The organism is Synechococcus sp. HJ21-Hayes (assembly GCF_024345835.1).
Lineage (GTDB): Bacteria > Cyanobacteriota > Cyanobacteriia > PCC-6307 > Cyanobiaceae > Vulcanococcus.
In genome coordinates, this window is the sequence record NZ_JAGQBW010000018.1 from 1 (window position 1) to 53,342 (window position 53,342).

General features: G+C 67.3%; 59 protein-coding genes and 1 tRNA gene (1 of these 60 running past the window's edge). 28 read left to right on the top strand and 32 right to left on the bottom strand.

What is annotated here, in order from left to right; genetic code table 11:
• Positions 1-572, top strand: a 572-nt coding sequence (locus KBZ14_RS12830) for an MFS transporter (RefSeq protein WP_255118736.1), incomplete at its 5' end; no start/stop codon positions are given.
• A gap of 3 nt (positions 573-575) precedes the next feature.
• Here the strand turns inward: KBZ14_RS12830 and KBZ14_RS12835 are convergent.
• Both KBZ14_RS12835 and ychF read right to left on the bottom strand, forming a co-directional pair.
• On the bottom strand, positions 576-770 hold the full coding sequence (locus KBZ14_RS12835; RefSeq protein ID WP_255118737.1) for a hypothetical protein: 195 nt from the start codon (positions 768-770) through the stop codon (positions 576-578).
• A 67-nt stretch (positions 771-837) separates the two neighbouring features.
• Entirely contained in the window at positions 838-1,929 is a 1,092-nt protein-coding gene (ychF, locus tag KBZ14_RS12840; protein ID WP_255118738.1) for a redox-regulated ATPase YchF, read from the bottom strand.
• Positions 1,930-2,036: 107 nt separating this feature from the next.
• Here ychF and KBZ14_RS12845 point away from each other — a divergent pair, with 107 nt between their 5' ends.
• Positions 2,037-3,227: an efflux RND transporter periplasmic adaptor subunit gene (locus KBZ14_RS12845; RefSeq protein WP_255118739.1), complete on the top strand. Its 1,191-nt coding sequence runs from the start codon at positions 2,037-2,039 to the stop codon at positions 3,225-3,227.
• 19 nt (positions 3,228-3,246) lie between these two features.
• Here KBZ14_RS12845 and wecB read toward each other — a convergent pair whose 3' ends face one another.
• On the bottom strand, positions 3,247-4,374 hold the full coding sequence (wecB, locus tag KBZ14_RS12850) for a non-hydrolyzing UDP-N-acetylglucosamine 2-epimerase (protein ID WP_255118740.1): 1,128 nt from the start codon (positions 4,372-4,374) through the stop codon (positions 3,247-3,249).
• Between the two features lie 102 nt (positions 4,375-4,476).
• Here wecB and KBZ14_RS12855 point away from each other — a divergent pair, with 102 nt between their 5' ends.
• Entirely contained in the window at positions 4,477-5,646 is a 1,170-nt protein-coding gene (locus KBZ14_RS12855) for a type IV pilus twitching motility protein PilT (RefSeq protein ID WP_255118741.1), read from the top strand.
• A gap of 18 nt (positions 5,647-5,664) precedes the next feature.
• Here the strand turns inward: KBZ14_RS12855 and KBZ14_RS12860 are convergent, their stop codons facing one another.
• Positions 5,665-5,847, bottom strand: a complete 183-nt coding sequence (locus KBZ14_RS12860; protein WP_255118742.1) for a high light inducible protein — start codon at positions 5,845-5,847, stop codon at positions 5,665-5,667.
• 35 nt (positions 5,848-5,882) lie between these two features.
• Positions 5,883-6,965, bottom strand: a complete 1,083-nt coding sequence (gene tsaD, locus KBZ14_RS12865; protein WP_255118743.1) for a tRNA (adenosine(37)-N6)-threonylcarbamoyltransferase complex transferase subunit TsaD — start codon at positions 6,963-6,965, stop codon at positions 5,883-5,885.
• 88 nt (positions 6,966-7,053) lie between these two features.
• Here tsaD and KBZ14_RS12870 point away from each other — a divergent pair, with 88 nt between their 5' ends.
• A complete protein-coding gene (locus KBZ14_RS12870) occupies positions 7,054-7,533 on the top strand; it encodes a Photosystem I reaction center subunit III (RefSeq protein WP_255118744.1) in 480 nt (159 codons plus the stop codon).
• Between the two features lie 50 nt (positions 7,534-7,583).
• A complete protein-coding gene (psaJ, locus tag KBZ14_RS12875) occupies positions 7,584-7,700 on the top strand; it encodes a photosystem I reaction center subunit IX (protein WP_010317976.1) in 117 nt (38 codons plus the stop codon).
• Between the two features lie 75 nt (positions 7,701-7,775).
• Here the strand turns inward: psaJ and gmk are convergent, their stop codons facing one another.
• Positions 7,776-8,342 (bottom strand): guanylate kinase, encoded by a 567-nt coding sequence (gene gmk, locus KBZ14_RS12880; RefSeq protein WP_255118745.1) that lies wholly within the window; start codon positions 8,340-8,342, stop codon positions 7,776-7,778.
• Between the two features lie 61 nt (positions 8,343-8,403).
• Between gmk and KBZ14_RS12885 the strand changes: the two genes are divergently transcribed.
• A complete protein-coding gene (locus KBZ14_RS12885; RefSeq protein ID WP_255118746.1) occupies positions 8,404-10,104 on the top strand; it encodes an Rqc2 family fibronectin-binding protein in 1,701 nt (566 codons plus the stop codon).
• Positions 10,101-10,877, top strand: a complete 777-nt coding sequence (gene tatC, locus KBZ14_RS12890) for a twin-arginine translocase subunit TatC (RefSeq protein ID WP_255118747.1) — start codon at positions 10,101-10,103, stop codon at positions 10,875-10,877. Before KBZ14_RS12885 ends, tatC begins: the two co-directional genes overlap by 4 nt.
• Here the strand turns inward: tatC and KBZ14_RS12895 are convergent.
• Complete coding sequence (locus KBZ14_RS12895) at positions 10,874-11,215, bottom strand: DUF3067 family protein (protein WP_255118748.1); 342 nt, start codon at positions 11,213-11,215, stop codon at positions 10,874-10,876. The genes tatC and KBZ14_RS12895 overlap by 4 nt on opposite strands.
• 128 nt (positions 11,216-11,343) lie before the next feature.
• Between KBZ14_RS12895 and petC the strand changes: the two genes are divergently transcribed.
• The 6 genes from petC to KBZ14_RS12925 all read left to right on the top strand — a co-directional run bounded on the left by petC (position 11,344) and on the right by KBZ14_RS12925 (position 15,581).
• Entirely contained in the window at positions 11,344-11,892 is a 549-nt protein-coding gene (gene petC / locus KBZ14_RS12900) for a cytochrome b6-f complex iron-sulfur subunit (protein WP_255118749.1), read from the top strand.
• A gap of 50 nt (positions 11,893-11,942) precedes the next feature.
• Positions 11,943-12,875 carry a cytochrome f gene (petA, locus tag KBZ14_RS12905; RefSeq protein ID WP_255118800.1) on the top strand — a complete coding sequence of 311 codons (933 nt, stop codon included), beginning with the start codon at positions 11,943-11,945 and terminating at the stop codon, positions 12,873-12,875.
• Positions 12,875-13,750: a prolipoprotein diacylglyceryl transferase gene (gene lgt, locus KBZ14_RS12910; protein ID WP_255118750.1), complete on the top strand. Its 876-nt coding sequence runs from the start codon at positions 12,875-12,877 to the stop codon at positions 13,748-13,750. Before petA ends, lgt begins: the two co-directional genes overlap by 1 nt.
• A complete protein-coding gene (gene cobM, locus KBZ14_RS12915; RefSeq protein WP_255118751.1) occupies positions 13,747-14,553 on the top strand; it encodes a precorrin-4 C(11)-methyltransferase in 807 nt (268 codons plus the stop codon). Before lgt ends, cobM begins: the two co-directional genes overlap by 4 nt.
• A 13-nt stretch (positions 14,554-14,566) precedes the next feature.
• Positions 14,567-14,638, top strand: a tRNA-Val gene (locus tag KBZ14_RS12920).
• A gap of 145 nt (positions 14,639-14,783) precedes the next feature.
• Positions 14,784-15,581, top strand: coding sequence for a helix-turn-helix domain-containing protein (locus KBZ14_RS12925; protein WP_255118752.1), 798 nt, complete (start codon positions 14,784-14,786; stop codon positions 15,579-15,581).
• Here KBZ14_RS12925 and KBZ14_RS12930 read toward each other — a convergent pair.
• Positions 15,541-17,205 (bottom strand): Ppx/GppA phosphatase family protein, encoded by a 1,665-nt coding sequence (locus KBZ14_RS12930; RefSeq protein WP_399211048.1) that lies wholly within the window; start codon positions 17,203-17,205, stop codon positions 15,541-15,543. The genes KBZ14_RS12925 and KBZ14_RS12930 overlap by 41 nt on opposite strands.
• A gap of 48 nt (positions 17,206-17,253) precedes the next feature.
• Between KBZ14_RS12930 and KBZ14_RS12935 the strand changes: the two genes are divergently transcribed.
• Positions 17,254-18,159 carry a 4-hydroxybenzoate polyprenyltransferase gene (locus tag KBZ14_RS12935; protein WP_255118754.1) on the top strand — a complete coding sequence of 302 codons (906 nt, stop codon included), beginning with the start codon at positions 17,254-17,256 and terminating at the stop codon, positions 18,157-18,159.
• On the top strand, positions 18,156-19,040 hold the full coding sequence (locus KBZ14_RS12940) for a S66 peptidase family protein (protein ID WP_255118755.1): 885 nt from the start codon (positions 18,156-18,158) through the stop codon (positions 19,038-19,040). Before KBZ14_RS12935 ends, KBZ14_RS12940 begins: the two co-directional genes overlap by 4 nt.
• Here KBZ14_RS12940 and ispD read toward each other — a convergent pair.
• Positions 19,037-19,714, bottom strand: coding sequence for a 2-C-methyl-D-erythritol 4-phosphate cytidylyltransferase (ispD, locus tag KBZ14_RS12945; protein WP_255118756.1), 678 nt, complete (start codon positions 19,712-19,714; stop codon positions 19,037-19,039). The genes KBZ14_RS12940 and ispD overlap by 4 nt on opposite strands.
• Positions 19,715-19,791: 77 nt before the next feature.
• Here ispD and KBZ14_RS12950 point away from each other — a divergent pair, with 77 nt between their 5' ends.
• From KBZ14_RS12950 to fabG, 3 genes are read left to right on the top strand one after another with little or no spacing between them, the layout of a single operon-like run.
• Positions 19,792-20,628, top strand: coding sequence for a glycosyltransferase family 9 protein (locus KBZ14_RS12950; RefSeq protein WP_255118757.1), 837 nt, complete (start codon positions 19,792-19,794; stop codon positions 20,626-20,628).
• Positions 20,625-21,740, top strand: a complete 1,116-nt coding sequence (locus KBZ14_RS12955; protein ID WP_255118758.1) for a potassium channel family protein — start codon at positions 20,625-20,627, stop codon at positions 21,738-21,740. The genes KBZ14_RS12950 and KBZ14_RS12955 overlap by 4 nt, the downstream gene beginning before the upstream one ends.
• 51 nt (positions 21,741-21,791) lie before the next feature.
• Complete coding sequence (gene fabG / locus KBZ14_RS12960; protein WP_255118759.1) at positions 21,792-22,544, top strand: 3-oxoacyl-[acyl-carrier-protein] reductase; 753 nt, start codon at positions 21,792-21,794, stop codon at positions 22,542-22,544.
• Here fabG and KBZ14_RS12965 read toward each other — a convergent pair.
• Complete coding sequence (locus KBZ14_RS12965; protein ID WP_255118804.1) at positions 22,534-22,761, bottom strand: hypothetical protein; 228 nt, start codon at positions 22,759-22,761, stop codon at positions 22,534-22,536. The genes fabG and KBZ14_RS12965 overlap by 11 nt on opposite strands.
• 133 nt (positions 22,762-22,894) lie before the next feature.
• On the opposite strand from KBZ14_RS12965, the gene groL reads away from it, so the two are divergent.
• The gene (gene groL, locus KBZ14_RS12970) at positions 22,895-24,544 is read left to right on the top strand and encodes a chaperonin GroEL (protein ID WP_255118760.1); all 1,650 of its coding nucleotides are present in this window, start codon (positions 22,895-22,897) and stop codon (positions 24,542-24,544) included.
• Between the two features lie 21 nt (positions 24,545-24,565).
• Here the strand turns inward: groL and KBZ14_RS12975 are convergent, their stop codons facing one another.
• The 7 genes from KBZ14_RS12975 to KBZ14_RS13005 form a co-directional block, all read right to left on the bottom strand.
• Positions 24,566-24,703: a hypothetical protein gene (locus KBZ14_RS12975; RefSeq protein WP_255118761.1), complete on the bottom strand. Its 138-nt coding sequence runs from the start codon at positions 24,701-24,703 to the stop codon at positions 24,566-24,568.
• Positions 24,704-24,819: 116 nt separating this feature from the next.
• Positions 24,820-25,524, bottom strand: a complete 705-nt coding sequence (locus KBZ14_RS12980) for an N-acetylmannosamine-6-phosphate 2-epimerase (protein ID WP_255118762.1) — start codon at positions 25,522-25,524, stop codon at positions 24,820-24,822.
• Entirely contained in the window at positions 25,499-25,918 is a 420-nt protein-coding gene (locus tag KBZ14_RS12985; protein ID WP_255118763.1) for a hypothetical protein, read from the bottom strand. Before KBZ14_RS12985 ends, KBZ14_RS12980 begins: the two co-directional genes overlap by 26 nt.
• Positions 25,918-26,784 (bottom strand): ABC transporter permease, encoded by an 867-nt coding sequence (locus KBZ14_RS12990; RefSeq protein ID WP_255118764.1) that lies wholly within the window; start codon positions 26,782-26,784, stop codon positions 25,918-25,920. Before KBZ14_RS12990 ends, KBZ14_RS12985 begins: the two co-directional genes overlap by 1 nt.
• A gap of 40 nt (positions 26,785-26,824) precedes the next feature.
• Complete coding sequence (locus tag KBZ14_RS12995) at positions 26,825-27,844, bottom strand: ABC transporter ATP-binding protein (RefSeq protein WP_399211046.1); 1,020 nt, start codon at positions 27,842-27,844, stop codon at positions 26,825-26,827.
• A gap of 50 nt (positions 27,845-27,894) precedes the next feature.
• Positions 27,895-28,896, bottom strand: coding sequence for a heme o synthase (locus KBZ14_RS13000; RefSeq protein ID WP_255118766.1), 1,002 nt, complete (start codon positions 28,894-28,896; stop codon positions 27,895-27,897).
• A complete protein-coding gene (locus tag KBZ14_RS13005; protein ID WP_255118767.1) occupies positions 28,889-29,836 on the bottom strand; it encodes a COX15/CtaA family protein in 948 nt (315 codons plus the stop codon). Before KBZ14_RS13005 ends, KBZ14_RS13000 begins: the two co-directional genes overlap by 8 nt.
• A 217-nt stretch (positions 29,837-30,053) precedes the next feature.
• Here KBZ14_RS13005 and KBZ14_RS13010 point away from each other — a divergent pair, with 217 nt between their 5' ends.
• From KBZ14_RS13010 to KBZ14_RS13025, 4 genes are all read left to right on the top strand, one after another.
• Positions 30,054-30,893 (top strand): cytochrome c oxidase subunit II, encoded by an 840-nt coding sequence (locus KBZ14_RS13010; RefSeq protein WP_255118768.1) that lies wholly within the window; start codon positions 30,054-30,056, stop codon positions 30,891-30,893.
• The gene (gene ctaD / locus KBZ14_RS13015; RefSeq protein ID WP_255118769.1) at positions 30,890-32,575 is read left to right on the top strand and encodes a cytochrome c oxidase subunit I; all 1,686 of its coding nucleotides are present in this window, start codon (positions 30,890-30,892) and stop codon (positions 32,573-32,575) included. The genes KBZ14_RS13010 and ctaD overlap by 4 nt, the downstream gene beginning before the upstream one ends.
• Before the next feature lie 10 nt (positions 32,576-32,585).
• Positions 32,586-33,188, top strand: a complete 603-nt coding sequence (locus KBZ14_RS13020; RefSeq protein ID WP_255118770.1) for a cytochrome c oxidase subunit 3 — start codon at positions 32,586-32,588, stop codon at positions 33,186-33,188.
• A gap of 169 nt (positions 33,189-33,357) precedes the next feature.
• A complete protein-coding gene (locus tag KBZ14_RS13025) occupies positions 33,358-33,747 on the top strand; it encodes an AbrB family transcriptional regulator (RefSeq protein ID WP_255118801.1) in 390 nt (129 codons plus the stop codon).
• A gap of 21 nt (positions 33,748-33,768) precedes the next feature.
• Here the strand turns inward: KBZ14_RS13025 and KBZ14_RS13030 are convergent, their stop codons facing one another.
• Together KBZ14_RS13030 and KBZ14_RS13035 are read right to left on the bottom strand one after the other, a co-directional pair.
• Entirely contained in the window at positions 33,769-34,377 is a 609-nt protein-coding gene (locus KBZ14_RS13030; RefSeq protein ID WP_255118771.1) for an HdeD family acid-resistance protein, read from the bottom strand.
• A gap of 56 nt (positions 34,378-34,433) precedes the next feature.
• Positions 34,434-35,099 carry a riboflavin synthase gene (locus KBZ14_RS13035; protein ID WP_255118772.1) on the bottom strand — a complete coding sequence of 222 codons (666 nt, stop codon included), beginning with the start codon at positions 35,097-35,099 and terminating at the stop codon, positions 34,434-34,436.
• Between the two features lie 55 nt (positions 35,100-35,154).
• Between KBZ14_RS13035 and KBZ14_RS13040 the strand changes: the two genes are divergently transcribed.
• Both KBZ14_RS13040 and KBZ14_RS13045 read left to right on the top strand, forming a co-directional pair.
• Complete coding sequence (locus KBZ14_RS13040) at positions 35,155-35,721, top strand: bifunctional nuclease family protein (RefSeq protein ID WP_255118773.1); 567 nt, start codon at positions 35,155-35,157, stop codon at positions 35,719-35,721.
• 52 nt (positions 35,722-35,773) lie between these two features.
• On the top strand, positions 35,774-36,850 hold the full coding sequence (locus KBZ14_RS13045; protein ID WP_255118802.1) for an aldo/keto reductase: 1,077 nt from the start codon (positions 35,774-35,776) through the stop codon (positions 36,848-36,850).
• Here the strand turns inward: KBZ14_RS13045 and KBZ14_RS13050 are convergent.
• Genes KBZ14_RS13050 through topA form a run of 5 tightly spaced genes read right to left on the bottom strand, consistent with a single transcriptional unit; the run spans position 36,847 to position 42,832 of the window.
• Positions 36,847-37,887 carry a type 2 periplasmic-binding domain-containing protein gene (locus tag KBZ14_RS13050; RefSeq protein WP_255118774.1) on the bottom strand — a complete coding sequence of 347 codons (1,041 nt, stop codon included), beginning with the start codon at positions 37,885-37,887 and terminating at the stop codon, positions 36,847-36,849. The two genes, KBZ14_RS13045 and KBZ14_RS13050, sit on opposite strands and share 4 nt — an antisense overlap.
• A 10-nt stretch (positions 37,888-37,897) precedes the next feature.
• Complete coding sequence (gene cobT, locus KBZ14_RS13055) at positions 37,898-39,019, bottom strand: nicotinate mononucleotide-dependent phosphoribosyltransferase CobT (protein ID WP_255118775.1); 1,122 nt, start codon at positions 39,017-39,019, stop codon at positions 37,898-37,900.
• Between the two features lie 5 nt (positions 39,020-39,024).
• Positions 39,025-39,699 carry a DUF2232 domain-containing protein gene (locus KBZ14_RS13060; protein ID WP_255118776.1) on the bottom strand — a complete coding sequence of 225 codons (675 nt, stop codon included), beginning with the start codon at positions 39,697-39,699 and terminating at the stop codon, positions 39,025-39,027.
• The gene (locus KBZ14_RS13065) at positions 39,696-40,133 is read right to left on the bottom strand and encodes a hypothetical protein (protein WP_255118777.1); all 438 of its coding nucleotides are present in this window, start codon (positions 40,131-40,133) and stop codon (positions 39,696-39,698) included. The genes KBZ14_RS13060 and KBZ14_RS13065 overlap by 4 nt, the downstream gene beginning before the upstream one ends.
• Entirely contained in the window at positions 40,133-42,832 is a 2,700-nt protein-coding gene (topA, locus tag KBZ14_RS13070) for a type I DNA topoisomerase (protein WP_255118778.1), read from the bottom strand. The genes KBZ14_RS13065 and topA overlap by 1 nt, the downstream gene beginning before the upstream one ends.
• 135 nt (positions 42,833-42,967) lie before the next feature.
• On the opposite strand from topA, the gene KBZ14_RS13075 reads away from it, so the two are divergent.
• Together KBZ14_RS13075 and KBZ14_RS13080 are read left to right on the top strand one after the other, a co-directional pair.
• On the top strand, positions 42,968-44,545 hold the full coding sequence (locus KBZ14_RS13075) for an NAD(P)H-quinone oxidoreductase subunit N (RefSeq protein WP_255118779.1): 1,578 nt from the start codon (positions 42,968-42,970) through the stop codon (positions 44,543-44,545).
• Positions 44,545-45,267: an ABC transporter ATP-binding protein gene (locus tag KBZ14_RS13080; RefSeq protein ID WP_255118780.1), complete on the top strand. Its 723-nt coding sequence runs from the start codon at positions 44,545-44,547 to the stop codon at positions 45,265-45,267. The genes KBZ14_RS13075 and KBZ14_RS13080 overlap by 1 nt, the downstream gene beginning before the upstream one ends.
• Here the strand turns inward: KBZ14_RS13080 and KBZ14_RS13085 are convergent.
• From KBZ14_RS13085 to KBZ14_RS13105, 5 genes are read right to left on the bottom strand one after another with little or no spacing between them, the layout of a single operon-like run.
• Positions 45,264-46,361 carry a M23 family metallopeptidase gene (locus KBZ14_RS13085; protein WP_255118781.1) on the bottom strand — a complete coding sequence of 366 codons (1,098 nt, stop codon included), beginning with the start codon at positions 46,359-46,361 and terminating at the stop codon, positions 45,264-45,266. The two genes, KBZ14_RS13080 and KBZ14_RS13085, sit on opposite strands and share 4 nt — an antisense overlap.
• A gap of 19 nt (positions 46,362-46,380) precedes the next feature.
• A complete protein-coding gene (locus KBZ14_RS13090; protein WP_255118782.1) occupies positions 46,381-47,136 on the bottom strand; it encodes a biotin--[acetyl-CoA-carboxylase] ligase in 756 nt (251 codons plus the stop codon).
• Positions 47,118-48,335 (bottom strand): aminotransferase class I/II-fold pyridoxal phosphate-dependent enzyme, encoded by a 1,218-nt coding sequence (locus KBZ14_RS13095; protein WP_255118783.1) that lies wholly within the window; start codon positions 48,333-48,335, stop codon positions 47,118-47,120. Before KBZ14_RS13095 ends, KBZ14_RS13090 begins: the two co-directional genes overlap by 19 nt.
• Positions 48,322-48,642 carry a thioredoxin gene (gene trxA, locus KBZ14_RS13100; RefSeq protein ID WP_255118784.1) on the bottom strand — a complete coding sequence of 107 codons (321 nt, stop codon included), beginning with the start codon at positions 48,640-48,642 and terminating at the stop codon, positions 48,322-48,324. The genes KBZ14_RS13095 and trxA overlap by 14 nt, the downstream gene beginning before the upstream one ends.
• Before the next feature lie 50 nt (positions 48,643-48,692).
• Positions 48,693-49,469, bottom strand: coding sequence for a PspA/IM30 family protein (locus tag KBZ14_RS13105; protein WP_255118785.1), 777 nt, complete (start codon positions 49,467-49,469; stop codon positions 48,693-48,695).
• Between the two features lie 88 nt (positions 49,470-49,557).
• On the opposite strand from KBZ14_RS13105, the gene KBZ14_RS13110 reads away from it, so the two are divergent.
• The gene (locus tag KBZ14_RS13110) at positions 49,558-50,115 is read left to right on the top strand and encodes a DciA family protein (RefSeq protein ID WP_255118786.1); all 558 of its coding nucleotides are present in this window, start codon (positions 49,558-49,560) and stop codon (positions 50,113-50,115) included.
• On the opposite strand, the gene KBZ14_RS13115 is transcribed toward KBZ14_RS13110, so the two are convergent.
• The 3 genes in view from KBZ14_RS13115 to KBZ14_RS13125 are tightly spaced (at most 6 nt apart) and all read right to left on the bottom strand, a layout consistent with a single transcriptional unit that may run on beyond the window.
• Complete coding sequence (locus KBZ14_RS13115) at positions 50,112-51,923, bottom strand: ArnT family glycosyltransferase (protein ID WP_255118787.1); 1,812 nt, start codon at positions 51,921-51,923, stop codon at positions 50,112-50,114. The genes KBZ14_RS13110 and KBZ14_RS13115 overlap by 4 nt on opposite strands.
• 6 nt (positions 51,924-51,929) lie before the next feature.
• Positions 51,930-53,036 carry a glycosyltransferase gene (locus KBZ14_RS13120; RefSeq protein ID WP_255118788.1) on the bottom strand — a complete coding sequence of 369 codons (1,107 nt, stop codon included), beginning with the start codon at positions 53,034-53,036 and terminating at the stop codon, positions 51,930-51,932.
• Positions 53,036-53,342 carry the 3' portion of a DMT family transporter gene (locus KBZ14_RS13125; RefSeq protein WP_255118789.1) on the bottom strand. The gene runs 623 nt beyond the window's last position, so only the last 307 of its 930 coding nucleotides appear in the window; its start codon lies off the right edge, out of view; its stop codon occupies positions 53,036-53,038. The genes KBZ14_RS13120 and KBZ14_RS13125 overlap by 1 nt, the downstream gene beginning before the upstream one ends.

Here is a 53,342-nt window from a genome sequence, read left to right on the forward strand (position 1 = left end):
CCCTGCTGCCGCTGCTGGCCCTCTCGGTGGTCGCCACCGCCATTCCAGCCCTGATGCAAAGTGCCCTGCCCCTGGATCTGGTGCGGGGCGGGCTGGAGCGGGCGGCCCAACCGGAGAGCATCAGCGCGCTGCTGATCGGCCTGCAACTGGGCTTGCTGCTGCTACTGCAATGGCCTGTTGGCCGCACCCTGGCCGAGAAGCCCGTGGTGGTGGGGCTGAAGCTGAGCCTGGTGTGCATGGCCATCGGCACCGCACTGTTGGCCCTCTCGGCCCTGAGCAGGCACGGGATCGGCCTGGTGGTGCTGGCCCAACTGCCCCTCGCCCTGGGGGAAGCGGCCTTTCTACCGATCGCCACCGAAGCAGTGGTGGAACTCAGCCCCCCCGACCATCAGGGGCTCGCCATGGCTTTGTTCTCCCAGTGCTTTGCCATCAGCGCCTTCGGTGCACCGCTGGTGGCAGGCGTGCTGCTGGACAGCCACCGGCATGGAGCCGTGCTGTGGCTGCTGGTGGCCACAACATGTCTACTTGGCCTGGGGCTCCTGGGACCGATCAACAGGTACGCCAGGCGCTGAAGCTCAGGCGCTCTTGTCGGCGTTGCGAGGCGCCACCCAGGCCTCATGGGGCAGGGGCTCGGTGCCGTATTCCCAGTCGTCGTAGTCGGGATCGTTGCGGATCTGCTGGTGCAGCTCCTTCTGAACGTCGAAGTCGTGGGGATGAGAAGCATCGCCAGCGGGGGCACCCGCGGGGGTGGAAGGCTGCTGGGCGGTCATCGGGTCCACAAGCTCTGTGACCATTCTGGGGCCTGCGGCCACATCCGCAGTGTTGCCCCAGGGCAGCTCACACGTTGAACAGGAACTCCATTACGTCACCCTCGGCCACCACATACTCCTTGCCCTCGGCCCGCAGCCAGCCCTTGGTACGCGCCTCCGCCAGGGAACCGGCCTCTAGCAACTGCTTGTAGCCAATGGTCTGGGCGCGAATGAAGCCCCGCTCGAAATCGGTGTGGATCACACCGGCGGCCTGGGGGGCAGTCATGCCGGCCTGGATCGTCCAGGCACGGGTTTCCTTCTCGCCTGTGGTGAAGTAAGTACGCAGGCCCAGCAGGGTGTAAGTGGCACGGATCAGGCTCTGCAGGCCGCCCTCCTCCACCCCCAAACCGGCCAGAAATTCGGCGCGATCCTCCTCGGGCAACTCGATCAGCTCGGCCTCCACTTGGGCCGAGATCCGCACCGTGCCGGCGCCTTCCTTCTGGGCCAAAGCCGCCACTTCGTCACAGTAGGCGTTGCCTGTGGCCAGATCGTCTTCGCTCACGTTGGTGGCATAGATGATCGGTTTGGCGGTTAGCAGACCCAAGGGCTTCACCATCAGGGCCTCCTCAGCGCTGAGCTCCACGCTGCGGGCCGCACCGCCCTGTTCCAGCACCACCTGGATGCGCTCAAGGGCAGCGTCTTCGACCTGGGCCTCCTTGCTAGTTCTCACCTGCTTCTTGAGGCGCTCGCGCCGCTTCTCCACCTGGGAGAGATCGGCCAGACCCAGTTCCAGGTTGATCACCTCGGCGTCGCGGGCCGGGCCTACCGAGCCGCTCACGTGGATCACGTCGTCGTTCTCGAAGCAGCGCACCACGTGCACGATCGCGTCCACTTCGCGGATGTTGGCCAGGAACTTATTGCCCAGGCCCTCGCCCTGACTGGCTCCCTTCACCAGGCCGGCGATATCCACAAACTCCACCTTGGTGGGAATGATCTCCTTGCTGCCACTCACATCGGAGAGCAGCTGCAGACGTGGATCCGGCACCGACACGATGCCCGAGTTGGGCTCAATCGTGCAGAAGGGATAGTTGGCGGCTTCGGCCTGGGCATTGGCCACCAGGGCGTTGAACAGGGTCGACTTGCCAACGTTGGGCAGACCGACGATTCCGGCTTTGAGCATGGCTGGAATCTACGAGCCGCCGGTGATCCACCCCCGCTGGCCGCCACAGTGGACGCCGCGACCAGGAAGACTGGAGCGAGCGCCGGCGACCTGCCATTCCTTTCGTCATGCTCCAACCCGCTCCCCAGCGCGAGGGATCTGAGCCGGCCGCTGGCAGCAAGGCCTTGCTTGCCTTGCCAGGACCGAGCTGGCTAAGGCGCCGCCGGCTTTGGGCGGGCGCGCTGGCCGCAGCCGTGGTGGTGGTGGCGGGCACCAGCCTGCTGGGACAGCGCCGCTCCGCCCAGCAGCAAACCTCCCTGGCGGATTACACCGTGGTGGCCCGGGAAGGGGCCCTACCGGGGGTGATCACCGCCAGCGGCGAGCTGGGCGCCTACCGCAGCGTGAACGTGAGTCCCAAGCGCCAAGGGGTTCTGCAGGAGCTCTACGTGGAGGAAGGCGACTCCGTGGTGGCCGGCCAACCAATTGCCTTGATGGACAGCGGCGACCTACGCGATCGCCTGCAGGAACTCCAGGCCCTGGAGAACTCCACCAAGGCCCAGCTGGAGCGCAGCCGCAGCGAACTCGAACGCAACAAGGGCCTCTACAGGCAAAAGGCCATCAGCCAGACCGACTACAGCCGGATCCGCAGCACCTACCTGGTGGACCTTGCAGCCATGCAAGCTGCTCAGCAACGGCTCGAGCAGAGGCAGATCGAACGCAGCGAGCTCACCGTGCGCGCCCCCTTCTCAGGGGTGATCACCGCCCGCTTCGCCGATCCCGGCGCCTTCGTGACTCCCACCACCTCGGCCAGCGCCAGCGCCGGGGCCAGCAGCTCCTCGATCGTGGAACTGGCCCAGGGCCTCGAAGCCATCGCCAAGGTGCCCGAGAGCGACATTGGACGCCTCAAACTGGGGCAACCGGCCAGCGTGCGGGTGGACGCCTTCCCCGACCGCCGCTTCGCCGCCCGGGTACGCCAAATCGCGCCCCGAGCCGAAAAGCTCAACAACGTCACCTCGTTCGAGGTGAAGCTGCAACTGCTCAGTCCGCCCCCGGAACTGCGCATCGGCATGACCGCCGACATTGACTTCAACACGGGCCAACTGGCGGCTCGCACCCTGGTGCCCACGGTGGCGGTGGTCACCGAAGAGGGGCGGCCGGGGGTGTTGCTGGTGGGCCCCAAGAATCAACCCACCTTCCAGCCCGTCACCCTGGGAGCCAGCAGCGGCCGTGACACCCAGATCCTCGATGGCCTCAAACCTGGCGCTCGCGTGTTCATCGACCTGCCTCCCTGGGCCAAGAACAAGCGGGCCAAATCCTGAAGGAACGCCGCTCCCAGCCTTAAGGCTGGGGGCTGCGCTGCTGGAGAAACCGGCGACAGGATTCGAGAATGCGGGCGCTGGCCTGGCCATCGCCGAAGGGATTGTGGGCCCGGGCCATGGCCTCATAGGCCTCGCGGTTCTCCAGCAGCAGCGCTGTTTCCCGCAGGATGTCGGCCGCATCAGTGCCGATCAACTTGGCGGTACCGGCATCGACAGCCTCCGGACGCTCCGTGGTGCGGCGCAGCACCAGCACCGGCTTGCCGAGGGCTGGAGCCTCCTCCTGCAATCCGCCGGAATCGGTGAGCAGCAGGGTGGCTCCGCGCATGGCGGCCACGAGGCGGTCGTAGTCGAGCGGCTCCGTGAGGAAGGCACGCGGATGGTTGCCCAGCAGGGCCTGCAGCGGTTCGCGCACGGTGGGATTGCGGTGCAGCGGCAGTAGCAGGGCTGTATCGGGGAAGCGCTCGAGCACCTGCAAGAAGCCGCGGCCAATCTCCTGCAGGCGCTCACCCCAGTTCTCGCGCCGATGCACCGTGGCCAGAATCACGCGCTGCTTGTCGAAATCGAGGCCGGGCAGTTCAAACGGCGGCGCCTTCTCCGCCATCAGCAGCAGCGCATCGATCACGGTGTTGCCGGTGATGCACACCTCCCCCACCACGCCAGAGGCGCGGCAGTTCGCCGCGGATACCTCAGTGGGCGCAAAGTGCAGCTGCGCCAGCTGGGAGATCAGCCGCCGATTGGCCTCCTCCGGGTAGGGATCCATGATGTTGTCCGTGCGGAGACCCGCCTCCACGTGGCCCACGGGGATCTGGGCATAGAAGGCGGCCAAGGCCGAGGCGAAGGCGGTGGTTGTATCTCCTTGAACCAGCACCAGATCCGGCTTGTGCTGCTCGAACTCTGCCTGTAACCCCTGCAAGGCACCACTGGTGATGTGGGTGAGTGTCTGTTTGGGGGCCATGAGGGCCAGATCGTGATCGGCCTGAAGGCCGAACAGTTCCATCACCTGGGCCACCATCTCCCGGTGCTGACCGGTGAGCACCACGCGGGTGTTGAAGTCGTCGGCCTGCTGGAAAGCCTGAATCACCGGCGCCAACTTGATCGCCTCGGGCCGGGTGCCCAGCACGATGCAGACGTTATGGGGCGTGGTCAAGACAGTGCTGCATCCAGGCGGATCCTAAAGATGCCTCCCGCGTTGAAGGCACAGGTGGGCCTTCAACGCAATGCTGAGGCTCGTAGTCCACCGGCGGGGTCCATGGCCAGTCCTGATGCGCTATTTCCCCCTAGCCTGGTTCCCCCCACACCGCCAGCGGTGATTCCGGCAGCGGCAGCGGCACCGGCCCAGCCACCGGGCAATGGCGCCATGCCCCCCAGCCTGGAGGGGATTGTGCGCCTGGCCCAGCAGCAGAACTACTCCGACGTGCACCTGGGCGTGGGCGAAGAACCGCGCTACCGAGCTCGAGGCGACATGCTGCGCACCGGTTGGCCTGTCACCGACAGCTCCACCTTCAACGCGTGGTTGAAGGAGATGCTGTCCCCCAGCCAGATCGACCACTTCCTGAAGACCAAAGACTTCGATGCCTCCCACGCGTTTCCGTTCGTGCGGGTGCGCATCAACCTGATGGACTCACTGCGGGGGCCAGCGATGGTGCTGCGCCTGATTCCCCAGACGATCGCCAGCCTCGATGAGCTGCGGCTACCGGCCGTGCTGCGGGAGTTATGTCAACGCCCCAAGGGCCTGGTGCTGGTGACTGGTCCCACCGGCTCGGGCAAGAGCACCACCCTGGCCGCGATGATCGACTGGATCAACAGCACCATGCAGCGGCACATCCTCACGATTGAGGATCCCGTGGAGTTCGTGCACCAGAGCCGGGAGTCGTTGATCCGCCACCGGGAGGTGGGGCAACACACCCGCCAGTTCCACAGCGCCCTGCGGGCAGCCCTGCGGGAAGACCCCGACGTGATCCTGATCGGGGAGATCCGCGACCAGGACACCCTGGCCACAGCCCTGGAGGCCTCTCAGACGGGTCACCTGGTGTTCGGCACCCTGCACACCAACTCAGCCGTGCGCACGGTGGAGCGCATCCTCGGGATGTTCCCCCCCGCCGAGCAGCCGCCGGTGCGGCGGGCGGTGGCGGAGTCGTTGCTGGGGGTAATCGCCCAGGGGCTGCTGAAAACAACGGATGGCAAGCGGGCAGCCTTTCACGACATCCTGATCAATACAGACGCCTGCCGCGATTACATCCAGCGGGGCGAACTCGAAGAGATCGAACAGATCATGGAGCGCAGCGGCTTCGATGGCATGCAGACCGCCAACCAGGCTCTGCTGCAGCTGGTGGAGGGCGGCCGCGTCAGCGCTGGCGATGCCATCGCCCAGAGCCTCAAGCCCAACGAACTGGCCCAGGCCCTCCGGGGCAAAGCCTGAGGGCCGGATCGCCAGGGGTCAGTGGGCAGCGCTGAGGTCGCCCAGCAGGCGCACCACCAGCAGCACACCAAGGCCGACCGACAGACCCAGCATGGCCATCCGGCCATTCCAGATCTCAGCCTGGGGAGTGAAGCCCCGCTTCCACTGATTGATCTCGTCGGGCCCGGCCTCGACCGTGTCCCGGGATTGGGCGGTGGCCATCGCAACTGCCTTTGAGTCTCAAGAGCCTAGGAAGATCAGAAGGGGGCCTGAGGCCCATAGAGCAGAACTGCCTCCTCGAGGGCCAAGCGTGGTGCCACCGCCAGCCGACCATCACTGCGGCCCCCGGCCAGCAGCCGCTGCTCCGCCGCCACCCCGATCATGGCGGCGTTGTCGGTGCAGTAGGCCAGCGGGGCCACCCGCCACTCCAAGCCCAAGGCGGCGCAGCGCTGGGCCATGCACGCGCGCAGCCGCCGATTGGCCGCCACACCGCCCACCATCACCAGGGTGCCAAGGCCCTGATCACGGGCACAGCGGGTGGTGCGCTCCACCAAAACATCCGCCACCACCTGCTCAAAGCTGGCGGCCACATCCGCCAGGGGGAAGGGTGCCGTGCCGCCAGGGCCACCGGCGGCCTGCTCCTCGGCCTTGAGCTGCGTCACCAGGCGCAGCACGGCCGTTTTCAAACCACTGAAGCTGAAGTCGTAGGGGTGAAATCCTCCTTCGGGCCGCGACACCCGGCCCTTGGGCAGCGGGAACCGCCGCGGATCACCCCCCGCTGCCGCCACCTGAATGGCGGGTCCGCCGGGATAGCCCAGCTGCAACAGCCGGGCCACCTTGTCGAAGGCCTCGCCAGCGGCATCATCCCGGCTGCGGGCCAGTCGCCGGTAGTCCCCAGGACCATCCACCCGGATCATCTCGGTGTGGCCGCCGCTCACCAACAACACCAGGTATGGCCCCTCCGGCAGGGGCTCGCCCAGGTGCACCGAGCAGAGATGGCCTTCCAGATGGTGCACCCCCAAAAAGGGCTTGCCATGCAGCCGCGCCAGGCACCGCCCCGTGATGGAACCCACCAATAGGGCCCCCACCAGACCAGGAGCCGCAGTGGCCGCAATCGCATCGAGCTCGGCGTAGGCCACGCCGCTCTCGGCCATCACCTGCTCGATCAAAGAGGGCAGGGCTTCCACATGCCGCCGCGAGGCAATCTCAGGCACCACGCCGCCAAAGCGGGCGTGCTCCTCCACCTGGGAGGCCACAGCGCTCGCCAGCACCCGCTGATCGCGCACCACCGCAGCCGCGGACTCGTCACAACTTGTTTCGAGGGATAACAGTGTGGGCATCAGTTCTGGAGATCTCCCTTACTGTCCGCAAGTGACATCCTGCCGTGCTGCAGGTGTCTACCCAGCACGCCATCAAGCACTGGAGCCGATGCGCCGCCTCTTTGCCGTTCTGATTTCTGCCCTGCTGATCTTCGGCTTCGCCCCTGTGGCCAAAGCCGATGTGGCAGGTCTCACTCCCTGCGCTGAGAGCGCCCGCTTCCAACAGCGCGCCAGCGGAGCCACCACCGAGCAGGCCAAGGCCCGCTTCGAGATGTACAGCCAGGCCCTCTGCGGCGCCGATGGGCTTCCCCACCTGATCGTGGACGGCCGCTGGAGCCACGCCGGCGAGTTCATGATCCCCGGCATCGCCTTCCTCTACATCGCAGGCTGCATCGGCTGGGCTGGACGTAACTACTTAAAAGCCATCCGTGGCGAGAAGGACGCGGCGATGAAGGAGATCCAGATCGATCTGCCTCTGGCCATCAAGAGCACCATTGCTGCTGCCACTTGGCCCCTAGCCGCCTTTGGTGAGCTCACCAGCGGCAAGTTGCTTGAGTCTGACGACAAGGTGACCGTGTCCCCCCGCTGATCGCGGCCTCACGCTCCCCCATTCAGGCCTTTCCCCCAAGTCTTTTTCCGATGAAGAAGTTCCTCACCACCGCCCCGGTCTTCGCCGCCATCTGGTTCACCGTGACCGCCGGCATCTTGATCGAATTCAACCGGTTCTTTCCCGATCTGCTCTTCCATCCGATGTGAGCAGCAGCGCCCATCTTTGAGCGGCCCCGAGTGGGCCGCTTTTTTTTATGGTCAACCCGATCGAGCAGAAACAGCTCAGCCGAGCTGCATCAGCTGTTCCAGCTCGGCTAGGGCCGTTTCGAAATCGCCGTTCACCAGCACCGCGTCAAATTCCCCCTCGGCAGCCAGCTCCACCCGAGCCCGCTCCAGGCGCTTGGCAATGGCCTCGTCACTGTCGGTGCCGCGGCCGCGGATCCGGCGCTCCAACTCCTCAAAGCTGGGGGGCTTGATGAAAATCTGAAAGCCGGCCGGGAAGCTCTGGCGCACCTGGCGAGCCCCCTCCAATTCGATCTCCAGCAACACCGGGCGGCCAGAGGCCAACTGGGCCTCCACCGGCTGGCGCGGGGTGCCGTAGCAGTTGCCCGCGAACTCGGCCCACTCCAGCAAACCGCCCTGGGCCACGGTGGCCTCGAAACCATCGCGGGCCATGAAGAAATAGCTCTCACCCTCCACTTCACCCGTTCGTGGCGCGCGAGTGGTGGCAGAGATGGAGAGCCAGATCTGGGGATGGCGCTGCAGCAGCGCCGCGACCAGGGTGCCCTTTCCCACCCCGCTCGGGCCGGTGATCAGAAAGAGCCTGCCGGCGGGAGCGGGAGCACCCATTACTGCGTCAACCACGGGCCTGCAGAGTAGGAGCGCCTCTGGAGTCCCTCCCATCGCCGCCATGGCCCCCCTGCCCCTCCAGGCCATGGATCTCACCACCCTGCGGGCGGTGCTGGGGGAATTGGAGCCTCGGCTGGTGCCCAGCCGCTTCGAGAAGGCCCAGCAGGCCGATTCCCACACCCTGCAGCTCGGCTTTCGCAGCCTGGAGGGGCGCACCTGGCTGGAGCTCAGCTGGCAGGCCGAAGCCCCCAGGCTGTTCGCCATCCCCCCACCGCCCCGCGGTGGGGATGGCAGCACCCTGGCCCAGCAGTTGCAGCACGGCCTGGGTGGCCTTGCCCTGGTGGCGCTGGAGCAACCGAGTTGGGAGCGGGTGGTTCACCTCAAGTTCGCCCCACGGCCTGGCGAGGCCATCAGCCGCACCCTGGTGGTGGAACTGATGGGCCGCCACAGCAATCTCTTTCTGCTGGATGAGAACCAGCGCGTCGTGGCGGCGGCCCGCCAGGTGCGGGAGCAGCAATCCAGGTTGCGGCCCATCGCCACCGGCGATGTCTACAGCCCTCCGCCACCCCTGGCGGGCAAGCCCCCCTGCCGCGATGAATCCTTCGCGCACTGGCGGCAGGAACTGCAACTGCTGCCCCTGCCCTTGAAACAGGCCCTGCAGGGGGCTTATCAGGGCATCAGCCCAGCCCTGGCGCTGCAACTGGCGGGCGACCGGCAGTCCGAGGCCACCGCCCTGCTGAGCCAGCCGGTCGACGCCCTCACCCCGGAGCAGTGGCAACAACTGTGGCAGGGCTGGCAAACCTGGCTCGCAGCGCTGGACGAGGGCCGTTTTCAGTTCAGCGCGGGCGAGGCAACGGCCTACAGCTGCTGGAAAGCTGGTGACAGCCCTGGCGATCCCCTAGCCATCAACCAGGCTCTGGCGGACTACCACCGCCAGCAGCTGGGACAACGACGGCAGGGGCAACGGCGCCGGCAGCTGGAACAACGGCTGCAGCAGGCCCTCAGCCGTGAGCAGCAGCAACAGCAGCACCAACAGGCGCTGCTGGATCAGGTGGAGAACAGCGACGCCTTGCAGCGCCGGGCCGATGCCCTGCTGTGCCTGCCACAACCCAGCCGCGAGCAGGTGGGAGAGGCCCAGTCTCTCTATAAAAAAGCCCGCAAACTGCGGCGTTCCGTGGCCGCGATCACCCCGCGGCTGGAGCAACACCACCAGCGCATCGCCGAGCTGGACGCGAGCCTCACCTACCTGGAGCAGCTTCCGCCCACGGCCAGCCTCAACGAGCTCACTGCCCTGGAACAGGACAGTGACCTGGTGCTCAAACAGCGCTCCAAGGGCACGGGATCACGCCAGGACGTTCCCTGCCCCCTGGAAGCACGCAGCCCCAGTGGGGCGCGCCTACAAGTGGGTCGCAACCACCGCCAGAACGAGTGGATCAGCCTGCGCCAGGCCAGGCGCGGCGATCTCTGGTTCCATGCCCAGGAATGTCCGGGCAGCCACGTGGTGCTCAAGGGGTCCGAAGCACCCCTCAGCGAGGCCGACCTGCAGGCCGCCGCAGACCTGGCTGCCCACTTCAGTCGGGCCCGCGGCAACAGCCGGGTGGCCGTGGTGATGGTGCCCACCGAGGATCTGCAACGCATTGCAGGGGCAGCGGCAGGCACCGTGCGCCACCGAGGTGGCACCGTGCTCTGGGCCGAACCGGCACGGGCAACAGCCCTTCTGGAGCAGGCAGTCCCTAGCCTCAAGGGGGAGCCCGAGCCATGAGCGAAAACGACACCCTGCCCGCGCCAGCACCACCGCTGAGCGATCTCGGTAACGAGTTCCCGGGGGAGGTGGAGATGACCCTGGTGGATCACCTGGAGGAACTGCGCAGCCGCATCCTGCGCAGCCTGCTGGCGGTGGTGATCGGCGCGGCCGGTTGCCTGCTGCTGGTGCGCCCCCTGGTGCGACTGCTGGAGGTGCCAGCCCACGGCATCCGCTTTCTGCAGCTGGCCCCGGGTGAATTTCTGTTCGTGTCGCTCAAGGTGGCGGGCTACGCCGGCCTCACCCTGGCCCTCCCCTACGTTCTCTACGAGGGGCTTGCCTTTGTGCTGCCCGGCCTCACCCGCCGCGAACAACGCCTGGTGGCTCCAGCGGTAGCGGGCTCGGCGGTGTTGTTCGTGGCGGGCCTGGCCTTCGCCTGGTGGGCCCTGGTGCCAGCGGCCCTCAATTTCCTGGTGAGCTATGGCGCCGATGTAGTGGAGCCGATCTGGTCGATCGAGCGCTACCTGGATTTCGTGCTGCTGCTGATGGTGGCCACCGCCCTGGCGTTCCAGCTGCCGGTGCTGCAACTGCTACTGGCAGCCCTGGGGGTAGTGCGCGCCCAGACCATGCTCGGCGCCTGGCGCTGGGTGGTGGTGGCCTCGGCTCTGGCAGGAGCCGTACTCACCCCCTCCACGGATCCGATCACGATGCTGCTGCTCACCGGGGCGATCACAGCCCTTTATCTGATCGGCGTGGGCCTGGCCACTCTGGTGCAGCGGCCCCAGACGGCCTAGAGCAGAAACTCGCTGGCCCGGCCTTGCGGCAGCTCCAGCGGCAGGGTCATGGCCTTGCCAAGCCGGGGTTTATCGGTGGTGCTATTGAGCCAGTGGCGCACTTGGGCGGCCACCCCCAGGCCATTGAGCGTGCCCACCAGCTCCTCCAACTTGGCCGCGTACTGCTCGGCATCCAGCGGGAACGACTGCTGCTCCAGGTAGCCCCACATCACCTGCAGGTAAAGACGACCCCGCCTGGAAATGAGCTGCAGGTCGTAGGAGGCCTGCCAGCGACGCCGCAACAGCTCCAGCACTTCTAAGGCCACCAGGGGGGCGGCGGGGAGGTCGGCGGAATCCAAGGGTGTGGCAGCGGGCGCGCAACAGCATGTTGCAGGGTCTCGGCAGAGCCCTGTTGGGCCAAGCCGTTCAGGGCTGGGCAAGGTTCATAATGGGCGCCACGTTGCAGTGGGCTCCCCAGCCGCCCCGTATGACCCAGATCCCAGCGCCCTCGTCCAGCGGTGATGTTCCCGGAATGGGTCGTCGGCAGTTCATGAATCTGCTGACCTTCGGCACGGTCACAGGCGTGGCCCTGGGTGCCCTCTACCCGGTGGTGAACTACTTCATCCCCCCCAAGGCCGCCGGTGGTGGTGGTGGCGTGACCGCCAAGGATGAGCTGGGCAACAACGTCACCGCCAGCGGCTGGCTCGGCAGCCACAAGGAAGGCGACCGCAGCCTGGTGCAGGGCCTCAAGGGCGATCCCACCTATCTGATCGTCGAGGGCAGCGATGCCATCGGCAGCTACGGCATCAACGCCATCTGCACCCACCTGGGCTGCGTGGTGCCCTGGAACGATGGGGCCAACAAGTTCATGTGCCCCTGCCACGGCTCCCAGTACGACGCAACCGGCAAGGTGGTACGCGGTCCCGCTCCCCTCTCCCTGGCCCTAGCCCACGTCTCGGTGGAGAACGACAACGTGTTCCTGAGCCAGTGGACTGAAACAGATTTCCGCACCGGCGAGAAGCCCTGGTGGGCCTGATCTACCCCGCGCTCGTCTCCCCCTTGCCCGCCCGCCCGCCCCAACGCCCCATGCGTCGCTCCTTCTCCCTGCTGCTGAGTTCGCTCCTCGCCCTCGGCGCCCTGTTCGTGGCTCCCCAGGCAAGCTGGGCCTACCCCTTCTGGGCGCAGCAGAACTACGCCACCCCCCGGGAAGCCACCGGCAAGTTGGCCTGCGCCAACTGCCACCTGGCCAAGAAGCCCACCCAGGTGGAAGTGCCCCAGGCGGTCTTCCCCGACGAGGTGTTCAAAGTTGAGGTAAAGATCCCCTACGACACCTCTGTTCAGCAGGTTGCTGGTGACGGCAGTGCCACCGGGCTCAATGTGGGCGCCGTGGTGATGCTGCCCGATGGTTTCAAACTCGCACCGGCCGATCGCCTCAGCGAGGAGCTCAAGGAGGAAACCGCCGGTGTCTACGTGACCCAGTGGAGCGACAACGACCCCAACATCCTGCTGGTGGGCCCCCTCCCGGGTGACCAGCACCAGACGATCACCTTCCCGATCCTCGCTCCCGATCCCGCAACCGACAGCAACATCCACTTCGGCAAGTACCAGCTACACGTGGGCGGCAACCGTGGCCGCGGCCAGGTGTATCCCACTGGCGAGAAGAGCAACAACGGCGTATTCAATGCCTCCGTTGCCGGCAGCGTGGAAGCGATCAACGCCGGTGAGAACGGCGGATCCGTGGTGGTGATCAAAACCGCCGACGGCACCAGCGTGAATGAGGCCATCCCCGCCGGCCCCACCGTGACCGCCAGCGTGGGACAGGCCGTGGTGGTGGGCGAAGCCCTCACCAACGATCCCAACGTGGGTGGGTTCGGCCAGCTCGATGCTGAGGTGGTGCTCCAGAACCCTGTGCGTATCTACGGGATGCTCGCCTTCTTCGCCGCCGTTGCCCTAGCCCAGATCATGCTGGTACTGAAGAAGAGGCAGGTAGAAAAGGTGCAGGCTGCCGAAGGCGTCTGATGCATCTCGCTGTGTTCACCTCACCGGGGCCCTTGCTGTTTCAGCTGGGCCCTTTTTCTCTGCGCTGGTATGGCTTACTGATCGCCGTTGCGGTGTTGCTGGGCCTGATGCTCGCCACGCGCCTGGGCAGACAACGGGGCATCGAGCCGGCGATGATCGCCGACCTATTGCCGATCCTGGTGCTGGCGGCCGTGATTGGTGCTCGCGTGTACTACGTGGTGTTCGAGTGGCGGCAATACCAGTTGAACTGGCTCGATGCCCTGGCGATCTGGAGGGGAGGGATAGCCATCCACGGCGCCCTGCTCGGCGGCAGCCTCGCGGTGATTCTCTATTGCCGCTGGCGCAAGCTCGCCTTCTGGAACCTGCTCGATGTGCTGGTGCCATCGGTAGCCCTTGGCCAGGCCATCGGCCGCTGGGGCAACTTCTTCAACTCCGAGGCCTTCGGTCTTCCCACTGATCTGCCCTGGAAACTCACCATTCCATTCGCCAATCGGCCCATTCAGTTCCTGGACCAAACCACGTTCCACCCCACATTTCTCTACGAGTCGTTGTGGAATCTGGGGGTGGTGATCCTGCTGTTGGTGTTGTTCCAGCGGGGCCTGAAGGGCCAGCTGCCCCTGCCGGCGGGAGCCCTCAGTTGCTTCTACCTGCTCACTTACAGCACCGGGCGGCTGTGGATTGAGGGGTTACGCATCGATCCTCTCTGCCTGGCCGGCGCACCTCCCTTCTGTGACGGTGGGTTGCGCATGGCACAGCTGGTGAGCCTGGTGTTGATGGCCGCCGCAGGATTCGGCCTTTACTGGCTGTATGTCCGTCAGCGGGCTCTGCCCGATCCGAGCGGCATCAACCTGCCTTCCTCCGGCTCCCCCACTTGAACAACGACCTCACCACAGCAACCACCGCCAAGGTCTGGGTCGTGGGGGCTGGCCCTGGAGCCCCAGATCTACTCACCATCCGGGCCCTACGGGCGATCGAACAGGCCGAGGTGTTGATCTGGACCGATTCCCTGGTGAGCCCGCAGCTGGCCGCCCTGGCTCCGTCCGCCTGTGAGCGCATTCGCACCAGCACCCTCACTTTGGAGGAGGTGATGGAGCTGATGCTGGATCGCGCCAGGGCCGGTAAGCGGGTAGTGCGCCTCCACGATGGCGATACCTGCCTCTACAGCGCCCTCAATGAACAACTCTGCCGGCTGCTGGATGCCGACATCACTGTGGAGGTGGTGCCCGGGCTCAGCGCCTACCAGGCCACCGCGGCTGCCCTGAGCAGTGAACTCACCATTCCCGGCCTGGTGCAGACCATCGTGCTTAGCCGTGCTGGTGGACGCACAGGGTTGCCGGAGAACGAATCGCTCGAGCGGCTGGCGGCCCTGCAGGCCTCCCTGTGCCTCTACCTGAGTGCGCGCCACGTGGAGCAGGTGCAGGCCGAGCTACTGCGGCACTACCCAGCCGACACCCCCGTGGCGATCGGCTATCGCGTCAGCTGGCCCGACCAGTGGCTCACGGTGGTGCCCCTGAGCGAAATGGCTCAGGTGAGCCAGGAACGGGACCTCATCCGCACCACCCTGTACGTGGTGAGTCCGGCGTTGGCGGCCCCAGGAGAGGCACGATCCAAGCTGTATTCAGCCAGCCATCACCACCTGTTCCGCGGCGGGGCGGAGGTGGGGCCCACGATGTTTTAAGCTCTTGGGGTGCGGGCGATTAGCACAGCGGTAGCGCACTTCCTTCACACGGAAGGGGTCACTGGTTCGAATCCAGTATCGCCCATATTTTGAATTCAACCCCTGCACTGCAGGAGTTTCATCGTTACGAGCCATCCCGACTGGCCCCTTTTGCGGCGCCGTACTCGGGCTGTGGTGCATAGACGGCGAATCCAGGTCACAATGCCGCCACGAGATCATCGGCCCCGCGCGTGAGCGCCAGCATCCCCACCATGGACCTTGACGCTGGAACGCCGTCTGCCGATTCGGCCCTAGAGCGCCTGGGCCTCACCCTGAGGGAGGCTCGCCTGGCCCGCGGCATGGACTGCCGCACCCTCGCGGCTCAGTTGCGCATGGGTCCCGAACAACTGGAAGCCCTCGAAGCGGGGGATTCCAGCCGGTTACCGGAAATGGTGTTCGTGATCGCCCATGCCCGGCGTGTGGCCGACGCCCTCGGCGTGGACGTGAACCTCTTGATCACGCCGCTGAAACAGAGTGCCAGTGCCCTGAAGCCTGCCCCGGCTCCACTCACCGCAGACACCCACACCCCCAAGACCAGCCACAGCCGTAGGCGCCAACCGTCGCTGCTGCCGGTTGTGGGCTGGGTGGCCCTCCTGGCTGGCCTGGCCGCAGCGGGGGGCTGGGGCTGGCAACAGCGCAACCAGCCCGGCGGCAGGCCCATGACCATCGCCCCATTGGTTCCGGTCCAGCCGCCCCCGCAGCCCGCCCCCGCCAAGCCAGCGGCCATGCCAACCACCCTTCGCCTCACCACTGCGGAGGCCAGCTGGCTGGAGGTGCGCACCAACACCAGCAAGCAGCTGTTTGAGGGCAACCTCAAGGGCACGCGAGTTTTCCCCCTGGGCACGGGGCTCAGGGTGTTGGCTGGCCGACCCGATCTGGTTCGCGCCAGCCTTGGCAACACCCCCGGCAAGACCCTGGGGCGAATTGATCAGCTGAGCTGGGTGGAGTTCAAGCCCTCCGCTCCGGCAGCGGCGGCTCCAACACCCTGAGGCTCACGCCGGCGGCTTCCTGCACGGCCGGGGCACAGGCCTGCAGGCTCCAGCGCTCCAGGCTGAGGTCGAGCTCAGCAGCCATGGGCTCCAGCTGGATGCTGAGGCAACTGGTTTCCTCCAGACGCACCTGAATCCCCGCCACCGACGCCTGGGGGCGACGATCCAGGGCAACGGCCAGCCGCAGCAGCAGGGCCATGGCCGCCACCGTGCGGCGCTGCTCGCGACCATCGATCAACTGCCAGGCCTCATGCCGTTTCTTGGGCAGGCTGCGGCGGTGGTAGCGGGCCATGGCCGCCACCATGAGCTGCTCACTGTCGGAGTAGCCCAGTAGGTCGCCGTGGCGAATCAGATACCAGCTGTGCTTGTGATACGACCCCACATTGATGTGTTGGCCACAGCTGTGCAGCATCGCCGCGGCCCAGAGCAGTTGCCGGCCGCTGCCGTCATCGTTGTGCAACACCCCCTGGGTCTGGCTGTAGAGGCTGAGGGCATAGCCCGCCACCCGCTCCGCCCGAGCCTGATCCACGCCGTAGCGCTGCACCTGGTGCAGCACGGTGCGCTGGCGAATACTGCTCTGGAACGCAAAACGATCCACGATCAGATCGTTGCGCAGCATCCAATCCACGATCAGGCCTTCTCGCAGAGCCCGCTCACTGATCACCAGCTCCTGGGCACCGAGCATCTGCATGGCGGTCTGCAGGATCAGGGCACCGGGAACGATGATCTCGGCCCTGCGCTCGTTGAGGCAGGGCAGGGCTCGCCGCTGCTCGGGGGTCATGGTGAGCAGGCGGGCCACCAGCTGATTGAGCCGCTCCCGCGGCACCCGATAGCCCTGCATGCGCAAAGGAGGGCGAGGATCCTCCGCCGCCGCCATGGCCGCGATCGCCATGGCGGTGCCGCTGGTGCCCACCATCACCGGCAATTCGCCTGGGTTGAGCCGCTGCTTCACCTTCAGCACCGCCGGCTCGAGGCTCCCCTGGATGTACGCCCGCAGGAACTCCACCCGCTTGGGGGGTAGCGGATCGTCGTGAACAAAATCCCGCTGCAGCCGCACGGCCCCCACCCGGGTGCTGGTAAGGGCGCGGGCATCCCGGCCATCCGCCAGGATCAATTCGGTGGAGCCTCCACCGATATCGAGGATCAGGTGGGGCTGCTCCCCGAAGGCCATGCCGGAGAGCACACCCAGATAGATAAGGCGAGCCTCCTCCGGGCCACTCACCAGATCCACCTCCAGGCCCAGCTGTTCCTGGATGGCCTGCAGGAATTCCCGGCCATTCGGGGCCTCACGCACGGCACTGGTGGCGGCCGTCACCACATCGCCGGGCTGCACACCGTGGCTGGCGGCCAGCTCCCGGCAGTGGCGCAGGGTGATGAAGGCCCGCTCGATCGCCTCGGCGCTGAGGTCGCCGGTTTCAGGATCACGCTCCCCTAGCCGGGTGGTGGATTTCTCCGTGAGCACCACCGAGAAGCTGCGCAGGGCCGGATCCACAGCCGCGACCAGCAGGTGGATGGAATTGGTGCCGATGTCAATGCCGGCCACCGGCCGGCTCCCAGCTGTGCCGTTGCCGGCGGAGGTCTCGGTCACGCGGGACAGCAGGCGGTGCTGCTGGCACTTTCGCATCGCCGGGCCACCTAACGTGCTGCCCAACATTGGAGAGAGCCCCAGCCTGTGGCCGCAGCCCTTGAACTGGTTCAGGCCTGGCTGGCCCTGCTGCGCTGGGACAAGCCCAGTGGCCGGCTGATCCTGCTGATCCCCGCCGGCTGGAGCCTGTGGCTCCTGCCGGCCACCCCCCCACCAGCGGTGCTGGTGGGCTGGATTGTGCTGGGGGGCCTGGCGGTGAGCGGGGCGGGCTGCGTGGCCAACGACCTCTGGGATCGCCGCATCGACCCCCAGGTGGAGCGCACCCGCCAGCGCCCCCTGGCCAGTGGCCGGATCGGCGTGTCCGCAGCCCTGGTGCTGCTGGGGCTGTGCCTGCTGGCAGCCCTAGCGGTGGTGCTCTGGGGTCTGCCCGCCGGCAGCCGCGGCCTCTGTCTGGCCCTGGCCCTGGCCACCCTGCCGCCGGTGCTGCTCTACCCCTCCGCCAAGCGCTGGTTTGCCTTCCCCCAGGCGGTACTGGCCCTCTGCTGGGGCTTCGCCGTGCTGATCCCCTGGGGGGCCGCCACCGGCACCCTGGACGGCGGCTGGCCGCTGTTCACCACCTGGGCGGCCACGCTGCTGTGGACCTTCGGGTTCGACACGGTGTACGCCATGGCCGACCGCCCGGATGACGCAGCCCTCGGCATCCGCAGCAGCGCCCTCAGCCTCGGGGCCCAGGCCCCTACGGCCGTGGGCCTTTGCTACGGCGCCACCGCCGTGCTGCTGGCCATCGCCGCAAGGCTGCAGGGGGCCGGCCTGCTCTTCTGGCTGATCTGGGCGGTTGCCACGGCCGGACTGCTGCGGGAGGCCTGGCTGCTGCGCCGGCCCGAACTGCCCCGATCGGCCTACGGACTGCATTTTCGCCACCAGGTGCTGCTGGGATCCCTGCTGCTACTGGCCCTGTTGCTCGGACGAACAGGCGGGGCACTGCCGGGATGACAGGGCAGCTGCCGCACCCCCTGCGGGCGGGGGACCGGGTGCAGCTGGCTGCCGCCAGCTCAGCCCTGGACAACCTGGAGCGGCTCGAGGCCGGCAGCGCCGTGCTGCAGAGCTGGGGCCTGCAGGTGGAGAGCCACCCCGAACCCCTGCGCCGCTGGGGCTACCTGGCCGGGGCCGACCTCCAGCGCCACGGCGACCTGCTGCCCCCAGCCCCGCTCACGGCCTGCATCCGCGGTGGCTGGGGTGCCGCCCGGCTCCTTGAAGCCCATCAGTCCCTGTCTCTGCCAGACGGCTGGCTGCTGGGCTTCTCGGATGTCACCTCACTGCTGTGGGCCCAGCGGACCCAAGGGCGTTGCGGCGGCATCCACGGCCCCCTGGTCACCACCCTGGCCAGCGAGCCCGCCTGGAGCCAGGAACGACTGCGGCAGTTGCTGTTCGGTGAGCCGCTGGCGGACCTCACGGGGGAGGCCTGGAAAGCAGGCGTGGCGATAGGTCCGCTGCTGGTGGGCAACCTCACCGTGGCCACCCACCTGTTGGGAACCCCCCACCTCCCGGATCTGCGCGGGGCAGTGCTGGTGCTGGAGGACGTGGGCGAGGCCCCCTACCGCATCGACCGCATGCTCACCCACTGGCGCCTCAGCGGAGCCCTGCAGCAACTGGCCGGCATCGGCTTCGGCAGCTTCAGCCACTGCAATGACGACGACGCGCGCGATCCGGACACCTGCTTCAGCCTCGAGCAGGTGCTGCGGGAGCGCACCGCCGACCTGGGCATCCCTGTACTGGCCCAGCTGCCGGTGGGCCATGAGCCCGGCAATGCCGCTCTCCCCCTAGGCGTTCAGGTCCGGCTGGATGCCCACCGGGGTGTGCTGCAGGTGCTCTAGCGGCCGGCCAACACCGCCGCCGCAATGGTGAGGTCGAAGGGGGTGGTGATCTTGATGTTGGAGGGGGAGGCCTCAATCACCTGCACCGCCCAGCCGAGGCGCTCGAACAGGGAGGCGTCATCGGTGACGCTCCAGCCCTCGGCAACGGCACGGGCGTGGGCATCCCTGAGCTGTTGCACCGGAAAACCCTGGGGGGTCTGGGCACCCCAGAGCTGTGAGCGATCCGGCGTGTCCTGAATCACCCCATCGCCATCCACCCGCTTAATCGTGTCGGTCACGGGCGCAGCAGCGATCACCGCCGCACCGGCGGCCACGGCCTGGGAGCAGCGGCTGATCAGATCAGGATCAACCAGGCAGCGGGCCCCGTCGTGGATCAGCACAGAGCTTGCTTCCGGAGGCAGGGCTGCGAGGCCGTTGCTCACGGATTCCTGGCGGGTGTCGCCTCCCTGGATCCACACCACGGGACGGTCGGGGTTGACGGCGGCCACCAAACCCTCAATGGCGGCCTGATCGATGGGTTGGCCCACGATGCCAATCCAGCGGATGTCGCCGCAGGCCAGGGCGGCCTCCAGGGTCCAGGCGAGCACAGGGCGCCCCGCCACCTCCAGCAGCAGCTTGTTGCGCTCCGCTCCCATGCGGCGGCCGCTGCCGGCACAGGCGATCAGCAAATGCACAAGCGGGCGGCCTCCTGAGCCTGGTTGATCCGACCTCCATACAATCAGCCCGCGACCCGCCCTAGCTGCCCGCCGCCATGCGCGTTCTGTTTCTGCTTCCGGGCGGCATCACCAGCCAGCTGGAGGCCCTGCCGGCCGTGGCGACTGTGGCCAGCCAACTCCAGGCCCAGGTACAGGTGGCCTGTGCCCCTGCCGCCGCCACCGCCTGGACGCTGGTACCGGCGGTGGAGAAGGTGATTCCGTTCGACTTCGACACACGGGCCAGCCTGGCGGACTGGGCCAACTTGCTGGGCAACGTGCGGGAGCCCGATTTTCAGGCCTGCATCAGCCTGGCGCAGGGGCGCCAGCTCGACCTGATGCTCTCGATGAGCCACATTCCCAACCGCGTGGCGGCGGGTGGCTTCTCCGCCACGAGCAGCGTGAGCCCCACGGACGGCTGGCAGCCCCAGGCCCTGGGGGCCTTCCTGCGCCCGCTGGGCCTGAGCCTGGATGCGGGGGCCTTCCGCCTGGCGTTACCCAAGGCCGCCCTCGAACAAGCGGCGGCCCAGCTACCGGCCGGCCAGGGCCCTGCCCTGCTGCTGAGCCCCTCTGGCACCGTCAACGACTGGCCCAGCAGCCAGTGGCAATCCCTGCCCGAACAGGTGCGCAGCAAGTTGCCCGATCTGCGGGTGGTGCAGGCCCTGCGCGGCAGCAAGCTGCAGGAGCGGGCAGCCCAGATCGCGAGCTGTGATGTGGTGCTGAGCAGCGATCCCATCACCACCGAACTGGCCCTGTTCAGCGGGGTTCCCCTGGTGGCCTTGGGCCGCGACGCCGCTCAACTGCCAACCCGACAGGGCGTACAGGGGCTGGGGGCCCGCAGCCCGCTGACCCAACTGCCCATGGCGGAGGTGCTCCAGGCCATGGGCCTGGGATGAGACAACCTCGGCGCACACGCCTGCGCCAGGCCCGAAGCAGGGCCTCGCTCTCAGAACTGCTGAGCCGGCGCCCCTGGGCCGGCCCCGTGCTCGCGCTGGTGATGGTGGTGAATGCCGGGGCCGCGGGCTACCGGATCAGCGAAGGCTGGGACTGGGGTGACTGCTACTGGATGGTGCTGATCAGCCTCAGCACCCTGGGGTTCAGCGATGCGGAAACCCAGGTTCTCAGTGGAGGAGGCCGGGTGGTGACAGCCCTGCTCATCATCGGCGGCCTAGTGGTGGTGCAACAGACCATTCAGAAACTGCTGGAATTAACCAATTCCGGCTATTTCCGGCGCCTCCGGGAGCGCCGCTATCGCCAACAGCTGCAGCGCACGATGAACAACCACGTGATCCTCTGTGGCTATGGCCGCATCGGCCGCGAAATCGCCCAACAACTCAGCGCCGAAGCGGTGCCCTTGCTCGTGGTGGAGATGGATCCAGACCGCATCCAGGAGGCACAGCAGCGGGGCCTCACGGTGCTGCAGGCGGACGCCACCCTCGACGTGACGCTCGAGGAGGCTGGCGTGCATCACTGCCGGGCCCTGGTGGCGGCCCTGCCCAGCAATGCGGCCAACCTCTACGTGATCCTCAGTGCCCGGGGCCTGGCCCCCCGGTGCCGCTTGATCGCCCGGGCCGACAGCGAGGAAGCCGAGGGCAAACTGCGCCTGGCCGGGGCCGACCAGGTGGTGAGCCCCTATGTGGCGGGCGGCCGCACCATGGCCGCCACCGCCCTGCGGCCCCTGGCGGTGAACTTCATGGAACTGCTGGCTGGCTCCGAGTGTGAGGTGGAGGAGCTGCTGCTGAGCAGCGACCCCGAGCAACTGGGCCAACTCAATGGCCGCAGCCTGGCGGAGCTGCAGCTGGGTAGGCGCAGCGGCGCCCTGGTGCTGGCGATTCGCAACCCGACGGGCGCTGGTGCCCCCGGGGCCGATCTGCTGGCCAATCCCAGCGGGGAGGTGCGCCTGGCGCCAGGCCAGCTCCTGGTGGTGATGGGCAGCCAGGACCAGCTGGAGCGCCTCACCGACCTGCTGGGATCGGCCCTGGCCGGCGTGGATACGCTGCAGGCCTAGGCGCCACCCGCAAGGCCAGGCTTACGCTCGCGCGATTGCCGCCTCTGCTCCATGGCCAACGCCACCCCCCTTGCCGGACAGGTTGCCCTGGTGACCGGCGCCAGCCGGGGCATCGGCCGCTGCATCGCCCAGGTGCTGGCCCAGGCGGGCGCCACGGTGGTGGTGAACTACGCCAGCTCGCCTGGAGCGGCGGACGCAGTGGTGGCGGAGATCCAGGCCAGTGGCGGCAAGGCCTGGGCCCATCAGGCCAACGTGGCCGATGAGGACCAGGTGGAGGCCATGGTGAAGGACGTACTGGCGAAGGAAGGCCGGCTCGATGTGTTGGTGAACAACGCCGGCATCACCCGCGATGGCTTGCTGATGCGCATGAAGAGCGCCGATTGGCAGAGCGTGATCGACCTCAATCTCACGGGGGTGTTCCTCTGCACCCGGGCCGTGAGCCGCTCGATGCTCAAGGCCCGCAGTGGACGCATCATCAACATCACGTCGGTGGTGGGCCTGATGGGCAACCCCGGCCAGGCCAATTACAGCGCCGCCAAGGCGGGCGTGATCGGGCTCACCCGCAGCAGTGCGGCGGAATTCGCCAGCCGTGGCGTCACCGTGAACGCCGTGGCACCGGGCTTCATCACCACCGACATGACCAAAGACCTCAACGTGGAGCCGATCCTCTCGGCCATCCCCCTGGGTCGGATGGGCAGCCCCGATGAAGTGGCCAGCGCCGTGCGCTTCCTGGCCGCTGATCCCGCCGCCGCCTACATGACCGGCCAGGTGCTGCAGGTGGATGGCGGCATGGTCATGCGTTAGAGACCGGCTGGGCGAGCTCCTCCCGCAGCCGCCGGATTCGTTGCAGCAGCTTGAGCCGACGGCTGCGGGCCGTCATGGTGAGAAAGATGCGCAGCGGCACGTAGATCAGGGCCATGCCCAGGCCTAACCCCGCCACCAGCAGAAACACCATCAAGTTGCTGCCGGCGGCAGGGTCCGCCAAGGCATCGCTCAGAACCTCGGTGATGCTGTCCTCCATGGGCGGCACCCTATCGAGAGGCCGGGGTGGATGCAGCCTTCCCCACCCCTGGCATTCGGCTTTCCCCACCAGCCAGGCCGCCGGATGGCATGGGAGCCTGTGGCCACGGTTCTTCTCTGTGCTGCCGCGCCCCATGGCCAAGCTGCTCCTGTTCTCCGATGCCTCCCGCTCCGCCCTCGAGCGCGGTGTCAACGCCCTGGCCGATGCGGTCAAGGTCACCATCGGCCCCAAGGGCCGCAACGTGGTGCTGGAGAAGAAGTTCGGCGCCCCGGATGTGGTGAATGACGGCGTCACCATCGCCAAGGAAATCGAACTCGAAGATCCCTTCGAGAACATCGGCGCCAAGCTGCTGCTGCAGGTGGCCACCAAGACCAAGGACAAGGCCGGCGACGGCACCACCACCGCCACGGTGCTGGCCCAGGCCATGGCCCGTGAGGGCCTGCGCAACGTGGCGGCAGGCGCCAACCCCGTGGGCGTGCGCCGCGGCATGGACAAGGCCGTGGCTCAACTGGTGCAGGGCATCGAAGCCCGCTCCAGCGCCGTGGCCGGCGACGCCATCCGCCAGGTGGCCACGGTGAGCTCCGGTGGCGACGAGGAAGTGGGGCAGATGATTGCCGAGGCCATGGAGAAGGTCACTGCCGATGGCGTGATCACCGTGGAGGAGAGCAAGAGCCTGGCCACCGAGCTGGAAATCACCGAGGGCATGGCCTTCGATCGGGGCTACAGCTCCCCCTATTTCGTCACCGACGGTGATCGCCGCGTCTGCGAGTTCGAGAACGCCCTGCTGCTGGTCACCGACCGCAAGATCAGCTCCATCACCGACCTGGTGCCCGTACTGGAAGCGGTGTCCCGGGCCGGCAAGCCCCTGGTGATCCTGGCGGAAGAGGTGGATGGTGAAGCCCTCGCCACCCTGGTGGTGAACAAGAACCGTGGCGTCCTGCAGGTGGCGGCTGTGCGAGCCCCGGCCTTCGGCGAGCGTCGCAAGGCGGCCCTGCAGGACATCGCCATCCTCACCGGCGCCACCCTGGTGTCTGAAGACCGGGCCATGACGCTCGACAAGGTGAGTCTGGACGACCTGGGCAAGGTGCGCACCATCACCATCAGCAAGGACAGCACCACGATCGTGGCCACCGGTGAACACCAGGCTGCGGTGGCCGATCGGGTGGCCACCATCCGCCGTGAGCTCGACAACACCGACTCCGACTACGACCGCGAGAAGCTGGTGGAGCGCATCGCCAAACTGGCCGGCGGCGTGGCCGTGATCAAGGTGGGTGCCCCCACCGAAACCGAACTGCGCAACCGCAAGCTGCGCATCGAGGACGCCCTCAACGCCACGCGGGCCGCTGTGGAAGAGGGAATCCTGGCCGGGGGGGGCAGCACCCTCGCCCTGCTGGCCGGCAATCTCGACGGCCTCGCCGCCAGCCTGAGTGGCGATGAGCGCACTGGCGTACAGATTGTGCAGCGGGCCCTGACGGCACCACTGCAGCAAATCGCGGTCAATGCCGGCCATGACGGCAACGTGGTGGCGGAAGAAGTACTGCGCAGCGGCAAGGGCTTCAATGCCGCCACCGGCACCTACGAAGACCTGCTCACCGCCGGCATTCTCGACGCGGCCAAGGTGGTGCGTCTCGCCCTGCAGGACGCCGTGTCCATCGCCTCCCTGCTGATCACCACCGAGGCCGTGATCGCCGACAAGCCCGAGCCTCCTGCCACCGCTGCACCCGGTGGCGACATGGGCGGAATGGGTGGCATGGGCGGGATGGGCATGCCCGGCATGATGTGAGGCCCCACCGGCCTCACGCCGCTACAGCGCCCTGATCAGCCGGGCGTGGATGCGGCAGACGCTCAACGCTTCCCGGGGCGGGTCACTGCAGAGCCGCCCCAGTTCCCGGTTCAAGCCCTGAGGCTCCGCCATCGGCAGGCTTTCCACGGGAGTGCTCATCACTGCACCTCCTTTGAGACACCTGAGAGACGCGTAGTCTCACCACTAGGGTGCTGGGTGGACTTCAAACTTCAGGAAGCTTTCCTACCCAGGGAGTAACCAAGTTCCCGCCTCAGTCAGCGGCCAATCGCCCCGACATAGGCCGCCACCTGAAGGTCGACACCGGTAATGGCGGTGCCCACCACCACGGCATCGGCTCCCTGCTGCAACGCCGAACGGGCCTGATCGGCCGTGGCGATGCCCCCCTCACAGATCAGGCTGGTGCTGGCAGGCAACTGCTGGCGCAGTGGGGCCAGCAGCTCCCAGGCGGGCGGCCGTGAGCCCGCGGTGGTCTCCGTGTAGCCGAACAACGTGGTGCCCACCCACTGGCAGCCAAGGGCGGCCGCCCGCAAGCCGTTATCCACGGAATCGATATCAGCCATCAGTGGGGCACGGAGATCCCCTGAGGCCCGGCGCACCAAATCAGCCAGGTCCTGACCAGCGGGGCGATGCCGGTCGGTGGCATCCAGTGCAATCACATCGGCTCCAGCCGCCCACACCGCCTGGATCTCCTCCCAGCCTGGGGTGATGTAGACGGAACTATCTGGGAAGGTGCGTTTCCACAGGCCCACGATCAGGGCCTCCGGGCAGCGGCGCCGCACCGCGCCGATGTGATCGGGACTCTCCAAGCGCACACCGATGGCGCCATTGCGCAGGCTGGCTTCCGCCATGGCCGCAATCACCTGGGGATCCCGCATCGGCGACCCCTCCGGCGCCTGCACGGACACGATCAAGCCCCCCTGGAGGGCTGCACGCTCAAGCCGCACGGGGAAGCTCCGCATCAGCCTGGACATCCGGGAGCCAACTGCGCAGCCGGGCCAGCGCCGGATGGCTGGGAGCTGGTGCCGGACGCGACAGCCGCGGCAGCACTGGCAGCTGCTGCACCGGGGGGGAAACTGGAAGCTGCGCGGGCTCCAGGGGTGGCTGAGTACTGGCGATGGTGGGAGCCTCCAGCAGCTCCTGCCACCACACCAGGCTCTCCGCCTGGGCCAGCTCCTGCATCAGTGCAGGCAGGGAACTGACGCCCTGGCGATGTACCCACAAACTGGACAGCCGCTGCAGGGCTGCCGCATCGCGGCGTTGTAACGCAGCGCTGAGCTCCTGGCGCAGGGCCTGCCGCCGGGCCAGGGGAGAGGGTGCGGCAGCAGGACGGACAGGCAAGGGGCGCACAGACATCAGGAGAGCTTGCGATCCAGCAGGGGGCGGATCAACAGAAACAGCCCAGCCGCCAGGGCCGCCAACACCCCCAGGCAGCTGGCAGCGCTCAGCTCCCCATAGGGGGCCTGCAGCACCAGGGCCGAAAGGGAAAAGTTGCCGGCGTAGGCCGCACGGATGGGTTCAATGGCGAAGGTAAGGGGATTCAGGGCCGCAAGCCAGCCCAACCAGGGCGGCATGAACGAAATCGGTGCCAGGGCCGTGCTGGCGAACAGCAGCGGCAGGTTGGCTACAAAGATCACCGCAATCAGCTCGATGTGGCCCGGCAGGGCAAAGGCCAGCCCGAGGCTCAGACCCGTCACGGCAAACACGAGCAGCAGCAGGGTCACCAAGACCAGCAGCAGGCCCGCCCCACCGGGCCAGCCGTAGCCCAACAACCAGGCGGTGCCCATGATCGCCAGGCTCTGCACCAGGCTCAGGGAGGTGATGTAGAGCACCGAGGCCAGCACGATCGAGCTGCGGGAGCGCAGCGGGGCCACCAGCAGCCGGTTCAGAAAACCGAATTCCCGGTCGAACATCACCGGCAGGCCCGCGTTGAGGGCGGCACTGAAGGCCGTGAACACAATCACGCCGGCCCCCAGGAAGCGGCCATAACTCATGCCATCGGGGAGCAGGCCTTCCGGGGCATTGGCAAACAGAGCCCCAAACAGCACCAGCCAGATCAGCGGTTGCAACACACCAGCCACCAGGGTGGAGGGCCTCCGCGCCAGCTGCAGGAACAGCCGCTTGGTGAGGGCCAGGGTTTCCTGGCTGAGATCGGCAAGGGCCGAGTGGTTGCCCATATCGGGCGTCACGGGGCTGAGCAGAGAGGGGGTGGCGCTGGTCATTGCTGGTGGAACGGGGAACACGAACTCAACGGGGCAGAGATCAACGCATGGACTGCTTGCGCTCCTCCTTGGCATCGCGGCTGCCAGCCACCGCCAGCTCCGCATCCATCAGGGTGCGGCCCGTGGCCTGCAGATACACGTCGTCGAGGCTGGGGCGGCTCTGGGCCAGGGCGAACACGGGCAGCTGTGCTTCAGCCAGCTGGCGACGCAGCTGCTCCGCCACTCCGTCATGCTCCACCACCAGGTTGAGCGAAAAGCCCTGGGCCCGGTTCACAACCACCTGGCGCACACCCGCACAGCCCTGCAAAAGCTGCTGCACCCGCAGGGCCTCGGGCTCATCACTGAACTCCCGCACTCGCAGGGTCACCCGGTCTCCGCCCAGGGCCGCCTTCAGCTCGGAAGGCCTGCCCTCGGCGATCACCCGGCCGTTCTCAATGATCGCCAGATGATCCGCAAGGGCATCCACCTCCTCGAGGTAATGGCTGCTCAGCAACACCGTGGTGCCCTGATCACGCAGCTGCTGCAACACCTGCCAGATGGCAGCTCGGCTCTCGATATCCAGCCCCACAGTGGGCTCATCCAGCACCAGCACCTGGGGCCGGTGCAGCAGCCCGGAGGCCAGATCCAGGCGGCGGCGCATACCCCCGGAATAGGTGCCGCAGCGACGATCAATCCAGTCGCCCATGGCCAGCAGGTCCTCCAGTTCAGCGATGCGCCGATCGCGCTCCGCCTTGGGCAGGTGATAGAGGTCGCCCTGGAGTTGGAGCAGCTCGCGGCCACTGAGGATCTTGTCGAGCGCCACCTCCTGGGCCACGTAGCCGAGGCGTTCGCGCACGCCGCGGGGATCCACCAAGCCATCCACCCCAGCCACCCGCACACTGCCGGAACTGGGGGCGAGCAGGGTGGCGAGGATCCGCAGGGTGGTGGTTTTACCGGCGCCGTTGGGCCCTAACAGGCCATAGAGGCTGCCCTTGGGCACCGACAAGCTGAGACCCCGCAAGGCCTCCACCGCCTTGTCGCCTTTGCCGTAACGCTTGCAGACGTCGTGGAGCTGGATCACCGCTTCTGGCACCGCCGGGGAACTCCGCTCAGCCGTTTTGAAAACCCAATTTAGAAAGTCCTCTGCCACCCAGTGGTGGCAAGCCCTAGCAACTCGAGCCCCTGGTGGCTGAATTGGGCACCGGCGGGCATCCGGGCGATCAGCAGCAGCAGGCAGATGCCGAACAGATAGAGGATCGACCAGCGGAACAGCCCCTTGGCCCGCTGCAGGTCGTCGGGGGCCTGCTGGAGAGCCCAGGCCATCTGCAGGAGCCTGCCGTTGAAGGGAAGCAGCAACAGGCCATAGAGCAAACCACCCGAGGGCAAGGCCCAGATGCCGAGCACACTCAGCCCAACGGTGGCAAGGGCATAGAGGCCAATGGCCTGGGCGGTGGCGGGAGCCCCTTTCACCACCGGCAGCATCGGAATGCCCACGGAGCGGTAGTCGTCCTTGAGCAGCAGGGCGAGGGCCCAGAAATGGGCGGGGGTCCACACCATCACCAGGCCAAACAACCACCAGCTGCTCAAACCCAGATGTCCCGTGGCCGCAGCGGCCCCCACCAGGGGCGGGATGGCCCCCGCCACCCCGCCGATCACGATGTTCTGGCTGGTGCGGGGCTTGAGCAGCACCGTGTAGAGCAGCACATAGCTGCAGAGCCCGAGCAGCGAGAGGCCCGCCGCCAGGCAGTTCACCCCTCCCACCAACAGGGTTGAGGCGGTGAGGGCCAGGGCCACGGCAATGGCAAAGGCCGTGGTGACCGACAGACGACCGGAGGGCAGAGCACGGCCGCTGGTGCGCTGCATGCGGCCATCGAGTTCCTGCTCCCAGAGGCAATTGAGCACTCCGGCAGCAGCGGCGGCCAGGGCGCCACCACCGAGGGTGCAGGCCAAGCGGGCTGGGGGCAGGGGCCAGCCCTCGGAGAGGGCCATGCCGCCCAGGGTGGTGGCCAGCAGCAGCGGAATCAGCCGCGGCTTTGCGATCTCCAACCAGGGGGGCAGGCGCAGGCGTGCCCGCGAAGGCACCACCTGTTCCCGCGTGAGCCGGGGTGTTGCTGAAACCGGTGCACTAACCACGGGCCACCTCCAGGGATGTTTGGGCCCAGCAGCTGCGGCCAAGCCAGCTGCGGGCGGTAAGGGCGGAAAGCACGGCCACCAGCAGGGCCGCCGTGAGCTGGTGGGCCACGGTGACCGCCGGCACCGAGAGGCTCAGCCGCAGGCTGGCGACCCCCAGGGCGATCTGAAGCACCACCAGCAGGGCGGCCAGGGTGGCCAGGGGGCGTTCAGAGCGCAGCCGCCACCAGGCCAGGGCCGCCAGCAGCAGCACGGCCAGGGCCGCCGGCGTGGCCAGCAGGCGATGGCCGTAGAGCCAGCCACAGCCCTCGCCGGAGCTGAAGCAGCGGCCAGCCGCCCACTGGGTGGCCATCAGACCCCCCATCAGGCATTGGGCCAGCACAGCCGTGGCAACCACAGGGGTCAGCCACGCCCACCAGCTCGGCAACGGCAACCGGGAGGCGCTGTTTAAGCCCTGATGGCAACCGCTCACCAACGCCACGAGCACCAAGGCCGTGACCAGGTGAGCCGTAACCACCCCAAACGGCAACAACTGGGTGACCGTGAGGGCACCCAGAGCCCCCTGCCCTGCCACGAGCAGGAGGGTTGCCGTGGCCAGAGCCGGTAGCCAGCGGGGCAGGCGCGAGCGCCAGATCCAGCTGGCTGCGGTGAGCACCAGCACGCCGACACCTACCACGAAGGCATCGAGGCGGTGAAACCACTCCAGAAACACCTGGAGGTTCATCTGGGGCCCCGGCAGCAGGGAGCCGTAACAGAGCGGCCAGTCGGGACAGGCCAGGCCGGCCTCCATCACCCGGGTAGCGCCGCCGATAGCCACCAGGGCCACCAGGGCGATCAACAGATGGGCCGTGAGGCTGGCGAGCCGACGGCCAATGGGATCAGCGGACTCACCAAGGAGAGGCGAGGCCAGGCGCTGGGGTGATTGCAAACTCGGCGCTGCCATGCCTCGCTCAGGCCTGTTGGCGCTCACGCTAATGACAACAATTAAAAGCGCTTGGCTAGCGCGATGAGGCCGGGGAAGAGCGACATCAACAGTGATAGTTGGGTGAGCAATCCCACACGCCAACTGAGGCCTGATGGGCTGATTGACACAGCAGGCAACAGCAACCACGACAGGCGAGACGAATCTCCATAGGCTGGAGCGGTTATGCCCCGGGAAGATGCCCATTCCCGCCACAATCCTGACGCTGCTGGCAGGAATGGCCCTTGTCCTGGCTGGCCTTTGGGTCGGTCAGAACGTCAACCTGCTCCCCCTGGATGCCAGCGCCAATGCACCGGTTTATGACGAACTTTTTAAGGTTCTGTTCAGCATTGGCACGATTCTGTTCGTTGGCATCACGGGCCTCATCCTGTTCAGCCTGGTGCGCTTTCGCCGGCGCTCTGGTGATCGCACAGATGGCCTGGCCATCGAAGGCAATCTGCCGCTGGAAATTTTATGGACAGCGATCCCCGCGATTGTGGTGCTGTTTGTAGGGATTTACAGCTACGACATCTATGACCGCATGGGTGGTATGACCCCGCTCAACGACCACAGCGCCCATGTCATGGCGGCTGGCGACGACAGGGGCCGCACCTGGGCCGGCATCAGCCCTGCTGCCATCGATGCCGAGGCCGGCACCGCGGCCCTGCCCATCGACGTGACGGCGATGCAGTTCGCCTTCATCTTCCACTACCCCGACGCGGACATCACCAGTGGGGAGCTGCACGTGCCCGTCGGGCAACCGGTGGCGCTCCACATGAAGGCCAACGACGTGATCCACGCCTTCTGGGTGCCCCAGTTCCGCCTCAAGCAGGACGTGATTCCCGGCCAGCCGACGCTGCTCAGCTTCACCGCCACCAGACCAGGGCGCTACCCGATCGTGTGCGCAGAGCTCTGCGGGCCGTACCACGGCGGCATGCGCTCCACGGTGGTCGTCGATGAGCCCGACACCTTCGCCGACTGGGTGGCCAAGAACAGTCCAGCGCCAACACCTGCCACTCCCACACCGGTGCAGTCATGACCCTCAGCCTCTCGCCGCCCACCACCCCCAGTGCACCGCAGCCGCTGCAACCCCAGGGCTGGCTGCGCTATCTGAGCTTCAGCACCGACCACAAAGTGATCGGCCTGCAATATCTGGTGTGCGGCTTTCTGTTCTACCTGGTGGGTGGCGCCCTAGCGGGAGCCATCCGCACCGAGCTCTTAACGCCGATCAGTGATTTCCTGCCACGGGAAACCTACAACGAAATTCTCACCCTGCACGGCACGGTGATGATCTTTCTTTGGATCGTGCCGGTGGTGAATGGAGCCTTTGGAAACTATCTGATTCCCTTCTACGTGGGCGCGCGGGACATGGCCTTCCCCCGCCTCAATGCCGTGGCCTTCTGGCTGATTCCACCGGCGGGGCTGCTGTTGATCAGCAGCTATTTCATCGGCAGCGCCGCTCAATCGGGCTGGACCGCCTATCCACCCCTGAGCCTCACCACCCCAGCCACTGGCCAGGTACTGTGGATCCTGAGTGTGTTGCTCTTGGGCGGCAGCTCAATCTTTGGCGGCATCAACTTCATCGCCACGATCCTCAAGCTGCGCAGGCCAGGCTTGAAGTTGATGCAACTCCCGATGTATTGCTGGGCCATGCTGGGCACCAGCATTCTGGTGGTGCTCTCCACGCCGGTATTGGCGGGCACGCTGGTACTGCTCAGCTTCGATATCATTGCCCACACCGGCTTCTTCAATCCAGCCCTTGGCGGCAATGCGGTGGTGTATCAGCACCTGTTCTGGTTCTACTCCCACCCGGCTGTATACATCATGGTACTACCAGCCTTCGGGCTGGTGAGTGAAATCCTGCCGATCCATGCCCGCAAACCGCTGTTCGGCTACACCACCATGGTGTATTCGATCATGGGCATTGTGTTTCTGGGCCTGATCGTATGGGCTCACCACATGTTCACCAGTGGCACCCCGCCCTGGATGCGGCTGTTCTTCACGATCGCCACCGCGTTCATCGCCGTTCCCACAGGCATCAAGTTCTTCAACTGGCTCGCCACCCTCTGGGGAGGCAAATTGGCGCTCAATTCAGCCATGCTGTTTTCCTGCGCCTTCATTGTGAACTTCGTGTTCGGCGGCATTACCGGCGTTGCCCTCGCCCAGGTGCCGTTCGACATCCACGTGCATGACACCTACTTCGTGGTGGCTCATTTCCACTACATCGTCTACGGGGGCACTGTGTTTGTGATCTTCGCCTCCGTTTACCACTGGTATCCGAAGTTCACCGGACGGATGCTGAACGAGCCCCTCGGCCGGATCCACTTCCTGCTCACCTTCGTGGGCTTCAACCTCTGCTTCGCTCCCCAGCACTGGCTCGGCCTCAATGGCATGCCGCGGCGCGTGGCTGAGTACGACCCCCAGTTCCAGCTGATCAACCAGCTCAGCAGCGTGGGAGCCCTGCTGATGGCCATCAGCACTCTGCCCTTCCTGATCAACGTGCTCCATAGCGCGTTCAAGGGCACCATCGCGGGCGATAACCCCTGGAATGCCCTCACCCCCGAGTGGCTCACGAGCTCACCGCCACCGGTGGAGAACTGGATCGGCGAAGCCCCCCTAGTAACAGAGCCCTACGGCTACGGCCTTAAGCCAGGCGAACTCGATCTCGCCGCCACCTCCGGCCGCCAGCTGTGGAGCAGCGGCAAACCCGATAACCGCTGAGGTCACGGCCATGACAACCCTGAGCACCAACACCCAAACCAGCACCGAACACCAGATGGAAGGCCATGGCGGCCATCCCGATTTCCGCCTGTTCGGCCTGGCCACCTTCCTGGTGGCCGATGGCATGACCTTTGCCGGCTTCTTCGCCGCCTATCTCACGTTTCGGGCCGTGAACCCCCTGCCGGCTGGCTCCAGCTATGAGCTCGAGCTGCTGCTGCCCACCATCAACACACTGCTGTTACTGGTGAGCAGTCTCACCTTCCACAGGGCCGGATCAGCACTCAAGGCCGGTAACAATCCCCTGTGCCGGCGCTGGCTGGTACTCACGGCTGCTCTGGGCTTCACATTCCTGGCCGGCCAGATGAAGGAGTACTTCTCCCTGCCCTTCGGCCTCACCGACAACCTGTTCGCCAGCACCTTCTATGCGATCACCGGCTTCCACGGCCTGCATGTGACCCTGGGGGGGCTCATGATCCTGATCGTCTGGTGGCAGAGCCGGCCCGGTGGCCGGGTGAGCCAGCACAATCTGTTTCCCCTGGAAGCTACCGAGCTCTACTGGCACTTCGTGGATGGGATCTGGGTAGTGCTTTACGGGATTCTCTATCTGCTGTGAGCCTGGCCTGAACTGGGGACGACGCAGCTGGCTGACCCGAATCATCACGGGATGACCATTATTCTCAGGTTGTGCCCTTGCCTCTGAACGCAATCGATCGGCACAATTGTTGCGTACTAGGGCCGTGTCGCCGGTGTTTGTCGAAGAGAAAGTCACCGCCCAAGTGCCGATGCTGCAGGGCAAGGCGCTGCTGGACAAGGCCCGATCCCTGAGCAATCGTCCGGAGGACCAGATCGCGCGGGCCTGCGGCTATGTCGGTCCTAGCGGCCGGGTGCTGAAAAAGAGCTTCTACCGCGCTCTTGTGGAGGCCAAGGGCTACAGCTTGCCCTCCGCAAGCTCCAGCGGCAGCGGCAGCAAGGGTCGCCAGGCCGAGTTCCGCACCCGTGTGCATGGCAATGGCAACCTGCTGATTGGCCACGCCTACACCCGGCGCATGGGCCTGGAGCCCGGCCAGGAATTCAAGATTGAAATTCACCACGAGACAGGAGCCATCTGGCTACTGCCTATGGAAGGCGATGGCGCGGTGTCCGCCGGCACGGACAGCGCCGATAACCACTGAACCATTGCTGCAGACGACCCTTCAAGCCAGCGGGGATCCCCCAGCGGCATCCGAGCGATCCCGCTCATGAAAGGCGGCGCTGAACACCAGCAGATCAATGCCGCTGAACAGGAAGCTGATCCCCACAAGGATGCCGAGCACGCTCAGCAAGCCGCCGGCCCGCATGGTCACGATGATCAGGCCGAGCAGGAGCGTCACGACACCATTGGCTAAACCCCAGCCCCAGCCAGGCATGTCGGTGTGGGAGAGCGACACGATGATGGCCACCACACCCTCCACCAGGAACACAATGCCGATGGCAAAGGCCAGAGCCGTGACCTGGGCTGCAGCAGGCACAATGCCGGCACTGAACTGCTGAATGATCCAGGCGCCGGTGACCAGAAACAGGGTGGACACCACCAGGCGCCAAAAGCAATGCCACCGACTCAGCCGCCGAGCGCGGTTGAGGTTGTTGACCCAGCCGATGATGCCGCCCACCAGAAAGGCCAGGGCCACCACCACCGTGACCCAGGCGGATGCAACCACGGGAAAGATCAGTGCCAGCAGGCCGAGCACGAGCAGCAGGATGCCCTCGGCAATGGTGAAGCTGCGAAGGGAGCTCCGATCGAGCTCCGGTTTGTCAGAAACCATGGGAGGTGTTCAGTCGAACACGTACCCCCGGAACGTAGGCATGACGCCAGGCCTCGTCAGCCCCAGCCATGCTCCGCCAACCAGGCGCCCGTGATCTCCGGCGATGGGGCGTTAGGCCGGCCCTTGGTTCCCGTGAGGAGCCGTTCGGTGTATTTGGCCAGCAGATCGGCCTCGAGATTCACCACATCCCCCACCCGCAACCGCTGCAGGGTGGTGCTGGCCCAGGTATGAGGAATCACGGCGATCCAAAACTCCGCACCATCGGGGCTGCAGCCCGCCACGGTGAGGCTGATGCCATCCACCGCCACCGAGGCTTTCTCGCAGATATAGCGGCCGTAGAGAGCCTCATCCCAGCGGAGAGCCAGGCGCCAGGAGGCGGGCTGTTGCTCGATGGCCACCACCGTGCCCAAGCCATCCACATGGCCACTCACCAGATGGCCGCCAAGACGATCCGCCAACCGCAGGGCAGGCTCGAGGTTGACCCAATCCCGCCGCTCGGCCTTCGCCGCCAGGGTGCTGCGCCCCAGGGTCTCCTCACTCACATCGACATCGAAGCCAGTGGCGGAGCGGTGGGTCACGGTGAGACAGACACCATCTACCGCAACGCTGTCGCCCAGTGCCAGACAGGCGGGATCGAGGCCTGCTCCCGCGGGGATCAACACCTGCAGCCCTCCGGCGCGGCGCTGCACTTGCCCCACGGCCTGCACCAGACCGGTAAACATGCGGCGCCCCTGTCAACGATGGCCATAATCGGGCACAGGGCCCCGAGGGCAAACTGTGGTTGAAATGCGCGTTGCCGGCATCGCGCTGGATGCGGCCAGTCGCAGCCCGATTGTGCTCCTACGCGACCCCTCCGGCCGCCGCCAGGTGCCGATCTGGATCGACCAGGCCCAGGCCCAGAACATCATGGCGGGGCTCAAACAGGAGCAGTCGCCACGCCCCCTCAGCCACGATCTGATGGCCAGCCTGATGGCGTCTGGCGGCCTCACTCTGGAGCGGGTAATCATCCACGCCATTGAATCGGCCACCTTCCGGGCGGTGCTGAAGCTCAGGGACGCAGACGACAAGGCCAGCGAACTGGATGCACGCCCCAGCGACGCCATCGCCCTCGCCCTGCGCACCGGCAGCAGCATCTGGATGTTGGAGGAAGTGGTGGCCGACGCCTCCATCCCCGTGGATGCCGAGGCCGATGCAGAGGATGCCGCCGATTTCCGCCGCTTCCTCGACGGCATCAGTCCCGCGGAACTGGTGCGCAACGTGAACAAGGCCCGCAGCGAAGCCAAACAGGCCAATCGCGACAGTGACGACGGCCAAGAGCAAGACGGGGAGGACACCCCTGGCTGAGCGGCGTGCTTTCGGCCGAGGGCGCCCGGTGTCGGCGTTCACCCTCGGCACCATGCGGGCCGTGGAAGGGCCCCGGCAGATGGCGGCGGTGCTGGAGGCAGCCCTCAGCGCCGGCATCAACCACCTGGAAACCGCTCCCGCCTACGGACCGGCGGAGGCCTACCTAGGCCAGGCCCTGGCCGCGCTCGACGCCCGTGATCCCGGCGCCCGCGCCGAGCTGGTGCTCACCAGCAAGCTGCTGCCGGGCACGGATCTAGCCGCGGCCCAACAGCAACTGCGCGACTGTCTCGCGCGCCTGGGCAGCCCGCAACTCGACAACCTGGCGGTGCATGGCCTCAACCGCCCGGAACATCTGGAGTGGGCCTTAGGGGGACCCGGCTCGGAGCTGCTGGCCTGGGCCCTGGGGGAGGGTCTGGCGGCCCAGGTGGGCTTCTCCAGCCACGGCAGCAACGAGCTGATCGAGAGGGCCCTGGCCTCGGAACGCTTCAGCTTCTGCAGCCTGCATGTGCATCTGTTCGACCAGACGCGCCTGCCCCTGGCCCGCACCGCCCTGGCCGAGGGCATCGGCGTGCTGGCCATTTCCCCCGCCGATAAGGGGGGGCGCCTCTACGACCCACCACCCGAGCTGAGCACCGCCTGCGCCCCATTTCATCCCCTCGAGCTGGCCTACCGCTTCCTGCTGGAGGAGGGGATCTCCACCTTGAGCCTGGGAGCAGCCCAGCCCTCGGATCTGATCTGGGCCAGGTGCTGGCAGGCGGGGGAGCTGCAGGGCGCAGCCCCCGCGCTGGCTGCAGCCCTGCAACGGCTGCAGCAGCAGGCCGCTGAGCAGCTCGGCACCGATCTCTGCGGCCAGTGCCGCGCCTGCCTGCCTTGCCCCAACGCCGTGCCCATTCCCGAACTGCTGCGGCTGCGCAACCTGGCCGTGGGCCACGGCATGGAGGCCTTCGCCCAGGAGCGTTACAACCTGGTCGGCCGCGCCGGCCACTGGTGGGAAGAGCACAACGCCACGACCTGCAACCGCTGCGGCGACTGCCTGCCCCGCTGCCCCCACCAACTGCCGATTCCCGTTCTGCTGGCGGACACCCACCAGCGCCTGGCGGCAGCGCCCCGGCGGCGACTCTGGGGCTAGAGGCTCTCGGGCGCCGCCCGGTCCCACAGATCCTGGCGACGCTGCCGCTCCATGGCCGTGAGGGGCTCCAGGTTGGTGCAGCGGGCCAGCACCGCTGGTGGGGGCAGCAGCAACCCCCGCAACTGCCGGGGCCACCGCTTCAGGGCAGGTGCCAGCTGCTCCCGGGGCAGTGGTGGCACCCAGCCCCCCGCCAGCAGACGGTCGAGCAGGGGCAGGGTGAGGCCATCACGCAGCCATTCGAGCGGCAGGGACTTGGAGGCCGCCGCGGGGCGCAGCAGTAGGTTCCACCAGAGGGGGGATCCGGAGGCCGGCAGCAGGGCCTGGAGCCGTGGATCACTGATCAGCAGGGGGACGGCCCGATGGCTGGGCACCACCACCCCATCGGCGTCGCCGGCCAGCAGGAGGTTGAGGCCATCGCGCTCATCAAAGGCCAGGGCCTGCTGCCGCAGCTGCCGCAGGGGATCCGTCCGGAGGGTGAGGCGTGTGGCCAGCTCCATCACCACCCTGGGGCTGGAGGGCAGCACGAGCTTGCGGCACAGGCTGGGATCCAGCAGCAGATCCCAGCCCTCTGCCCCACGCCGCACGAGATCTGGACGGTTGCGCAACACCAGCACCCAGGTGCCAAAGGCCCAGGGAAAGGCCAGGGCCGGGGAGCCCTCGGGCTGGAACAGGCGACTCACCGGCGCAGCCATCGGCGCGAGTTGGGCCAGCAGTTGGGAGGCCACCAAGGGCTGGAGAACCGCGGGGTCGAGCTGAGCGGCCCAGCCATCGCTGAGCTGCAGCAGGGTCGCTGCGGGCGCACCCCGCCCCTGCATCGCCGCCTCCAGCACCGCCGCGGGCGAATCGAGGGGCTGCAGGCGCCAGGGCTTGGGGAGGGCCTTCACCCAGGCCGGCGGCAGCTCGCCACGGGCAGAGAGCAGCAGTGGGTCGTCGCTGCTGCCGCGGCAACCCGCCAGCAAGCCACTGCCAGCCACCGCGCCCCCCAGGGCAGCGAACCGGAGCAGCTGGCGACGGGGAAGCAAGGGGGATTGCACCATGGCGCCGACCCTAGGGCTGGTGCAGCTGACGGCAGGCTCGATCGCAGGCCGCGGCCAGGGCCTCAGGGGTACGGCCGCTGAGTTCCCACAACAGGGCCAAACCGCCGGCTCCCACCCCCTCCTTCACATAGCCCTGCTCGTAGGCCAGCAACTCCGGGGAACGGCACTCGTGGAAGCGCAGGTCCGAAGCAAAGGCCAGGGGCCATTCCCCCCATCGCTGCCGGAGGCGCTGCAACAGCACCCCCAGATCACTGCTGGCCTCATCCGCCACCCAGGCGGTGGTGCCGATGGTCACATGGGCCCCCAGGGCCTGCCGCTGCTGGGGCTTGGCCAGCGCCAGGGCCAGGGCCAGCACCGCCACCATCTGGCTGCCACCAGCCAGGAGCACCGGCAGCTGGGCCTGGGAGGCCTCGAGTACCAGGGCCGCCGCCAGGGCCTGCATCGGATCCCCCACTGCCGCCAGTACCCGTGGCACCACTGGCGGCGGTGGGGCAAGCCCCGTGAGCCCAGCCGCGGCCAAGCCCCTGGCCACCAAGGCAGCCTTGAGGTGGTGGGCTGGGGTGAGCAGGCTCCCGCTCACCAACCCGCCCGCCTCCACCCCCAGGGCCGTGAGCACCGCCTGGGCCGTGGTGGTGCCCCCTGGCACGCATTCAGCCAGCACCAAGGGCTGGCGGGTCCTGGCCAGCCCCCGCCCCCAGCGCTGGCCCAGGGCCAGTAGCTGCTGCACCCGCTTCTCCGGCATCGCCCGCCCGCTGCTAATGCAGCGGGCGGGACCCTGGCCCAGCTGAACATGGACGACAGCTGGGGCCACTGGAGCCCCCAGATCCACCACCAGGGGCTCGAGTCCCAGTTGGGCCGCCACCACCTGGGCGATCAGGGCCGGGCTCACCCCTGCCGGCAACGGCGGCAGGGCATGGGGACGCACGGCGCCAGGGCCCAACAGCAGCAGCTCCGCATCGGCGGCGGCAGTGCAGCGGCGGGCTTCCGGGGTGGCCCCCGCCACTGAGATGCCAGGCACCGCCGCGGGGTCGGTGCCGGCCAGCAGCACCAGCACGCGGCTGTTGGCCGCGGCTGGCGCGATCCGTGCGCACCAGGCCGCGGCCAGCTGGGGATCACCGCTCAGCTGCCGCATCGGCCTCAGAGGGGATCCATCGCCACCAGGGGCCGCAACAGCGGCGGCGGCTCACTGATGGGCGTCTGCAGCCGCGGGAAGATCCAATAGGCCACCGCGTGCAGGGCCAACACGTAGATCAGGTTCTGGACCAGCACCAAACCCAGGGCCATCAGTTGCACTTGGAGCAGATCGGGCCCACCGCCCAGCTGCAGCAGGCCACTGAGTTTCTCCAGCAACTGCGCGGCAGCGGCGGTGATCAACACCCAGAGGTTCTCTCCCAACAACACCGACAGCACCGCCACCCGCACCAGGAAGCCAGCGGCGCCAATCAATAGCCCCACCCCCCAACTGATCCACCAGCTCAGCCGCCGCGTCCAGCACCACCCCAACCAGAGGGCAAGCAAGCCATAGGGGAACAGCACCAACGGCCCGCGAATGGGCCCCATCAGCGCCACCAGCAACAGGGCCGCCACCGCCACCCCCTCCACGCCGCAGCGCCAGTTCTGACGCAGCTGCAACAGGGCGAGAGGTAGGGGCAGGGCCAGACGGAAGAGGGCGCCGCCCACCGGCAGGTAATACAGCCCCACCCAGAGCAGGGCCGTGGCGGCAGCCAGGTAAGCCGTTTCCGTGAGCTGGCGGGCCTGGCGGCGGCTCAGACTGGCCTGGAGGGGAGCATCGAGCTGGCGGGGCTTCCTCATCGCGGAGCCGGAGCCGGGGTACGCAGCGGAGTGGCGCTGGGCTCAGGGCCAGGGGGAATGCGTTCGATGGTTTCCACTTCGAAGGCCACGCCAGCGGCCCGGAGGGCTTCGGTCACCACTTCCGCAGGGGCGGAGGGATCGGCGGCCGGCAACTTGATGGTGACGCGGTAGGGCGACGGAATGCTGGGCTGGGTTTTTGGCTTCGCAGCCAGGGGCGTGGACGCTGGCACGGTGGGCTTGGCCTGGCCGGCCGGCTTCGCCGTAGGCACCGGCTTGGCAGGCACTGCGGGCGGTGCGGCGGCTGGCGCCTTCGGGGCCGGCTGGGGTGCCGAGAAACTGCGGGAGAGCTGATCGCCAAAGGGCGTGCCGCTGCATCCGGCCAGCGCTAGGGGGCCGACCAGCAGAGCCAGGGCGGTGCGCAGGCCCCTACCCATCAGCTATCAGCCGCCTTGATCACCCGCACGGCACTGGCCCGCAGCCGACCGGTCTTGGTGGTGGCGGGTGCCTTCTTGGCTGCCGGTTTCTTGGCGGCAGCTGTCTTGGCCCCACCGGCCGCTGCAGTCTTGCGGCCCTTGCCCTTGCCCGTGGCGGCCTTGGCAGCCAGCAGCTCCACCGCCTGCTCGAGGGTGAGGGTGTCGGCGGTGGTGCCCTCCGGCAGGGAGGCATTCACCTTGCCCTGCTTCACGTAGAGGCCGTAGGGGCCATCAAACAGCTGAATCGCCTCATCGGCGCCTTCGGGGGTGCCGAGATCCTTAAGGGCCGTGCGGCCACCGCGCCCCTTCTTGGGCATGGCCAGCAGTTCCATGGCCCGGGGGAGCTCCACCAGCAGCACGTCGTCCTCGGCCTTAAGGGAGCGGTAGTCCTTCTCGCCCTTGCCCTTGTGATGCACCACGTAGGGCCCAAAGCGGCCCAGCCCGGCCTCGATTCGGCCGCCATCGGGGTGATCACCCAACTGCCGCGGCAAGCGCAGCAGCCCCAGGGCATCCTCCAGGCTGAGCTCTTCGGGCTTGGCACCCTTGGGCAGGGAGGCCCGCTTGGGCTTCGGGTTTTCATCGCTCACCTGGCCACGCTGCACGTAGGGGCCGTACTGGCCGAACAGCAGGTAGACCTGATCGCCGGTTTCGGGATCCTCCCCCAGCGACTCAGGCCCATCCGCCTTTTGCCGAAGGATCAGCTCGGCTTTATCGGCATCGAGATCCGCCGGGGTGATCTCGTTGGGCAGGGTGGCCTTGAGCAACTCCTCAGTGCCGTCATCGGCCACCCGCTTGGTTTCCAGGTAGGCACCGAAGCGCCCGATGCGCACCACACAGGGCAAGCCCTCCAATTCAATGGTGCGAGAGGCCGTGGGGTCGATGTCGCCCTCCCGTTGCTGCACCTGGGTTTCGAGTCCCTCGTCGCCCTTGTAGAAGCTCTCCAGGTAGGGCAGCCACTGCACCTGGCCGTGGGAGATCTCATCAAGGGTGTTCTCCATCCGAGCGGTGAAGCTCGTGTCCACCAGGTCGGGGAAGTGCTCCTCCAGCAGGGCCGTCACGGCAAAGGCCGTGAAGCTGGGGGTGAGGGCGTTGTTCTGGAGGGTGGCGTAGCCGCGGTCCACGATCGTGCCGATGATCGAGGCGTAGGTGGATGGGCGACCGATGCCCTCCTTCTCGAGCATCTTCACCAGGGCCGCTTCGCTGTAGCGGGCGGGCGGCTGGGTCTGGTGGCCGAGGGCCTCCACCGCCTTGCAGGCAGGGCTATCGCCCACCTTGAGGGCCGGTAGCAGCACCTCCTGGCCCTCGAGAGCGGCATCGGGATCATCGGAGCCCTCCACGTAGGCGCGGAAGAAGCCGGCAAAGTCGATGCGCTTGCCGGAGGCGCGGAAGCTGGCGTCGGCGCTCTTCAGCTCTACCGAGAGCATGGTGAGCCGGGCATCCGCCATCTGGCTGGCCACGGTGCGCTTCCAAATCAGCTCATAGAGGGCCAGATCCTTCTCCTTGAGGCCCGTCTCGTTGGGGGTGCGGAAGCTCTCACCAGCGGGACGGATGGCCTCGTGAGCTTCCTGGGCATTGCGGGCCTTGGTGGAAAACTGACGCGGCGAGGGGCTCAGGTAGTCCTTGCCGTACTTCTCCGCCACGCAGCTGCGGGCGGCATTGATGGCCTGATCGCTGAGGTGCACCGAGTCGGTGCGCATGTAAGTGATGAAGCCGCGCTCGTAGAGCCCCTGGGCCGTGCGCATGGTTTCGCGGGCCGAGAGCCGCAGCTTGCGGTTCGCCTCCTGCTGCAGAGTGCTGGTGGTGAAGGGCGGCACCGGCTTGCGCACGGTGGGCTTCTCCTCCACCTCCGCCACGGTCCAGGGGGCGGATTGAACCTGGGCCTGCAGGGCTTGGGCCTCCGCCTCACTGAGCAGCTTCACCTTGCTGCCGGCCTTGAGGCCACCGGTGCTCTCATCGAAATCGGAGCCGCCGGCGATCCGCTCGCCCTTGAGGTGGGTGAGCTTGGCGTCAAAGGCGCTGCCCTCCTGTTGCAGCTGGGCCTTGAGATCCCAGTAACTGCCACTTCTAAAGGCCCGCCGGGCCCGCTCCCGCTGCACCAGCAGGCGCACCGCCACCGACTGCACACGGCCGGCAGAGAGGCCCCAGGCCACCTTTTTCCACAGCAGCGGCGAGAGGGTGTAGCCAACCAGACGATCGAGAATGCGCCGGGTTTCTTGGGCGTGCACCAGCTCCATGTCGAGCTCGCGGGTCTGCTCTAGGGCGCGGCCGATGGCCTCCTTGGTGATCTCGTGGAACACCATGCGCTTCACCGGCACCTTCGGGTTCAGCAGCTGCAGCAGGTGCCAGCTGATGCTCTCCCCTTCCCGGTCTTCGTCCGTGGCCAGCAGCAGCTGGTCGGCGCCCTTGAGCGCGTCCTTGAGTTCCTTCACCACCTTTTTCTTGTCCTTCGGCACCACGTAGAGGGGCTCGAAGTTGTTGGCGGTGTTGACGCCGAGGTTGGCCCACTTCTCACCCTTGTGGGCCGCGGGGATCTCGCTGGCGTTGTTGGGCAGGTCGCGCACGTGCCCCATGGAGGCTTCCACCTTGAAGTCCTTGGGAAGGAACCCGCGGATGGTGCGGGCCTTCGTGGGGCTCTCGACGATGACCAGCGTGTGCGCCACAGGCAGGCGTAAAACCGCTTCCCTCTTTATCGCACCGGCGAACCAGCCTGGCGACCCACCTGGGGCAGAAGGCGACCAAACCCAAAGGCCAGCGCGGCTAAAGTCCCCCTCAACGGGTGCCCCTTCCCAGCTGTGATGTCTCTCCTGGCGGCCGCTGCTTCCGCCACCGACCCCGCTAGCCCCCTGGGCCCCATTACCTCTCTGCAGCTCAACGCTGGAGCGATCGCCCCTGAGGGTGCGGTGCTCGTGGCAATGGTGGCCTGCCTACTGGTTGATCTGGCCGGCGAAAAAGTGGCCAGCAAGTGGGTTCCGGTGTTGTCGTACCTGGGGCTGGGCACGGCCCTGGTGCTGCTTGCCCTGCAATGGGATGCAGCCCCCCTGATGCCCTCCTTTCTCGGCTCATTCCTGGCGGACAATCTCTCCATTGCCTTCCGGGCCGTGGTGGCGGCGTCCACGCTGCTGTCGCTGCTGATCAGCTGGCGCTACGTGGAGCGGGCCGGGACGCCGGTGGGGGAATACACCGCGATCCTGCTGGCGGCCACCCTCGGCGCCATGCTGCTCTGCGGCTCTACCGACCTGGTGAGCATTTTCGTTTCACTAGAAACTCTCTCGGTGGCCAGCTATCTGCTCTCGGGCTACATGAAGCGGGATGCCCGCAGTTCCGAGGCAGCTCTCAAATATCTCCTGGTGGGTTCTGCCGCAGCGGCGGTGTTCCTCTACGGAGCCTCACTTCTCTATGGGCTCACCGGCGGTGAGACAAGCCTGGAGGCCGTAGGCCTGGCCCTTCAGACCAGCACCACGCCTGTGGCTGCCCTGGCGCTGGTCTTCGTGCTAGCCACGGTGGCCTTCAAGATCGCCGCCGTTCCGTTCCACCAGTGGACCCCAGACGTCTACGAGGGATCCCCCACACCTGTGGTGGCCTTCCTCTCGGTGGGATCCAAGGCGGCGGGTTTCGCCCTGGCCCTGCGCATCCTCGTGGGCTGCTTTGAACCATTTGAAGCCCAGTGGAAACTGCTGTTCACCGTGCTGGCCATCCTGAGCATGGTGCTGGGCAACGTCGTAGCACTGGCCCAGACCTCCATGAAGCGGATGCTGGCCTACAGCTCCATTGGCCAGGCCGGCTTTGTGATGATTGGCCTGGTGTGCGGCACTGAAGACGGCTATTCCGCGATGGTGCTCTACATGGCGGCCTACCTGTTCATGAACCTGGGGGCCTTCGCCTGCATCATCCTGTTCTCGCTGCGCACCGGCAGCGATCGCATCTCTGACTACGCCGGTCTCTATCAGAAGGATCCACTCATCACCCTGGGGCTCAGCCTCTGCCTTCTCTCCCTCGGCGGCATCCCACCGATGCTGGGCTTCTTCGGCAAGATCTACCTGTTCTTCGCCGGCTGGGCCGATCACCAATACCTGCTCGTTGTAGTGGGCCTGCTCACCTCAGTGATCTCGATTTACTACTACATCTCCGTGATCAAGATGATGGTAGTGAAGGAGCCACAAGAGGCCTCCGATGTTGTGAAGAACTATCCTGCGTTGACTTGGAACATTGCTGGCTTGCAACCCCTTCGGGTCGCCCTGATCTCCTGCGTGGTGATCACGGCCGTGGGCGGCATCCTCTCCAACCCTCTGTTCAACTGGGCCAGTGGGGCCGTCGCCGGCACCCCCATGCTGCAGAAGGCTCTCGCAGCGGCCGGCAGCCTGCCGGTGGGCTGATGCCCAACCAGGCATCTGACGGAACCGTCGGCCCCGTGGTTGCGGAACTCCAGCACGTGCGCAAGGTCTATGGCCAGGGAGACACGGCCGTGGCCGCCCTGGACGATCTCTGCATGACGGTGCAGCGCGGGGAATATCTAGCAGTTATGGGCACTTCTGGCTCCGGCAAGAGCACGGCCATGAACATCCTCGGCTGCCTGGACCGGCCCAGCAGCGGCAGCTACTGGCTGAATGGCACCGCCGTGGAAGGCCTCAGCGACGATGCCCTAGCAGATCTGCGCAACCGCGAACTGGGTTTTGTGTTTCAGCAGTTCCACCTGCTGCAGGAGCTCACGGCCCTGGAGAACGTGATGCTGCCAATGGTCTACGCCGGCGTGCCGGCAGAGGAACGGCGCAGGCGGGGTGTTGCCGCCCTGGAACGGGTGGGGCTGGGGGAGCGACTGCACAACAAGCCGAACCAGCTCTCCGGCGGCCAGCAGCAACGGGTAGCCGTGGCCCGGGCCATCATCAACCAGCCCAATCTGTTGCTTGCCGATGAACCCACCGGCGCCCTGGATTCCCGCACCACCAAAGAAGTACTGGATCTGTTCGATGAGCTGCACCAGGCCGGTATGACCGTGTTGCTAGTGACCCACGAGCACGACGTGGCTGCCAGAGCCCAGCGGGTGGTGCACTTCCATGACGGCCGGCTGGTGGACAGCGGCGCCGGATCGCAGGCCTAGCCGGCAGAGGGCTTGGGCCGCTCCAGGCTCTGCAGCAATTGCCCCATCAGCAGGGCGATGGCATCGCTGCCCTTGATGCCACCGCCGGGGTCGAGTTCGCCGGGGTCCATGGCAACCCAGCCTCCTTGGGCAGGCTGGCGCAACTCAAAATGAAGATGTGGGCCCGTGCTCAGGCCCGTGCTGCCGACACGGCCCACCACTTCGCCCTGGCGCACGATTTCGCCGGTTTTCACATAGAGCTCCGAGAGGTGCCCATAAAGGGTGCGGCGCAGGGGGCGCTGGTGCTCGATCTCCACAGCCAGGCCATAGCCACCGGCCAGGCCGCTGCTCACCACCCGCCCAGATAACGCCGCAACCACAGGCGTGCCTTCAGGGGCCCCGAAATCCTGGCCGGCGTGCATGCGTAGATAGCCCAGCACCGGGTGCAGGCGCCATCCGAAGGTGCTGGTGAGGGGGGCATCGCCGATCAGGGGGAACAGCAGCCGGCGATTGCCGTTACCGAGCAGGGGCGAGGGCCGCGGACTCACGCGGAACACACTGGCCAGATTGAAACTTCCGCCTTCACCAGCCAGCAACGCGGACACCGGCACCGTGAGGGGCGGCAGCGGCAGGCCGTCAGCACCGATGCGACCATAGCCAGCAACACCCACCAGGGGATCCCCCGTCGTTGTGCCGCGCCGTCCCCAGCGGATGGCCACGCCACTGCGGCACTCCTGGCTGGAGAGGGCTCCGGTGCGGCAAGCCCGCTGGTGGGCGCCGACATCCAGGGGCTGCATCGCGCCGCCCTCACCCTGGATACGGGCCCGCTCCATCGGACTCACCACCCCCTCGCGCACCAGCTCATCGAGGGATTGATCAAAGCGGCGCGGGGCCACACCGCCCAGCTGGTCCAGGTTGGGCCGCAGCGGCGCCTGGGGCGAAGCCGCTGGAAGCACCGGTGCGACAGGAGCTGTGGAGCCACTGGGCAGGCTTCGCTCCGGCGAGGCTGGCGACGGCGTTGCGGCCTCGAGCTGCGCCCAGGCCAAGCCACCCCCCAAGAGCGCCGGCAGAGCGGCCAAGAGACTCAGGGGTTGGAGGCGAGGCAAAGCAGCCATAAACAAATCGCCTGCCACTTTAGAAACGCCGTTGCAGCAAAGCCACGGCAGTGCCGCGGCGGAGGCGCAGGCTGCCATCGGCCGCCAGGCCCGCCACACTCCAGCGCTGCCCCTCGTGCTCCAGCCACTCCGGGCGCCAGAGGCGCTGCTCCGCCTGGCGCCGCACCAGCTCGGGCTGGCCGGCGGCAGCGGCGGCCCACTCAAGCCCCCGCAGCAGCCGCGCCGCTAACCGCGCCGGCTGGGCCTGCGGATGCCGGCGATGCCCAAGCGCCTCCGCCAGGGGGATGCCACCGGCTGGCACCCGGTTCACCCCATTGAGACCCACCCCCAGCTGGGCATAGAGCACCCGGCCGCCGCGCCAGCGCAGCCGCGGCAGGCTGCCCGCCAGCTTGCGGCCATTGAGCAGCAGATCGTTGGGCCACTTGATCTGCGGCCGCAGGCCCAGGGCCTCCAGCTGCAACGCGATCCCCACCGCCGCCGCTAGGGCCAGCGCGGCGCTGCCGGCGGGCTCCGCCGGCCAGGGCAGCGCCGCGCTCAGCCACACCCCACCGGGGGGCGCGTGCCACACCCGCCCCCGCTGGCCATGGCCATGGCGCTGCTGCCGGGCAAGCAGCGCCAGCGGCGGCGGCGTGCCTGCAACGACCCAACGCTCCAGCTCCAGCTCGGTACTGGCGCACACCGGCAGCACCCGCAGCCGCCAGGGCAAGGGGTGATCCCCCGGCAGCTGCCGCAGCGCGGCCGCAAGTCCAGCGGCCCTCAGAGCTGGGCCAGCCACTGGGCCATCCGCTGCGCACCGGCCTCCAGTTGCTCAGCCGGATGCACCAGGGCCAGGCGGGCGTAGCCCTCACCACCGGCCCCGAAGCCAGGGCCCGGCGTGAGGCACACCCCGGTGTGCTCCAGGAGCTGGGCGCAGGCCGCTTCCGCATCCAGCCCCCGGGCCCTTGCGGCCGGGGGCAGCTGGAGCCACAGATAGAGGGCCATGGAGGGCATCCGCACAGGCCAGCCCACCGCCTCCAGGGCGGCAGCCATACGATCGCGCCGCTGGCGGTACACCGCCTTGATCCGCTCCGGCCAGTCGGGCACCTGCTCCAACGCCGCGATGGCACCGGCCTGCAACGCCAGGGACTGGTTGAAATCCACCACCCCCTTGAGCTGGCGCAGGGCCGTGATCAGGTGACCGGCGCCAATGGCAAAGGCCAGGCGATAGCCCCCGAGGCACCAGCTCTTCGAGAAGGAAAAGAACTCGATGCCGCAGGAGCGCCAGTGCTCACTGCGCAGGAGGGCTGGGGCCTCACCATCGAGGGCCAGATCCACATAGGGATTGTCGTGGGCGAACACCAGGCCGTGGCGTACGGCCCGGGCAGCGGCCTCATCCACCCAGGCCTGCTGCCCGGTGGTGGCCGTGGGGTTATGGGGGAAACCCAGCACCATCAGCTTGAGGGCCTGCCACTGGCTGGAGCTGAGCTGATCAAAATCGGGCGCAAAGCCTTGCTCAGCGCGCAAGCGAAGGAACTGTGGCTTGGCTGAGGCCAGGTGCAATCCTCCCAGGTGGGAGGGGTAGTAGGGGTCGCAGAGCAGGGCTGCATCGCCGGGGTTGAGCACCGCCAGGGGCAGGTGGGCCGTGCCCTCCTGGGAGCCCACCAGCAGAAGCACCTCGGCATCGGGATCCACAGCAACCCCGAACCGGCGCTGGGCCCAGCCGGCTACGGCCTCGCGAAAGGGGCGGGTCGCACTGTGGAGGCAGTAGGCCGCGCTGGAGGGCTCCCCCAGCTGGGCGCGGATCGCGGCAATGGCCGCTTCCGGCGGCTGGAGGTCCGTGGACCCCAGGGAAAGGTCGAGCAGGCGGGGGAGCCCCTGGGCGGCAGCCCTCGCGACGTAGTGCTGCTTGCGCTGATCGTTACGAGCGAAGACGCCGCTGCCCAGCCTGCCAACCCGCTCGGAAACAACGAAGGGTCTGTGCTCAGAGATGGGCATCCAAGAAGGCCTGCAGCTGGGGCTTAGCCATGGCGCCTTCGTGGCGAGCCAGCTCCTGTCCGCCCTTGAACACGATCAAGGTGGGCAGCCCCTGGATCTGCAATTGGTCGCGGCTGGCGGGGTTGGGATCGGCCTCAAGCTTTCCCACAGACAGCCGGCCGGCGTAGGCGCTGGCGGCCCAGTCCATCATCGGCGCCATCAACCGGCAGGGGCCGCACCACTCGGCCCACACATCCACCAGCACAGGGCCCGTGGCATCGAGCACCTCGGCTTGAAAGTTGGCGTCTGTGAGGTGGACGACGGACACGGCAGCAGAAGTCAGTGGGGCGATTGTATGGAGCGCGTTGCGGCGGCCGCTCAGAGCTTGTCGATTGAGCGCTTGAGCTCCTCGAGATCGGCATCCACCTCGGCCACCTTCACGGCTTCCAACTGGGGCATCGGCTGATCGGGTGCCGGCAGGGCCACAGGGGTGGAGCCGCCGGCCAGTTTCCCCTTGAGGGCGGCCAACTCCGCATCCACCTCAGGGGCACCTTCCAGGGAGGCGAACTGGCTCTCCAGATCTGCCCCAGCCAACTCAGCGGCCGCCTGGCTGCGGGCCTCCATGGCCTGCACTTTCTCCTCCATCTGCTCAAACGCCGCCATGGAGGAGTTGGTGCCCAGGCTGCCCACGGCACTTTGAAGCTGCTCCTGGGCCTGGGCTGCCTGGGCCCGGGCCTTGAGCATGTCTTTTTTGGTCTTGGCCTCGGCGATCTTGCTCTCGAGAGACACCAGGCTCTTCTTGAGCTGGTCCACCTGGCCAGCCTGGCTCTGCAGCTGCGTGTTCAGGGCCGTGGCGGTGTCCTGGCAGGTCTTTCGGCGTCCCAGAGCTTCGCGAGCCAGGTCTTCCTCGCCCTTGTTCAGGGCCAGCTCCGCCCGCTCGTACCAGGTTTTGGCCTGGGATTCGGCCTGCTCAGCCTGGTTCTGAATGCGCTTCTGACTGGCGATGGCGGTGGCCACGGCCTGGCGCAGCTTCACCAGGTCGGACTGCATGTCCGCCACGGACTGATCCAGGATCTTGGCGGGGTCCTCCGCCTTGCTCAGCACCGCGTTGGCATTGGCGCGCACCAGGCGACTGAGGCGATCGAAGAAGCCCATGGATCGTGGGAAGGGGCAAGATCCAAGGCTAACCAGGGTTCGCTGCATCCCCACTGCGGGATTGCCGCACCACCGATAGGGTTTTCCCATGGCCATCGCCCCCCGCAACCAAACCCGGCGCCAGGGCGATGTGAACGTGCTGGTGCCAGCGCCACGGCCACCGATCAAAGGGATCACCAGCTGCCTGGAGCAGCTGCAGCAGCACTGGAAAGCCGATGGCAGCCTGGCCGCCCTCTGGAACGCCTGGCCCAAGATCGCCGGCCCCCAGCTGGCCTCCCACTGCCGGCCCCTGCAACTGCGGGGTGGGCGGCTGGTGGTGGGGGCCAGCCATCCGCAGTGGCTACAGGCCCTGCGCTTCAACAAGCATCAACTGCTCGGGGCGCTGCGGGGTGCCGGCTTCTCCGTGAAAGATCTGGTCTTTCAGCACCACCTCTGCCAACCGTTACCAGCGGCAGGTACCGAGCAAGAGGCCCAGGTGTGGGCCCAGCACCCCAGCCGCGTGGACGTGTTCGGCATGGGCAGCTGCCAGGCGTGCGAGCGGCCAGCCCCCAGGGGTGAACTACAGCGCTGGGGGCACTGCAGCTTCTGCCAGCGACTGCTGATGGATGAGGGCATTGCCATGGGAACCGCCAGCGACGCGGGCTAGTAGCGCTCGGGCCTGGGCTGCTGCCAATCGGGCCCCGGCACTCCCGCCTGTTGCAGGGCAAGGGCCTGGCGTGCCAGGGCCGAGTGCTGCACCCGCCAGAGGCGATAGAGCCCCTCACTGGCCAACTCCTGATGGGGCAGGCTCCACCAGTACGGCAGCTGGGCCGTGCGCTGATCGATCACCACCAACAGCGTGGCCTGCGGGTGGGGCGCAGAGGGCGTCCAGCCCTGACGGCGTTCACGGGCCAGGCGATCACTGAGGTTGATCAGCCCAACCGGTGCAATGCCTTCGAAAAGCACCACCTGACGGGTGTAGTAGTGCAAAGAGGGCTTGAGGATGCCCACCATCGCCAGGGGCTCCCTGGGGCGGCGCAAAGCCAGCACATCGGCGGCGATGCGGCGAACCGGCAGCTGGCGCACCCCATCGCCCAGCGCCAGCAGCGGCAGGTGGGCCGTGGGCACATAGAGCAAGAGCGGCAGTTGCAAACCCAACAGCCAGCCACCGCTCCAGCGGGGCCGCATCAGGGCCACCCCCAGCAGCAGGCTGAGGCCAAACCACAGCGCGGCCCGCAGCACGAGGCCACTGGCCAGGAGCTCTGCCGGCAGGGTGGGCAGCTCCGGATCGTTGATCAGCGGGATCCAGCGGGGCGAGACAGCCAGGCCCACCGCCAGCACCGCCACCAGCGCCAGGGTGGCGAGCCGCGCCCAGCGGGGCGGCCGGACCTGGGCCGCGAGGGCCACCAACAGGGCCGCCGCCGGCGTGGCGGGGATCCAATAGCTGGGCAGCTTGGTGGCGGCCAGGGTGAAGAAGCCCAGCACGGCCAGCAGCCAACAGGCTGCAAACAGCTGCAGCGATTGCTCCGGCGGCAGGCTGGCCCGGCGACAGCGCATGCTGGCTAGTAGGCCCTGCAGCAGCAGCGGCGTGAACGGCAGCGAGGCCACCACCAACACGGGCAGGAAAAACCACCAGGGCTGCAGGTGGTTGTTCACCACGCCGGTGAAGCGCTGCAGATTGTGGTAACCGAAGAAGCTGTCCCAGAAGGGTTGACCCTCCACCCACAGCTCAGCGGCGTACCAGGGCACGGCCACCAGGGCCGTGATCAGCAGGCCGGGCCACGGTTTCAGCCGCGCCAGCAAGCGCCGGCCATCAGCCTGTCGCCACGCAAACAGGATGAGGGTGATGGCGCTCAGCACCACGGCCACCGGGCCCTTGGCCAGCACGGCTAGACCCAACACCACCCACGCCAGCCACCAAGGGCAGCGGGCGGGCTCTGCCGTCGCGTAACCACACCAGAACAACAACAGTGTGATGGCGAGGCAAGCACTGAAGAGGGCATCGCTCACGGCGATGCGGCTCCACAGCAACACCAGGGGCGAGAGCCCAAACGCGAGAGCCGCACTGAAGGCGGTGATCGCCACGTGGTGGCGCCCTTGGGGCCAGCGCAGCAGCGTGGCCGCCAGGCTGAGCATCACCGCCACGCTACTCAGTGCCGAGGGCAAGCACGCTGCCCAGGTGCCCAGCGGATTCCAGATCTGCTGGGCAGGAAGCAGGTAGCCCAGCCCCATCAGCCAATACACCAGGGGCGGCTTGTCGTAGCGGGGAAGGCCATTCACCCTGGGGGTGAGCCAATCGCCGGTTTCGGCCATGGCCCGCGCCGAGGCAGCAAAAAGGGGTGGGGTTTCATCCACCAGGCCGGTGCGGCCCAGCTGCCAAACAAACAACACCAGGCCACAGGCCAAGACCCCCAACAGCACCGTCAGCACCTGCCGGCGGGGAGCCTGTTGTGGCGGGTGCTGCTGCTCGGACACCAGGGCCTATGCCACGGCTTGCGACCCTATCGTCCGAGACGGAGGCAACCCACCCTGCAGCCAGGCCTCGAGCCGAGCGGCAAAGGCCTGGCGCGAGGCATGCCGCTCCACCCACTCCCGGCAGCCACGGCGATCCACGGCCACGGCCGCCTGGGCCGCAAGGGTCAAGGCCGCCACGTCGTCAGGCTCCACCAGCAGCCCATTCACCCCAGGCTCCACCAGCTCCCCAGGACCGCCGCGCCGGTAGGCCACCACAGGCACACCGCAGGCCATGGCCTCCACCACCACGTTGCCGTAGGCCTCGTTCCACTTGGGCGTATTGAGCAGGGCCCGGCAGCGGCCCAGCTGGCGCTGGAGCTCCGCCGTGGGCAGGAACCCCCGCCAATCCAGCGTGCCGGCGGGCACCGAGGCCTCCACCGCCGCCGCGTAGGCGGCATCTTCCACCAGCCCCCACACCGCCAGCCGCTCCCCCAGCTGGGCCGCGGCGGCAGCGGCATCCTCCAGCCCCTTTTCCGGGGCAATCCGGCCCACCCAACCCAGCAGTGGTTCGGGCTCTGCGCAGAAGCTGTAGGCCTCCAGATCAAACCCATTACCCACTACCACCGGCCGGCTGGGCAGGCTGAAATCCGCGGCCTGGGCCTGGGTGTGGAAGGCCAGGCGACGCTGATCCCAGGCGGCCACCTCAATGATCACGGCATCCATGGCCCTGGACACCGAGCCCATGCTCACCAGGTGAAAGATCGGCACCGCGACCGAGGGAGTGAGCCAGAAGGGCAGCCAGTCATAGGCCAGGTTCAGCACCGCATCGAACCGGTCGCGAGGGGCCGCCTCCAGGGTCCGCCGCCAGAGGTTGGCCAGCAGTCCGCCGGCGGGCAGGGTCACGGGCGCCTCACGGCCCTGGTGCTGACAGCTGGGCTGCAAGGCACCGGGGCAAGTCCACAAGGCGGCCCCTGCGCAGGCCAGCGACAGCTCCGATCCCTGCGCCGCCAGCACGGTGAGCTCATGCCCCCGCTGGAGCAGGCCCGCCACCAGGCCCGTGAGGGTGAGCTCCACCCCCCCGCCGCGGCCACTGCCCAAAGGGCCCACCGGAGTGCTCACCACCAACAGCTTCATCAGGGCACCTCCCAGAGCTGCTGGCGTCGGTTGATCAGCACCACACTCCCGAGCGCCAGCACCGCTCCCAACCATTGCAGGGGCCGCAACTCCTCCCCCAGCAGCACGAGCCCACAGAGCAGGGCAAACATCGGCGTAAGGAACGTGAGCGAGCTGAAGCTGGTGAGGTTTTCCTGGTTGGCAAACCAGAAGAAGAGTCCGTAGGCCAGAGCACTGCCCAGCAGGGCGGCATAGGCCATCAATCCCCATTCAGCCCCACTCCAGGCGGGCCAGAACGCCGGAGCCCCTGGATGGAAGAGCGGCGCC

What these genes read in the sequence shown, in the direction of transcription:
- KBZ14_RS12835 (WP_255118737.1), bottom strand. Translation starts at nt 770, where the DNA reads ATGACCGCCCAGCAGCCTTCCACCCCCGCGGGTGCCCCCGCTGGCGAT.
- ychF (WP_255118738.1), bottom strand. Translation starts at nt 1,929, where the DNA reads ATGCTCAAAGCCGGAATCGTCGGTCTGCCCAACGTTGGCAAGTCGACC.
- KBZ14_RS12845 (WP_255118739.1), top strand. Translation starts at nt 2,037, where the DNA reads ATGCTCCAACCCGCTCCCCAGCGCGAGGGATCTGAGCCGGCCGCTGGC.
- KBZ14_RS12855 (WP_255118741.1), top strand. Translation starts at nt 4,477, where the DNA reads ATGGCCAGTCCTGATGCGCTATTTCCCCCTAGCCTGGTTCCCCCCACA.
- KBZ14_RS12860 (WP_255118742.1), bottom strand. Translation starts at nt 5,847, where the DNA reads ATGGCCACCGCCCAATCCCGGGACACGGTCGAGGCCGGGCCCGACGAG.
- tsaD (WP_255118743.1), bottom strand. Translation starts at nt 6,965, where the DNA reads ATGCCCACACTGTTATCCCTCGAAACAAGTTGTGACGAGTCCGCGGCT.
- KBZ14_RS12870 (WP_255118744.1), top strand. Translation starts at nt 7,054, where the DNA reads ATGCGCCGCCTCTTTGCCGTTCTGATTTCTGCCCTGCTGATCTTCGGC.
- psaJ (WP_010317976.1), top strand. Translation starts at nt 7,584, where the DNA reads ATGAAGAAGTTCCTCACCACCGCCCCGGTCTTCGCCGCCATCTGGTTC.
- gmk (WP_255118745.1), bottom strand. Translation starts at nt 8,342, where the DNA reads ATGGGTGCTCCCGCTCCCGCCGGCAGGCTCTTTCTGATCACCGGCCCG.
- KBZ14_RS12885 (WP_255118746.1), top strand. Translation starts at nt 8,404, where the DNA reads ATGGCCCCCCTGCCCCTCCAGGCCATGGATCTCACCACCCTGCGGGCG.
- tatC (WP_255118747.1), top strand. Translation starts at nt 10,101, where the DNA reads ATGAGCGAAAACGACACCCTGCCCGCGCCAGCACCACCGCTGAGCGAT.
- petC (WP_255118749.1), top strand. Translation starts at nt 11,344, where the DNA reads ATGACCCAGATCCCAGCGCCCTCGTCCAGCGGTGATGTTCCCGGAATG.
- petA (WP_255118800.1), top strand. Translation starts at nt 11,943, where the DNA reads ATGCGTCGCTCCTTCTCCCTGCTGCTGAGTTCGCTCCTCGCCCTCGGC.
- lgt (WP_255118750.1), top strand. Translation starts at nt 12,875, where the DNA reads ATGCATCTCGCTGTGTTCACCTCACCGGGGCCCTTGCTGTTTCAGCTG.
- KBZ14_RS12930 (WP_399211048.1), bottom strand. Translation starts at nt 17,205, where the DNA reads ATGCGAAAGTGCCAGCAGCACCGCCTGCTGTCCCGCGTGACCGAGACC.
- KBZ14_RS12940 (WP_255118755.1), top strand. Translation starts at nt 18,156, where the DNA reads ATGACAGGGCAGCTGCCGCACCCCCTGCGGGCGGGGGACCGGGTGCAG.
- KBZ14_RS12950 (WP_255118757.1), top strand. Translation starts at nt 19,792, where the DNA reads ATGCGCGTTCTGTTTCTGCTTCCGGGCGGCATCACCAGCCAGCTGGAG.
- KBZ14_RS12955 (WP_255118758.1), top strand. Translation starts at nt 20,625, where the DNA reads ATGAGACAACCTCGGCGCACACGCCTGCGCCAGGCCCGAAGCAGGGCC.
- fabG (WP_255118759.1), top strand. Translation starts at nt 21,792, where the DNA reads ATGGCCAACGCCACCCCCCTTGCCGGACAGGTTGCCCTGGTGACCGGC.
- KBZ14_RS12965 (WP_255118804.1), bottom strand. Translation starts at nt 22,761, where the DNA reads ATGGAGGACAGCATCACCGAGGTTCTGAGCGATGCCTTGGCGGACCCT.
- groL (WP_255118760.1), top strand. Translation starts at nt 22,895, where the DNA reads ATGGCCAAGCTGCTCCTGTTCTCCGATGCCTCCCGCTCCGCCCTCGAG.
- KBZ14_RS12975 (WP_255118761.1), bottom strand. Translation starts at nt 24,703, where the DNA reads ATGAGCACTCCCGTGGAAAGCCTGCCGATGGCGGAGCCTCAGGGCTTG.
- KBZ14_RS12980 (WP_255118762.1), bottom strand. Translation starts at nt 25,524, where the DNA reads ATGCGGAGCTTCCCCGTGCGGCTTGAGCGTGCAGCCCTCCAGGGGGGC.
- KBZ14_RS12985 (WP_255118763.1), bottom strand. Translation starts at nt 25,918, where the DNA reads ATGTCTGTGCGCCCCTTGCCTGTCCGTCCTGCTGCCGCACCCTCTCCC.
- KBZ14_RS12990 (WP_255118764.1), bottom strand. Translation starts at nt 26,784, where the DNA reads ATGACCAGCGCCACCCCCTCTCTGCTCAGCCCCGTGACGCCCGATATG.
- KBZ14_RS13005 (WP_255118767.1), bottom strand. Translation starts at nt 29,836, where the DNA reads ATGGCAGCGCCGAGTTTGCAATCACCCCAGCGCCTGGCCTCGCCTCTC.
- KBZ14_RS13010 (WP_255118768.1), top strand. Translation starts at nt 30,054, where the DNA reads ATGCCCATTCCCGCCACAATCCTGACGCTGCTGGCAGGAATGGCCCTT.
- ctaD (WP_255118769.1), top strand. Translation starts at nt 30,890, where the DNA reads ATGACCCTCAGCCTCTCGCCGCCCACCACCCCCAGTGCACCGCAGCCG.
- KBZ14_RS13020 (WP_255118770.1), top strand. Translation starts at nt 32,586, where the DNA reads ATGACAACCCTGAGCACCAACACCCAAACCAGCACCGAACACCAGATG.
- KBZ14_RS13025 (WP_255118801.1), top strand. Translation starts at nt 33,358, where the DNA reads ATGCTGCAGGGCAAGGCGCTGCTGGACAAGGCCCGATCCCTGAGCAAT.
- KBZ14_RS13030 (WP_255118771.1), bottom strand. Translation starts at nt 34,377, where the DNA reads ATGGTTTCTGACAAACCGGAGCTCGATCGGAGCTCCCTTCGCAGCTTC.
- KBZ14_RS13035 (WP_255118772.1), bottom strand. Translation starts at nt 35,099, where the DNA reads ATGTTTACCGGTCTGGTGCAGGCCGTGGGGCAAGTGCAGCGCCGCGCC.
- KBZ14_RS13045 (WP_255118802.1), top strand. Translation starts at nt 35,774, where the DNA reads ATGCGGGCCGTGGAAGGGCCCCGGCAGATGGCGGCGGTGCTGGAGGCA.
- KBZ14_RS13050 (WP_255118774.1), bottom strand. Translation starts at nt 37,887, where the DNA reads ATGGTGCAATCCCCCTTGCTTCCCCGTCGCCAGCTGCTCCGGTTCGCT.
- cobT (WP_255118775.1), bottom strand. Translation starts at nt 39,019, where the DNA reads ATGCGGCAGCTGAGCGGTGATCCCCAGCTGGCCGCGGCCTGGTGCGCA.
- KBZ14_RS13060 (WP_255118776.1), bottom strand. Translation starts at nt 39,699, where the DNA reads ATGAGGAAGCCCCGCCAGCTCGATGCTCCCCTCCAGGCCAGTCTGAGC.
- KBZ14_RS13065 (WP_255118777.1), bottom strand. Translation starts at nt 40,133, where the DNA reads ATGGGTAGGGGCCTGCGCACCGCCCTGGCTCTGCTGGTCGGCCCCCTA.
- KBZ14_RS13075 (WP_255118779.1), top strand. Translation starts at nt 42,968, where the DNA reads ATGTCTCTCCTGGCGGCCGCTGCTTCCGCCACCGACCCCGCTAGCCCC.
- KBZ14_RS13080 (WP_255118780.1), top strand. Translation starts at nt 44,545, where the DNA reads ATGCCCAACCAGGCATCTGACGGAACCGTCGGCCCCGTGGTTGCGGAA.
- KBZ14_RS13085 (WP_255118781.1), bottom strand. Translation starts at nt 46,361, where the DNA reads ATGGCTGCTTTGCCTCGCCTCCAACCCCTGAGTCTCTTGGCCGCTCTG.
- KBZ14_RS13095 (WP_255118783.1), bottom strand. Translation starts at nt 48,335, where the DNA reads ATGCCCATCTCTGAGCACAGACCCTTCGTTGTTTCCGAGCGGGTTGGC.
- KBZ14_RS13105 (WP_255118785.1), bottom strand. Translation starts at nt 49,469, where the DNA reads ATGGGCTTCTTCGATCGCCTCAGTCGCCTGGTGCGCGCCAATGCCAAC.
- KBZ14_RS13110 (WP_255118786.1), top strand. Translation starts at nt 49,558, where the DNA reads ATGGCCATCGCCCCCCGCAACCAAACCCGGCGCCAGGGCGATGTGAAC.
- KBZ14_RS13120 (WP_255118788.1), bottom strand. Translation starts at nt 53,036, where the DNA reads ATGAAGCTGTTGGTGGTGAGCACTCCGGTGGGCCCTTTGGGCAGTGGC.